The organism is Rhizobium anhuiense bv. trifolii (assembly GCF_024346605.1).
Classification (GTDB): domain Bacteria; phylum Pseudomonadota; class Alphaproteobacteria; order Rhizobiales; family Rhizobiaceae; genus Rhizobium; species Rhizobium anhuiense.
Genome location: NZ_CP098801.1, coordinates 856,490 through 913,889, shown reverse-complemented (window position 1 = coordinate 913,889; position 57,400 = coordinate 856,490). Strand labels below are relative to the sequence as shown.

50 protein-coding genes and 1 riboswitch (2 of these 51 cut by a window edge) are annotated in these 57,400 nt (G+C 62.8%); of the genes, 30 read left to right on the top strand and 20 right to left on the bottom strand.

All coding sequences use genetic code 11. From position 1 onward, the window contains the following. From NE851_RS04365 to NE851_RS04320, 10 genes are all read left to right on the top strand, one after another. A protein-coding gene (locus NE851_RS04365; protein ID WP_097594792.1) for an ABC transporter permease crosses the window boundary here: on the top strand, nt 1-664 show its 3' portion. 398 nt of this gene lie to the left of the window's left edge; the window shows 664 of its 1,062 coding nt (coding positions 399-1,062); its start codon lies beyond the left edge, outside the window; the stop codon is at nt 662-664. Between the two features lie 17 nt (nt 665-681). Next, nucleotides 682-2,079 (top strand): LLM class flavin-dependent oxidoreductase, encoded by a 1,398-nt coding sequence (locus NE851_RS04360; protein ID WP_254955473.1) that lies wholly within the window; start codon nt 682-684, stop codon nt 2,077-2,079. Between the two features lie 229 nt (nt 2,080-2,308). Beyond that, nucleotides 2,309-3,919, top strand: a complete 1,611-nt coding sequence (locus tag NE851_RS04355; protein ID WP_097622795.1) for an ABC transporter substrate-binding protein — start codon at nt 2,309-2,311, stop codon at nt 3,917-3,919. Nucleotides 3,920-3,959: 40 nt separating this feature from the next. Further along, the gene (locus NE851_RS04350; protein ID WP_254955472.1) at nt 3,960-4,949 is read left to right on the top strand and encodes an ABC transporter permease; all 990 of its coding nucleotides are present in this window, start codon (nt 3,960-3,962) and stop codon (nt 4,947-4,949) included. After that, nucleotides 4,946-5,779, top strand: a complete 834-nt coding sequence (locus tag NE851_RS04345; RefSeq protein ID WP_097622793.1) for an ABC transporter permease — start codon at nt 4,946-4,948, stop codon at nt 5,777-5,779. Before NE851_RS04350 ends, NE851_RS04345 begins: the two co-directional genes overlap by 4 nt. Further along, complete coding sequence (locus tag NE851_RS04340) at nt 5,776-6,564, top strand: ABC transporter ATP-binding protein (RefSeq protein WP_097622792.1); 789 nt, start codon at nt 5,776-5,778, stop codon at nt 6,562-6,564. Before NE851_RS04345 ends, NE851_RS04340 begins: the two co-directional genes overlap by 4 nt. Next, complete coding sequence (locus NE851_RS04335; RefSeq protein ID WP_254955471.1) at nt 6,561-7,343, top strand: ABC transporter ATP-binding protein; 783 nt, start codon at nt 6,561-6,563, stop codon at nt 7,341-7,343. Before NE851_RS04340 ends, NE851_RS04335 begins: the two co-directional genes overlap by 4 nt. Nucleotides 7,344-7,354: 11 nt before the next feature. Continuing rightward, a complete protein-coding gene (locus NE851_RS04330) occupies nt 7,355-8,449 on the top strand; it encodes a pyridoxal-phosphate-dependent aminotransferase family protein (protein WP_097630948.1) in 1,095 nt (364 codons plus the stop codon). 165 nt (nt 8,450-8,614) lie between these two features. Further along, nucleotides 8,615-9,478 (top strand): glycerophosphodiester phosphodiesterase, encoded by an 864-nt coding sequence (locus NE851_RS04325; protein WP_179867839.1) that lies wholly within the window; start codon nt 8,615-8,617, stop codon nt 9,476-9,478. A gap of 128 nt (nt 9,479-9,606) precedes the next feature. Next, nucleotides 9,607-11,262, top strand: a complete 1,656-nt coding sequence (locus NE851_RS04320) for a sensor domain-containing diguanylate cyclase (protein WP_132573507.1) — start codon at nt 9,607-9,609, stop codon at nt 11,260-11,262. Between the two features lie 77 nt (nt 11,263-11,339). Here NE851_RS04320 and NE851_RS04315 read toward each other — a convergent pair whose 3' ends face one another. From NE851_RS04315 to NE851_RS04285, 7 genes are read right to left on the bottom strand one after another with little or no spacing between them, the layout of a single operon-like run. Continuing rightward, nucleotides 11,340-12,149 (bottom strand): inositol monophosphatase family protein, encoded by an 810-nt coding sequence (locus tag NE851_RS04315; RefSeq protein WP_132573509.1) that lies wholly within the window; start codon nt 12,147-12,149, stop codon nt 11,340-11,342. Next, nucleotides 12,149-13,153, bottom strand: a complete 1,005-nt coding sequence (locus tag NE851_RS04310) for a LacI family DNA-binding transcriptional regulator (protein ID WP_047613100.1) — start codon at nt 13,151-13,153, stop codon at nt 12,149-12,151. Before NE851_RS04310 ends, NE851_RS04315 begins: the two co-directional genes overlap by 1 nt. Next, complete coding sequence (locus tag NE851_RS04305) at nt 13,137-13,916, bottom strand: glycerophosphodiester phosphodiesterase (RefSeq protein ID WP_132573511.1); 780 nt, start codon at nt 13,914-13,916, stop codon at nt 13,137-13,139. The genes NE851_RS04310 and NE851_RS04305 overlap by 17 nt, the downstream gene beginning before the upstream one ends. Then, nucleotides 13,916-14,971, bottom strand: coding sequence for an ABC transporter ATP-binding protein (locus NE851_RS04300; protein WP_097544030.1), 1,056 nt, complete (start codon nt 14,969-14,971; stop codon nt 13,916-13,918). Before NE851_RS04300 ends, NE851_RS04305 begins: the two co-directional genes overlap by 1 nt. Further along, nucleotides 14,971-15,813 (bottom strand): carbohydrate ABC transporter permease, encoded by an 843-nt coding sequence (locus NE851_RS04295; protein WP_047613097.1) that lies wholly within the window; start codon nt 15,811-15,813, stop codon nt 14,971-14,973. The genes NE851_RS04300 and NE851_RS04295 overlap by 1 nt, the downstream gene beginning before the upstream one ends. Nucleotides 15,814-15,815: 2 nt before the next feature. Further along, nucleotides 15,816-17,117 carry a carbohydrate ABC transporter permease gene (locus tag NE851_RS04290; protein WP_097622789.1) on the bottom strand — a complete coding sequence of 434 codons (1,302 nt, stop codon included), beginning with the start codon at nt 17,115-17,117 and terminating at the stop codon, nt 15,816-15,818. Between the two features lie 58 nt (nt 17,118-17,175). Next, the gene (locus NE851_RS04285) at nt 17,176-18,522 is read right to left on the bottom strand and encodes an extracellular solute-binding protein (RefSeq protein ID WP_063476091.1); all 1,347 of its coding nucleotides are present in this window, start codon (nt 18,520-18,522) and stop codon (nt 17,176-17,178) included. A 247-nt stretch (nt 18,523-18,769) separates the two neighbouring features. Here NE851_RS04285 and NE851_RS04280 point away from each other — a divergent pair, with 247 nt between their 5' ends. Together NE851_RS04280 and NE851_RS04275 are read left to right on the top strand one after the other, a co-directional pair. Beyond that, nucleotides 18,770-19,228, top strand: coding sequence for a YbaK/EbsC family protein (locus tag NE851_RS04280; RefSeq protein WP_047613092.1), 459 nt, complete (start codon nt 18,770-18,772; stop codon nt 19,226-19,228). An 85-nt stretch (nt 19,229-19,313) separates the two neighbouring features. After that, nucleotides 19,314-20,336, top strand: coding sequence for a Tim44 domain-containing protein (locus NE851_RS04275; RefSeq protein ID WP_097594802.1), 1,023 nt, complete (start codon nt 19,314-19,316; stop codon nt 20,334-20,336). A gap of 26 nt (nt 20,337-20,362) precedes the next feature. On the opposite strand, the gene NE851_RS04270 is transcribed toward NE851_RS04275, so the two are convergent. Then, the gene (locus tag NE851_RS04270; RefSeq protein WP_097594901.1) at nt 20,363-21,394 is read right to left on the bottom strand and encodes a hydroxyacid dehydrogenase; all 1,032 of its coding nucleotides are present in this window, start codon (nt 21,392-21,394) and stop codon (nt 20,363-20,365) included. On the opposite strand from NE851_RS04270, the gene NE851_RS04265 reads away from it, so the two are divergent. The 8 genes from NE851_RS04265 (at nt 21,393) to cydX (ending at nt 29,623) form a co-directional block, all read left to right on the top strand. Continuing rightward, on the top strand, nt 21,393-21,590 hold the full coding sequence (locus NE851_RS04265) for a hypothetical protein (protein WP_143541334.1): 198 nt from the start codon (nt 21,393-21,395) through the stop codon (nt 21,588-21,590). The genes NE851_RS04270 and NE851_RS04265 overlap by 2 nt on opposite strands. 98 nt (nt 21,591-21,688) lie before the next feature. After that, a complete protein-coding gene (locus NE851_RS04260) occupies nt 21,689-22,288 on the top strand; it encodes a HupE/UreJ family protein (protein WP_097594803.1) in 600 nt (199 codons plus the stop codon). Nucleotides 22,289-22,575: 287 nt separating this feature from the next. Beyond that, nucleotides 22,576-23,154: a GbsR/MarR family transcriptional regulator gene (locus tag NE851_RS04255; RefSeq protein ID WP_047613087.1), complete on the top strand. Its 579-nt coding sequence runs from the start codon at nt 22,576-22,578 to the stop codon at nt 23,152-23,154. A gap of 4 nt (nt 23,155-23,158) precedes the next feature. Further along, the gene (gene cydD, locus NE851_RS04250; protein WP_097630951.1) at nt 23,159-24,904 is read left to right on the top strand and encodes a thiol reductant ABC exporter subunit CydD; all 1,746 of its coding nucleotides are present in this window, start codon (nt 23,159-23,161) and stop codon (nt 24,902-24,904) included. Beyond that, nucleotides 24,901-26,589, top strand: coding sequence for an amino acid ABC transporter ATP-binding/permease protein (locus tag NE851_RS04245; protein WP_097630952.1), 1,689 nt, complete (start codon nt 24,901-24,903; stop codon nt 26,587-26,589). Before cydD ends, NE851_RS04245 begins: the two co-directional genes overlap by 4 nt. A 72-nt stretch (nt 26,590-26,661) precedes the next feature. Then, nucleotides 26,662-28,242 carry a cytochrome ubiquinol oxidase subunit I gene (locus tag NE851_RS04240; protein ID WP_047613082.1) on the top strand — a complete coding sequence of 527 codons (1,581 nt, stop codon included), beginning with the start codon at nt 26,662-26,664 and terminating at the stop codon, nt 28,240-28,242. 5 nt (nt 28,243-28,247) lie between these two features. Next, nucleotides 28,248-29,402 carry a cytochrome d ubiquinol oxidase subunit II gene (gene cydB / locus NE851_RS04235; protein WP_254955470.1) on the top strand — a complete coding sequence of 385 codons (1,155 nt, stop codon included), beginning with the start codon at nt 28,248-28,250 and terminating at the stop codon, nt 29,400-29,402. 98 nt (nt 29,403-29,500) lie between these two features. Then, nucleotides 29,501-29,623, top strand: coding sequence for a cytochrome bd-I oxidase subunit CydX (gene cydX, locus NE851_RS04230; RefSeq protein WP_047613080.1), 123 nt, complete (start codon nt 29,501-29,503; stop codon nt 29,621-29,623). Nucleotides 29,624-29,664: 41 nt separating this feature from the next. Here the strand turns inward: cydX and NE851_RS04225 are convergent, their stop codons facing one another. From NE851_RS04225 to NE851_RS04205, 5 genes are all read right to left on the bottom strand, one after another. Then, nucleotides 29,665-31,668, bottom strand: a complete 2,004-nt coding sequence (locus NE851_RS04225) for an aldo/keto reductase (protein ID WP_097630954.1) — start codon at nt 31,666-31,668, stop codon at nt 29,665-29,667. A gap of 36 nt (nt 31,669-31,704) precedes the next feature. Next, on the bottom strand, nt 31,705-32,787 hold the full coding sequence (locus NE851_RS04220; RefSeq protein WP_097544040.1) for an ABC transporter ATP-binding protein: 1,083 nt from the start codon (nt 32,785-32,787) through the stop codon (nt 31,705-31,707). Between the two features lie 20 nt (nt 32,788-32,807). Beyond that, entirely contained in the window at nt 32,808-33,644 is an 837-nt protein-coding gene (locus NE851_RS04215; RefSeq protein ID WP_063476083.1) for a carbohydrate ABC transporter permease, read from the bottom strand. Beyond that, nucleotides 33,641-34,501 (bottom strand): carbohydrate ABC transporter permease, encoded by an 861-nt coding sequence (locus tag NE851_RS04210; protein WP_028757496.1) that lies wholly within the window; start codon nt 34,499-34,501, stop codon nt 33,641-33,643. Before NE851_RS04210 ends, NE851_RS04215 begins: the two co-directional genes overlap by 4 nt. A gap of 83 nt (nt 34,502-34,584) precedes the next feature. Continuing rightward, nucleotides 34,585-35,859, bottom strand: coding sequence for an extracellular solute-binding protein (locus NE851_RS04205; protein WP_047614940.1), 1,275 nt, complete (start codon nt 35,857-35,859; stop codon nt 34,585-34,587). An 86-nt stretch (nt 35,860-35,945) separates the two neighbouring features. Here NE851_RS04205 and NE851_RS04200 point away from each other — a divergent pair, with 86 nt between their 5' ends. The 8 genes from NE851_RS04200 to atzF all read left to right on the top strand — a co-directional run bounded on the left by NE851_RS04200 (nt 35,946) and on the right by atzF (nt 46,869). Further along, complete coding sequence (locus NE851_RS04200; protein ID WP_097630955.1) at nt 35,946-36,863, top strand: helix-turn-helix domain-containing protein; 918 nt, start codon at nt 35,946-35,948, stop codon at nt 36,861-36,863. Nucleotides 36,864-37,076: 213 nt separating this feature from the next. Further along, nucleotides 37,077-37,185: riboswitch (guanidine-I (ykkC/yxkD leader) on the top strand. 74 nt (nt 37,186-37,259) lie between these two features. Further along, nucleotides 37,260-38,333, top strand: a complete 1,074-nt coding sequence (locus NE851_RS04195; protein ID WP_047613073.1) for a putative urea ABC transporter substrate-binding protein — start codon at nt 37,260-37,262, stop codon at nt 38,331-38,333. Between the two features lie 65 nt (nt 38,334-38,398). Beyond that, nucleotides 38,399-39,217 (top strand): ABC transporter permease, encoded by an 819-nt coding sequence (locus tag NE851_RS04190; RefSeq protein WP_063476081.1) that lies wholly within the window; start codon nt 38,399-38,401, stop codon nt 39,215-39,217. Continuing rightward, nucleotides 39,214-40,044 carry an ABC transporter ATP-binding protein gene (locus tag NE851_RS04185; protein ID WP_063476080.1) on the top strand — a complete coding sequence of 277 codons (831 nt, stop codon included), beginning with the start codon at nt 39,214-39,216 and terminating at the stop codon, nt 40,042-40,044. Before NE851_RS04190 ends, NE851_RS04185 begins: the two co-directional genes overlap by 4 nt. Continuing rightward, on the top strand, nt 40,041-40,862 hold the full coding sequence (locus tag NE851_RS04180; protein ID WP_063476079.1) for an urea amidolyase associated protein UAAP1: 822 nt from the start codon (nt 40,041-40,043) through the stop codon (nt 40,860-40,862). Before NE851_RS04185 ends, NE851_RS04180 begins: the two co-directional genes overlap by 4 nt. Before the next feature lie 12 nt (nt 40,863-40,874). Beyond that, entirely contained in the window at nt 40,875-41,525 is a 651-nt protein-coding gene (locus NE851_RS04175; RefSeq protein ID WP_063476078.1) for an urea amidolyase associated protein UAAP2, read from the top strand. 3 nt (nt 41,526-41,528) lie between these two features. Then, nucleotides 41,529-45,068 carry an urea carboxylase gene (gene uca, locus NE851_RS04170; protein ID WP_183844812.1) on the top strand — a complete coding sequence of 1,180 codons (3,540 nt, stop codon included), beginning with the start codon at nt 41,529-41,531 and terminating at the stop codon, nt 45,066-45,068. A gap of 1 nt (nt 45,069) precedes the next feature. Further along, nucleotides 45,070-46,869 carry an allophanate hydrolase gene (gene atzF / locus NE851_RS04165; protein WP_097630958.1) on the top strand — a complete coding sequence of 600 codons (1,800 nt, stop codon included), beginning with the start codon at nt 45,070-45,072 and terminating at the stop codon, nt 46,867-46,869. A gap of 97 nt (nt 46,870-46,966) precedes the next feature. On the opposite strand, the gene NE851_RS04160 is transcribed toward atzF, so the two are convergent. Genes NE851_RS04160 through NE851_RS04150 form a run of 3 tightly spaced genes read right to left on the bottom strand, consistent with a single transcriptional unit; the run spans nt 46,967 to nt 49,514 of the window. Next, on the bottom strand, nt 46,967-47,377 hold the full coding sequence (locus tag NE851_RS04160) for a VOC family protein (protein ID WP_047613059.1): 411 nt from the start codon (nt 47,375-47,377) through the stop codon (nt 46,967-46,969). 18 nt (nt 47,378-47,395) lie between these two features. Then, complete coding sequence (locus tag NE851_RS04155; RefSeq protein WP_047613058.1) at nt 47,396-48,493, bottom strand: Gfo/Idh/MocA family protein; 1,098 nt, start codon at nt 48,491-48,493, stop codon at nt 47,396-47,398. Nucleotides 48,494-48,503: 10 nt separating this feature from the next. Then, nucleotides 48,504-49,514, bottom strand: a complete 1,011-nt coding sequence (locus NE851_RS04150; protein ID WP_097622778.1) for a Gfo/Idh/MocA family protein — start codon at nt 49,512-49,514, stop codon at nt 48,504-48,506. A gap of 366 nt (nt 49,515-49,880) precedes the next feature. Between NE851_RS04150 and NE851_RS04145 the strand changes: the two genes are divergently transcribed. Beyond that, nucleotides 49,881-51,041, top strand: a complete 1,161-nt coding sequence (locus tag NE851_RS04145; RefSeq protein ID WP_097630960.1) for a fumarylacetoacetate hydrolase family protein — start codon at nt 49,881-49,883, stop codon at nt 51,039-51,041. 1 nt (nt 51,042) lies between these two features. On the opposite strand, the gene scpA is transcribed toward NE851_RS04145, so the two are convergent. Beyond that, nucleotides 51,043-53,181: a methylmalonyl-CoA mutase gene (gene scpA / locus NE851_RS04140; RefSeq protein ID WP_097630961.1), complete on the bottom strand. Its 2,139-nt coding sequence runs from the start codon at nt 53,179-53,181 to the stop codon at nt 51,043-51,045. Nucleotides 53,182-53,414: 233 nt separating this feature from the next. On the opposite strand from scpA, the gene NE851_RS04135 reads away from it, so the two are divergent. Continuing rightward, entirely contained in the window at nt 53,415-54,773 is a 1,359-nt protein-coding gene (locus tag NE851_RS04135; RefSeq protein ID WP_097594818.1) for an LLM class flavin-dependent oxidoreductase, read from the top strand. Here NE851_RS04135 and NE851_RS04130 read toward each other — a convergent pair whose 3' ends face one another. The 3 genes from NE851_RS04130 to NE851_RS04120 form a co-directional block, all read right to left on the bottom strand. Next, nucleotides 54,774-55,427, bottom strand: a complete 654-nt coding sequence (locus NE851_RS04130) for a methionine ABC transporter permease (RefSeq protein WP_097544047.1) — start codon at nt 55,425-55,427, stop codon at nt 54,774-54,776. Next, nucleotides 55,408-56,493, bottom strand: a complete 1,086-nt coding sequence (locus NE851_RS04125) for a methionine ABC transporter ATP-binding protein (RefSeq protein WP_097622775.1) — start codon at nt 56,491-56,493, stop codon at nt 55,408-55,410. The genes NE851_RS04130 and NE851_RS04125 overlap by 20 nt, the downstream gene beginning before the upstream one ends. Before the next feature lie 89 nt (nt 56,494-56,582). Continuing rightward, nucleotides 56,583-57,400 carry the 3' portion of a MetQ/NlpA family lipoprotein gene (locus NE851_RS04120; protein WP_097622774.1) on the bottom strand. 16 nt of this gene lie beyond the right edge of the window, so 818 of the gene's 834 nt are visible here — the last part of the coding sequence; its start codon lies off the right edge, out of view; the stop codon is at nt 56,583-56,585.

Sequence of the window (57,400 nt, the reverse complement as noted above, 5' to 3'; positions counted from 1 at the left end):
CGCCTTCCTGATCGTGCGCCTGAAGGTGCCGGATCTCCTGGCGACGCTGGCGATGATGTTCCTGCTTTCCGGTCTGCAACTGATCCCGACCGCCGGCCGGTCGATTTCGGCGGGCCTCACCCTGCCCGACGGTTCGAAGGCGACCGGCGCCTACGACCCGGCCTTTCTTCTGATCGGCCGCTACAGCATCCTCGGCACCCTGCCGGTTGCCGTGGTACTGATGGCGGTGGTCGCCGTCGCGCTTTTCATTCTCACCGAACGCACCCGCATCGGCCGGCTGCTGTTTGCGACCGGTGGCAACGAGGTCGCGACCCGGCTTGCCGGCGCGTCCACAGTCCGGCTGAAGACGCTCGCCTATGTGATTTCGGGCACGCTGGCGGCGCTGGGCGGCATCGTCATCGCCGCCCGCGTCGGGCGTGGCGATGTCTCCTCCGGCGGCTCGTTGCTGATGGATTCCGTCGCCGCCGCGCTGATCGGTTTTGCCGTCCTCAATCTGCGCCGCCCGAACGTGCTCGGCACCATTGCCGGCGCCGTCTTCGTCGGGGTGCTGCTGAACGGTCTCACCATGCTGAACGCCCCTTATTACACCCAGGATTTCGTCAAGGGCGCCGTGCTCGTCGGAGCCTTAGCGCTGACCTACGGCCTTGGCCGCAGCAATCCCTAATTCCAAGGAAGAAAGACATGACCCGCGAAATCAGGCTCAACGCCTTCGACATGAATTGCGTCGGACACCAGTCGCCGGGGCTCTGGCGCCATCCGCGCGACAAGTCCTGGACCTACAAGGATCTCGACTACTGGGTGCATCTGGCCAAGACGCTGGAACGCGGCAAGTTCGACGGGCTGTTCATCGCCGACGTGCTCGGCGTCTATGATGTGCTGAACGGCAATGTCGATGCCGCCCTTCGCCATTCGGCGCAGGTGCCGGTCAACGACCCGTTGCAGCTCATCCCGACTATGGCCTACGCGACCGAACATCTCGGCTTCGGCCTGACGGCGTCGCTCTCCTTCGAGCATCCCTACACCTTCGCCCGCCGCATCTCGACGCTCGACCACCTGACCAAGGGGCGCGTCGGCTGGAATATCGTCACCTCCTACCTCAACAGCGGCGCGCTCAATATCGGCCAGCCGGCGCAGACGAAGCACGATGACCGCTACGATCTTGCCGAGGAATATCTGGAAGTCTGCTACAAGCTCTGGGAGGGAAGCTGGGAGGATGGCGCTGTCGTGCGCGACCGCGAAACCGGCATCTTCACCCATCCGGACAAGGTCCACCCGATCCGCCATTCCGGCAGGCATTTCAACGTGCCCGGCATTCACTTGAGCGAACCCTCGCCACAGCGCACACCGGTGCTCTACCAGGCCGGCGCCTCCAGCCGCGGCAAGGATTTCGCCGGCGCCCATGCCGAATGCATCTTCGTCGCTTCACCGTCGAAGGCGGTGCTGAAGCGCTATGTCGCCAATGTCCGCGAGGCGGCCGAACGCGTCGGCCGCAACCCGCGCGAAATCCTTGCTTTCAACCTGCAGACCGTGATCCTCGGTGAAACGGATGCGGAGGCACAGCGGAAATTCAACGAATACCGCAAATATGCCTCCTTCGAGGGCGCGCTAACGCTAATCTCCGGCTGGACCGGCATCGATTTCGGCCAGTTCGGGCCGGACGAAGTGTTGCGGCACCGCCATACCAATGCGGTGCAATCGGCTGTCGAGACCTTCACCACCATCGATCCCACCAAGGAATGGACGGTGCGCGAAATGGCCGATTGGGTCGGCGTCGGCGGTTTCGGCCCGGTCTTCGTCGGCTCGCCGCAGACGGTTGCCGATCTGATGCAGGAATGGGTCGAGGACACCGATGTCGACGGCTTCAACCTCGCCTATGCCGTGACACCCGAGAGTTTCGAGGATGCCGTCGATCTGCTGGTGCCGGAACTGCAAAAGCGCGGCGTCTACAAGACCGACTATGCCAAGGGAACGCTGCGGGAAAAACTCGGGGGAGCGGGGCCGCGGCTCGTTGCGCCGCATCCCGGGGCTGCCTATCGCAATCTCTTCGGCGAGCCCACCCGCGTCGCCGCCAGTGGCTGAGTGAATAATGACCGGCGCATCATCCTCCCCGAAAATCGGATCCGATTTTCGGGGAGGATGATGCGCCAATCAAAGTGATAGAGCGTCCTTAGCGCGTCCTGTTGGACGCGCGGCGCTCTGGGTGACAAAAAATGTCTCGCGGTGTCCGAGGTTTAGAATTTAACCTCTATGACAATCGGCGTTTCACCCTGAATATGGGCGCTTGAAATTCGATCGATCAGGAGGGGTCATGACCGTACCATCTATCTCGCGGCGCACACTGATGAAGGGCACCGCCCTGCTCCTCGCTTCGACGACGCTCGCTCGCCAGGCGCTGGCGCAGGCGGCGCCTGCCGGTGGCCGGCTGATCGTTGCGGCCGATTCCGAACCGAAGAACCTCAATCCGGCGATCGTCGCCTCCAACGGCGTCTTCTTCGTTGCGAGCAAGGTGATCGAGCCGCTTGCCGAAGCCTCGTTCGACGGCAAGGACGGGCTTGCGCCGCGTCTCGCCACCTCCTGGGAGGGGTCGGCCGACGGCCTCTCCGTCACCTTCAAGCTGCGCGACGGCGTGACCTGGCACGACGGCAAGCCGTTCACCTCGGTCGATGTCGCCTTCTCGGCGCTCAACATCTGGAAGCCGCTGCAGAATCTCGGCCGCCTGGTCTTCGCCAATCTCGAAGCCGTCGATACGCCCGATGACTACACCGCCATCTTCCGCTTCTCCAAGCCGACGCCGTTCCAGCTCATCCGCAACGCCCTGCCTGTCGTCACCAGCGTCGTCGCCAAACACATCTTCGACGGTACCGATATTGCCACCAATCCGGCTAACACCACGCTTGTCGGTACCGGGCCGTTCAAGTTCGCCGAACACAAATCCGGCGAATATTACCGGCTGGTGCGCAATGAGAGTTACTGGGACAAGGAGCAGCCGAAACTCGACGAGATCGTCTTCCGCGTGCTGCCCGATCGCGAGGCTGCGGGTGCCGCACTCGAGGCTGACGAAATCCAGCTTGCCGCCTTTTCGGCGGTGCCGCTTGCCGATCTCGACCGCATCTCCAAGGTCGAGGGCATCAAGGTGATCTCCAAAGGCTACGAGGCTTTGACCTACCAGCTCGTCGTCGAGATCAATCACCGCCGCAAGGAACTGGCCGATCTCCGGGTCCGTCAGGCGATCGCCCAGGCGATCGACAAGAAATTCGTGGTCGACACCATCTTCCTCGGTTACGCCGCCGCTGCGACCGGCCCGGTGCCGAAGAATGCGCCGGAATTCTATACATCCGATGTCGCGACCTATGCGTTCGACCCCGCCGCCGCCAACGATATTCTCGACAAGGCGGGTTACAAACAAGGGCCTGATGGTAACCGTTTCTCGCTGAAGCTGCGCCCCGCACCCTATTTCAACGAGACCCGCCAGTTCGGCGATTACCTTCGCCAAGCGCTCGCCGTCATCGGCATCGATGCCGAGATCGTTAATGCCGATGCGGCCGCGCACCAGAAGGCTGTTTATACCGATCACGACTTCGACCTTGCCGTCGGCCCGCCGGTCTTCCGCGGCGATCCGGCGATCTCCACCACGATTCTCGTTCAGTCCGGGACGCCAGCCGGCGTGCCCTTCTCCAACCAGGGCGGCTACGTCAATCCGGAGCTCGACAAGATCATCAAACAGGCCTCCGAGACGGTCGACACGGCGGCGCGCACGGATCTCTACCGCAAGTTTCAGCAGCTCGTCGTCGCCGATCTGCCGCTGATCAACGTGGTGGAATGGGGGTTCATCACCGTCGCGCGCGACACCGTGCTCAATGTTGCGGACAATCCGCGCTGGGCGGTCTCGAACTGGGGCGATACCGCGCTGCAATCGTGATAGGATCGGCAGCAATTCTCTTCCAGAGGCCCTGTCCGGCGTGAAACGAGCCATCATCCTCCTGAGGCGCAGGGCAATCAGCAGCATTCCGGTGCTGCTGATCGTGGTGATCTTCACCTTTTTCCTGCTCGAATCCGCCTCGGGCGATGCCGTCGACGCCTATCTCGGTTCGATCGGCGGCGGCGATGCCGCACTGAGGCAGTCGCTGCGCGAGAGCTACGGCCTCGACCAGTCGATGTTTGCGCGCCTCTGGCTCTACCTTTCCTCGCTGGCGCGGTTCGATCTCGGCTGGTCGGTCGCCTTCAACCGGCCAGTCGGCGTGCTCATCACAGAGCGCCTGCCCAATACGCTGCTGCTGATGGGCAGCGCGACGGCACTCTCCTTTGGTATCGGCTCGGCGCTCGGCATCCTTGCCGGGGCGCGGCCGGGTAGCGTGCGAGATCGGATGCTGTCGATCGGCTCACTGATCGTCTATGCCATTCCGAGTTTCTGGCTCGGCCTGGTTCTCAGTATCGTTTTCTCGGTGAAGCTGCGTTGGTTTCCGATCGCCGGCGTGGAAACAATCGCTTCCGGCAAGACGGGATTTGCCCGCGCGCTCGACATTGCTGATCATTTGGTTCTGCCGGTGGGCGCGCTCGCGCTGATCTATCTCGCCTTGTTCCTGCGGGTGATGCGCAGCGGTATGGCCGAGGCCTGGAAGCTCGATTTCGTGCTCTTCGCCCGCGCCAAGGGCCTGTCGCGCAGCCGTATCGTGCTGCGTCACGTGGCGCGCAATGCGCTGCTGCCGCTCGTCACCATGCTCGGGCTGCAATCGGCGGCCATGCTCGGCGGCAGCGTGGTGATCGAGAGTGTCTTTGCGATCCCCGGTTTCGGCCGGCTGGCGCAGGAGGCGGTCAACGGCCGCGACGCGCCGCTGTTGATGGGCATCGTCGTCACCAGTGCCGTCCTCGTCATATCGGTCAATGTCCTCGTCGATCTCGTCTATGCCGCGCTCGATCCGCGCATCGGCGCATCGGAGGGCGGCGTATGAACTGGCTGCGGCGCCTGCTGCGCACACCGGAAGGTGCGGCCGGACTGGCGATCCTTCTCATCCTCCTTTTGGCCGGGCTGCTCGCTCCCGTCGTTTCGCCGGGCGATCCGCTGAGGATCGCCGGCCGCGCGTTGCTGGCGCCGTTCACCGATCCGGCTTTTCCGCTCGGCACCGACCGTCTCGGTCGCGACGTCCTGGCGGGGCTGCTCTATGGCGCGCGGACGTCGCTTGCCGTCGGCCTGGCGGCGGCGTTTTCAGCCATGGTGCTGGGGCTCTGTGTCGGCATGGTAGCCGGTTTTGCCGGCGGGCTCATTGACGAGGCGCTGATGCGGGTGGTCGACGCCTTCCAGATCGTGCCGGCTTTTCTCCTCGCCCTTGCCTTCGTCAGCACCATCGGGGTGTCGACGCCCATTATCGTCCTTGCCATCGCACTCGGGACGTGGGCCGATCCGGCACGGCTGACGCGAGCGCAGGTGCTTGCGATCCGCGAGCAGGATTATGTCGCCTCGGCAAGGGTGATCGGCATGCATCCGGCCGAAATCGCCTTTCGGGAAATCCTGCCGAACGCGCTGCCGCCGGTGCTGGCGCTTTCCGCCACCATCGTCGCCGGTGCTGTTCTCACCGAGGCAGCGCTGTCCTTCCTTGGCCTCGGCAATCCCAATATCGCCACCTGGGGTTCGATGATTGCCGAGGGCCGCAGCGTACTGCGTTCGGCATCCTATCTCTCGATCATACCGGGCGCTGCCCTCGCCGTGACCGTGCTCGGCGTCCATCTCTTTAGCGAGGGTCTCGGCCAGGCGCTCGGCGATAATGACGTGGGGGCGGCATGAGCGGTATTTTCTGCAGCCTGCGACAGCTTTCGGTCACCTATGGGCGCGGTGTCGCGGCCGCGCTCGACGGTATCGATCTCGATATCGTCGCCGGCGAAAGACTGGCAATCATCGGCGAAAGCGGCTCCGGCAAGAGCACACTCGCCCGCGCGCTAGCCGGCCTGCTGCCGGAGGGTGCGAGGGTCGGCGGCGAGATGCTCTGGCCCGGACTAGGCCATGCGCCCCGCCCGGGACGCGATTTCGGTGTCGTCTTCCAGGATCCCGGCTCCAGTCTCAATCCCGTGCTGACGATCGGAGAGCAGGTCGCCGAGGGCGCCAGGCGCCATCTCGGTCTCAGCTGGAAACAAGCCTATGTCAGAGCTGAGGAATTGCTCGGACGGGTGCGGATACCGCAGCCTGAAAAGACCATGCGGGCCTTTCCGCATCAGCTTTCCGGCGGCCAGCGCCAGCGCGTGGCGATCGCCGCAGCCATCGCTGCGAGGCCTGCGCTGCTGATCGCCGACGAGGCGACCAGCGCGCTCGACGTGGTCGTCCAGGCCGAGATTGTCCGTCTGCTCGACGGGTTGGTGCGCGAGGACGGCATGACGCTGCTGTTCATCACCCACGACATCGCGCTTGCCTCCGGTTTCGTCGACCGCATCGCCGTCTTCCGCAATGCGAGGCTGGTCGAGGCTGGCCCCGTCCGTTCCGTGCTTTCGGCGCCGAAAAGCGACTACACCGCCGCCCTGATCGCCAGCCATCGCGACCTCGCGACGCCGCCGCTGATCACGGAGGTGCAGCCATGAACGATGTGCTGCTTTCCGTCGAAAACCTGTCGAAAGGGTTTTCTTCCGGCGCGCGCCAGGTTGCCGCCCTCGACAATGTGTCGCTGACGATCTCAGCCGGCGAAACGCTCGGTCTCGTCGGGGCCTCCGGCAGTGGGAAATCGACGCTGTCGCGCATCCTGCTGCGGCTTCTCAGCGCCGATGCCGGGTCGATCCGCTTCGAGGGGGTGGATTGGCTTGCCCTGAACGGTGCGTCGTTGCGCCGCCGGCGGGCGCGCATGCAGATTGTGTTCCAGGACCCGCTCGCAGTCTTCAATCCGCTGGCGAGCGTTGGCGCCGTGCTCGACGATCCGCTTCGCATCCACGGCGTCGTCGCGAAAGACCGGCGCCCCGGCGAGATCGCCATGCTTCTCGAGCGTGTCGGCCTGCCCGCCGACTATGCCGGCCGGCCGGTCCGCGCGCTGTCCGGTGGCCAGCGGCAGCGCGTGGCGATCGCCCGGGCGATTGCGGCACGGCCCTCGCTGCTGGTGCTGGACGAAGCCGTATCGGCCCTCGACGTCACCGTGCGCGGCAGGATCCTGGAACTTCTGGTCGATCTGCAGAAAGAACAGGGCATTGCCTGTCTGTTCATTTCACACGATCTTGCCGTGGTCCGCGCCGTTTCCCACCGCATCGCCGTCATGGATGGCGGGCGGATCGTCGAGACCGGTCCGGCCGCGGCGCTCGTTGCCGCGCCGCAATCCGATGCCGCTCGCGCGCTCGTTGCCGCCGTGCCCCGTCTCGCGACCGATCCCTGCTGAAGGAAGTATCCATGTCCGATCTTGGTTGGAATCCCCTGCATGGCGTACCCTCCTATCCCGCGGAACGCTACGCAGCCCTTGCCGACAGGATCGGCCGCCTATTGCGCAGCCGTGGCGACATATTGCTTGTGCAGGCAGAGGCAGTGGTGGCGCTGGAGGCGGCAGCGGTCAGCCTTGCGCGCCCCGGCCTTGCCGCACTCAACATCGTCACCAGCCTCTATGGCGGTTGGTTCGGGCAATGGCTGCGGCGGGGCGGTGCAACGGTTGCCGATATCGTCGCCGAACCAGGCCTGCCGATCGAGATCGATGCCGTCGCCAAAGCACTCGACGCCGGTTCTCGCATCGATGTGCTCGCTCTGGTTCATGCCGAATCCGCCAGCGGCATTCTCAATCCCCTGCCCGAGATACTGGCGCTTGCGCGTGATCACGGCATCGTCACCGTCGTCGATGCGGTCGCCTCGGTCGGCGGTCACGAATTCGATGTCGACGATCTCGGCATCGACATCGCGGTGATCGGCCCGCAGAAGGCACTCGGCGGTCCGGCTGGTGTCTCCGCGCTCTCGGTCAGCCGCCGTGCCTGGGATTTCATTCTCCGAGATGGCGCACCGCGCGATTCGATCTTGTCTTTGGCGGACATGAAGAGCTGGGTCGATAGCGGCCGGTTCGGCCTGCCGGGAACGCCGGCGCCGCTGGAATTCTTCGCGCTGGAAACGTCGCTCGACCGCATCGAAGCCGAAGGCCTGGAGAATGTGGTCGCCCGCCATGCGCTTGCCGCATCGGCAACACGGGCGGGGCTTGCGGCACTCGGAACTCCGGTCTGGGTGCCGGCAGCAAAGGCGTCGAACCTGGTGACGGCGGTGCCGGTGCCGGAGGCGCTGGCACCTGCCGTGCTGATCACTGCCGCCGGACGACTGGGGGTCGAGCTGACCGAAGGTGTCGGAACCGCGCCGGCCCGTCTCGTGCGGCTGAACCACACAGGTCCGCGCGCCACATTCCAGACGGTGCTGTCGAATGTCGTGGCCTATGGCGCGGCCCTCAGGCAGGCCGGTCATCTCGCGGATATATCAGCCGCTTCGGAGGCGATTTCGTCGGCCTATAGCCGCTGAGAGATGTTCCCGGAACCGGGACGGCATGTCGATGACCACAAGGCCGCCGCCCGGCTTACGCTTGGCCCGGCAAAAACCCTCCGGCATCCCGATAAAGCCGTATTCAGTCCTTGATAATCGTCGCTCGCCAAGGCAGGAGAGAGGCATCGTGGAGACTTGGTGCAGATGACGAGATTGCTGGATGCGCAGGGCCTGGAGATTTCGCATGAGGGGCACCGCACCCGCCTGAAATGGCATAGGTTGCGCAAACGGTTTGCCGATCCGCTGTTCTCAGCCGAGGTTATGGCGGAAGGATTTGCCGCCGGCGCTTCGATGGAGCTCGATCTGCGCGTGCGCGCCGATAGCGGTTTCGTCGTGCTGCACGACGAGGACCTCGAAGGCGAAACGACCGGGCATGGACCGATCGCCGAAAAAAGCCTTGGTGACCTCGGCGATATCAGGATGCAGGAGGGCGACCGGCCGCTGATCCTCAGCGAAGATCTCGCTGCCATGCTGCAATCCGCCCATCCGGCCGCGCTGCTGCAATTCGACATGAAGGACGACTACGAGGCGATCGGCGCCAGGGGCATTGAGCATCTTGCCGCGCATTTCCGCCATATCGCCGCCTCGGTGATCGTTAGCGGCGGCAGTCTCGATCTCATCGTCGCGGTCAAGGAGAAGCTTCCGCATCTGCTGCGCGGGATCGACCCCACCGACAAGCTCTACGATATCAGCAAGGCTCGCGGCTGGAAGGCTGTCGAGGCGGAATTGCGCGCCGACCTGCGCGGCCCGACCGAACCGGACACGATTTATTTGCAGTGGTCACTGATCCTGGACGCCGCCAGGGACGGTCTCGACATGATCGCGCTCTGCCAGGATCAAGGCAAACGCGTCGATGCCTGGACCTTCACCCTGAAGGATCCGGAGGCTGGTTTCAGCGAAGAGGAATGGTTGAATTTCTCGGCGCTGATGGCCCTGAAGCCGGATCAGATCACCACCGACGAGGCACCGGCGACCGAACGCGCCTGGCGCCGCCGCATGGCAGTCTAACGACAAGCATCGGAGTATCATTTCGAAAGGTGTGAGCCGCTGTCGGGACTCTATTTCTCGGCCTGTCGCATGTTTTGCGTAATTTGCATCATTTTAAACTTCTGATGCTATCCATATCCAGCAGACAAATGTTGGTGTTCGATATGCAAGTTGTTGATACTAAAGCAATTGCGCAACAAGCAAATTCCAGCTTGCAGGAAGCGTGGCATCTTGGGTGCACAGGCCGCTCCGTCGAGGCACTCACACTGGCCGGCCAGATCCTTGCGGATGCCACGGCGCGGGGCGACGATCGGCTCGCAGCTCAATGCGACACCGACATTGGCTGGTACTGTTTTCAGATCGGCAAGGCCGAACTTGGCCTGACGCATGTCCGCCGGGCGGTAGACTTCTGGAAAACGAACGGGGAGCCCAGGCAGGAAGCCTATGCCCGGGCCTATTTCGGATGGCTGCTGCTGGAATTGGGCCTGCCGGAGGAAGCGATCGAAGAAGCCACGCACGCGTTGGATCTGGCCGACAAGACAGCAGACCCGAAAGCGCAAAGCCTGGCCACCAACGTCATTGGAATTATCTTCTGGTACAACAAGCAGCCCGACCGGGCCATCCTGATGAGCGAGAGGTCTGTCGAACTCGCCAGATCGATCGGCGACAAGACCTATGAATGCTGGTGGCTCATCAATCTCGGCGGCGCTCATTCGGAAGCCGGATATATCGCGCAGGCGCTCGATCAGCCGGAGCAAGGCCACCAGATGCTGGTGAGAGCGCTGGAACTGACCGAACAGGCGCTCGACATCGCAACCGAGACTGGCGATCGCTGGGCTGCCCGCATCTGTCTCGGCAACAAAGCCGAGTTCCACAGCCACCTGGGCGAGCATGACAAGGCGCTCCAGTGCATGGTCCGCTACCGGCTGTTGCAGGAGAACAGCTATGTCAGGGACAGGCAGCAATATCTCTACACCTTGGGCCAGATCTACAACAATTCCGGCAAATTCGCGGAAGCTCTAGCGCCGCTGCTCGAGGCGGTGGAGCTGATAGACGATGGCGGCAGTTTCGATTCCTATATCCAGATCTATCTTCATCTGTCGCAAGCCTATGAGGGGCTGGGACAGTTCGATCCGGCGCTGGCGGCCCATAAAAAATATCACCAAGCCTATTTGCGCAATAGCGCCGAGAGAACCCAGCAGCGCGCCCGCCTTGCCGAAATCTACTATGAAACCAAGCGGTTCAAGGAAGTTGCCGAAACGGAGACGAAGCGCGCAGAAACGCTGGAGGCCTCCTATCAGAAGCTGCAGGAGCAAACCGATATCCTTGCCAGTGCCGTCTATGTGGACCCGCTGACCGGCCTCTATAACCGCAAATATCTTGACAGCCGTTTCAAAGAGCTGACGTCCGAGAAGCGCCCATATTCCATCGCTATGCTGGATGTCGATCACTTCAAGTCGGTCAACGACAACTTCTCTCACATGATCGGCGACCAGGTCCTCAGTGCCATTGGCGCCATATTGCGCGGCCAACTGCGCATTACCGATCAGGCAATTCGCTTTGGCGGCGAGGAATTCGTCGTCCTGCTCGCCGGCGCTCCCCGGGGCGCCGCCGATGTCTGCGAGCGGCTGCGTTTGGCCGTTGAACAGTGGGCCTGGTCCGAGATCTGCAACGGGTTGCACATTACGATCAGCATCGGTGTCGCCGGCACCCTGTCTGCCACTTCTCCGAACGAGATCCTGGCGATCGCCGATCAGAATCTCTATGCGGCGAAAAAGAGCGGCCGCAATCGCGTTGTTTCGTAACCGGCGTTTCCGCAGCTTTCGGGTCAACGTCGCAGTTACGCCAAATCGGGCGGGTCGCCTCTTTGAGAATGGTCTATTTATAGCCCTTCAATGTCGAGGATGAAGGCGAATTCGCCGGCAAGCCCCGGCGCGTGGGCTATGACAGGCCCGCCTTGCGCAAGCAGCCTGTCGACCGGCGGCATCGCCACCACAGCGCCGGCCTCTTCGGCGATCAGCGCGCCGGCGAGCATGTCCCAGGCATTGAGGTGGCGTTCGTAATAGAGATCGGCAGCGCCCTCGGCGACGCGGACGAGGTCGATCGCGGCCGCGCCCATGCGGCGATAATCCATGCCGCGTTCGTGGAGCCGCCGCGAAAGCGCGAGATGGTCTTCAAAGCTCGTCTTGCGGGAATGGCCGAGAATGACGAGCGCATTGGCCGGATCGACGGTCGCAGCCGCATGCACCGGAAGCCCGTCCTTGAAGGCGCCACCGCCGCGCACGGCATGAACGACCTTGTCGGCGGCGGCGTCATAGACCACGCCGATCTCAACCTTTCCCGATGCGACGAAGGCGATCGAGACGCCCCAGTGCCGGAAACCCCTGATATAGTTGGTGGTGCCGTCGATCGGATCGACGACCCAGGTGCCGCCCTCGCCCGATCGTCCGCCGCTCTCTTCGCCCATGAATGTATCGTCCGGAAAGCGCGACAACAGCCCGTCGCGGATTGCCTGCTCGGCCTTTCTGTCGGCGATGGTGACGAAATCCTGCAATCCCTTGTTCTCGACGGCGAGGCTACCGGGGACGGAGTCCCACCGAAAGCGGGCCGTTTCCCGTCCGACCTCGAGGGCAACTGACATGGCGACCTCCGCCCGTGCGCGGATGGCGGCGGCATCGAATGCGGAATTCATCAGGCAGTCCTTCTTCTGATCAATGTCACCGGCGTGAATTCGACACGCGCCGTCAGGTCCGGCTCGGCCATCCGGCTCATCAGCAGGTCGACCGTCTTTTCGGCCTGGACGTCGCAGGGCTGGCGGATGGTCGTGAGATCGTAAGCGGTCCAGCTCGCTTGCGGAATGTCGTCATGGCCGATGATGCGGAGCGGCGGCGCGTCATCGCGGCCGCGGCCCTGCATGACGCGGTCGATCACGCCGCAGGCCATGTAGTCGTTGGCGCAGAACAGTCCGTCGATGCCGGATGCGGCAAGTTCGGCTGCCGCATCATAACCGCTCCGGTAGTTGTTGATCCTTACCTGCAGGAATTGCGCCTCGACGCCGAGCTGCCTGCAACGCGCGATGAAGGCCTCGCTGCGCCGCCGCGCCGTATAGGATACGGCAGGTGCGGCCATCACGGCGGGCTTTCGCACGCCGCTGTCGATCAGCTGGGTGGCGGCGAGATGGCCGGCCATCCGGTCGTCGGAAATGATGCGGTCGACGAAGGGGATGTCGTTGCCCTTGTTGATCAGCACGATCGGCACGCCTTCGGCCGCGCACTGCTCGCAGATTTCGGTCGGCGGTGCGTCCGAAGTGACGATGACGCCTGACACGGCGTAATGCAGCAGCTGGCCGATGACCGTCGAAGTATCGGCCTCCGGCGAGGTCGGCAGCAGGATGGGACGGAAATTACGGGCGAGCAGCACTCTTGCGAGATTCTCGATCTGTAGCGTGCGGAACGGGTTGTCGAGGCCGGCAGCGACGACGCCGACGAGATCGGAGCGTTTGTTGGTCAGGCTTCGGGCAAGATAGTTCACCCGGTAGCCGAGTTCCTTGGCCGCCTGGTAGACCTTCTCGCGCGTCTTCGGCGAGACGCTGGCATCCGGCGTGAAGGCGCGCGACACGGCGGCGCGCGAGACGCCGGCCACACGCGCCACATCGAAGGAGGTTACCTTGCGCGGTCCCTTATCCCTGTCTGCCAACTGCTTTTTCCTTAACCGCAGGCGACCGCATCAGATCGGGCAGATCCGTGCAGATGCCGAGAACGGGAAGCTTCATGATGTCGTCGAGAATGGCCGGTCGCTCCTCGTGCCAGAGCACGATCTCGCGGCCCGCCTCGAAGGCGCGGTTCATCAGCGCCTCGGTGACCAGATCCTGCGGACGCTCGCCTGCCCTCTCCCAACAGAGATGCAGGATATCGGCGCCGGCCTCGTCGCCGAGTACATGCGGATCGTGGCCAACGCGGATCAGCACCGAGAGAGGAAAATCGCAGGCCGCGTCACGGAGTTCGCGCACCTGCGCCGTGTCGAAGGAGCCGAGACAGGCGAAACGCTGGTTCATCTCGGCAAGATGCCGCCAGCAGCGCATGCCGGTCCCAGGCGCTTTCAGCTCGACATAGAGACCGGTCCCGGTCTCGCGGCCGAGGGCGGCGACCTCCGAAAAACTCGGCACATCGACACCGTCGAGCCCGGCAAGCTCCGCTGCCGTCATTTCGGAAATGCGGCGGTCGATGCCGAAGACGCGCTCGAGATGGTCGTCATGCGAGACGACGACCACGCCGTCGCTGGTCAGCTGCGTGTCGAGCTCCCACATCTCAGCGCCGAGTTCGGCGGCGCGGCGAAAAGCGGCCAACGTGTTCTCGGGTTCATGGCCGCTGGCGCCACGATGGCCGATGCAAAAGGGAAGCCGGCCCTTGGTCGCTGGCCAGCCGTAACGCTCGAAAAATCCCGAAAAATCGCGGGTCATCAGAGCCTCCTGCCATTTTCATCGAAGACGAATATGCCGCGGCTGTCGATTGCCCACCGGACGTCGTCGCCGACATGGATATCGCTGCGCACCGGCTGGATCGAACGCAGCAGCGGCCCGCCGGCAAGAGCCACGTCGTAGAGATTCTCGCGGCCTTGCGTTTCGGCGAAGGTGATCTTGCCGGGCACGGGGATGTCGCCCGCCGGCGTGAAATGCTCCGGCCGGACGCCGAGCATCAGCTTCGTGCCCTCGGCGGCGCCGATGGTATCGGGCAGCGGCACGCGGATCTCGCTTTCCGGGATCGTAAAGGCGCCCTTGTCGACGACGCCGCGCAGGAAGGTGATCGGCGGGTTGCCGAGAAAGCCGGCGACGAAGGCGGTCTTCGGATCGTTGTACATTTGGGCCGGCGTGGCGATCTGAACGATCTCGCCTTCCTTCATGATGGCGATGCGGTCGCACATGCTCATCGCCTCCACCTGGTCATGGGTGACGAGAATGGCGGTGATGCCGGTCTCGCGCTGCAGGCGGCGGATTTCCGAGCGCATTTCGAGGCGCAGCTTGGCGTCGAGATTGGCGAGCGGTTCGTCGAGCAGCAGTACATCAGGCTTGCGGATCAGCGCGCGGGCGAGCGCCACGCGCTGCTGCTGGCCGCCGGAAAGCTGGGCCGGCCGGCGCCCCATCAGGTTGCCGATCTGCACGAGGGCTGCGATCTGGTCGACCTCCTTTCGGATTTCGGCGGCGGACACGCCCTTCACCTTCAGGGGAAAGCCGATGTTTTCGGCAACCGTCATGTGTGGGTAGAGCGCATAGGATTGGAAGACGACGCCGACATTGCGGGCCTGGCTCGGCAGATCGGTGACGTCGCGGTCACCGAAGAGGATGCGTCCGCCGGTCGGCCGGTGAATGCCGCAGACCGCAAAAAGCGTCGTCGATTTGCCGCAGCCGGAAGGCCCGAGCAGCGCCAGCATCTCGCCGTCGCCGACTTCGAGCCGCATGTTCTCGATGACCTTGGTGGAGCCGAAGCTCTTCGAAAAATTGTCGAGGAGGATGCGCATCAGCCTTTGCTCCCGCCGCCGTAGATGTTCATGAGATATTTGTTGAAGAGTGCGTAAGCGATCAGAACCGGGAGGAAGTAGAAGATGCCGACCGCTTTGAACATGTTGAAATCGTAATTGTTGTCGTCGACGAGGAAGCCGGCGAGATAGACCGACAGCACCTGCACCTGATTACCAGGCGCCAGCACCTGCGGCAGGATAAATTCACCCCAGCCGGAGAGGAAGGAGAACAAGCCGAGCGCCATGATGCCGGGCTTGACTTGCGGCAGCACAAGGCTGCGCCAGACCCGGAAACGCGAGGCGCCGTCGACGACACCGGCCATTTCGATTTCCCACGGCACGGTGTCGTAGAAGCCTTTCATCAACCAGATGCCGAGCGGCAGGTCGATCGCCGCCTTTACCAGGATGACGCCGATCAGCGAATTGTAGAGGCCGATCATCTGCAGCACGATGAAGATGGCGATGATCAGCGTCACCGAGGGGAAGGCATGCAGCACCATGACGCCGGCAAGGAAGAAGCCGCGCGCCGGGACGTTTAGCCGCGATAGCACATAGCCCGCCATCGACGAGACGATGAGCACGACGCTGGTGGTGCAGGCTGCAAAGAGCAGCGTATTCACCGTCACTTGCCAGATGTTCGCCTTGCCCGCCGTCGTCTGCCACAGGAAACGCCAGTGCTCGAGCGTCAAGCCGGAGGGCAGCAAGGCATCCGGCTGCCTTACCGTCACGGTGTCGAGGAAGAGATAGGCATACATCAGGAGCAGCGGCAGGCTGACGATTGTCAGTGCCGATATGACGGGCCAGCTGCGGTAATTTGCCGAGGGCTGCGATTGTTCGGCCATGGTCAATCCTCGATCAGGGGCTTGGCGACAAGCGTGCCGTAGTTGAAGACTCGCAGATAGAGGAGCGACAGCACCACGCCGATGACGACGAGCACCAGCGCCATGGCGGCACCCAGCCCATATTCGAGATTGCCGGCATAATTCCTGAGCGCGGTGTGATAGGCGGCCAGCGCCCAGACCTCGGTCGAGTTGCCCGGTCCGCCATTGGTGGCTAGCAGGATTTCATTGAAGGAGGCGAGCAGCGACAGCGTCTGATAGCAGGTGACGAAGAGGATCGGCCAGCGCATCTGCGGCAGAATGATGTAGCGGATCTGCTGCCAGCGTGAGGCGCCGTCGACCTCGCTCGCATAGAACTGGCTCTTCGGAATGGCTTTCATCGCCGAGGAGAAGACCAGCATGCCCATCGAGGCGCCGATAAAGCCGTTGATCAGCACAACGAAGATCCAGGCATTATAGGCGTTGTCGAGCAGGTAGTTCTTCGGGGGATAGCCGAACTTGCCCATCAGGATGGAAATGAAGCCGGTATCCCAGGCAAGCCATTTCCACAGCATCACATAGATGACGACGGGGGTGATGCGTGGCAGGAGCCAGATGCCGCGGAAGATCGAGGCTGGCGTCGGCGGCATGTAATGCGTCCAGATCGCCAGCAGCAGCGCATAGCCGACATTGAAAAGCGTCAGCACCAGCGCGACATAGAGCACGGTATTCAAGAGCACGCGCGCCATGTCGGGTGAAGTGACCAGGCGCGAGAAATTGTCGGTCGTCCAGATCCAGCCGGTATAGGTGGCCGTGGCGACGGTTTCCTTCTGTTCCGGGGTCAGCTTGAAACCCAGAGAATCCAGCGCCGAAAAGAGCTGCTCCTTGCTGTCGAAGCGAGTGTTGAGGACGGAGCGGTTGAACTGTTCGGAGATCTGCTTGACCTCGCGCGTCGAAGGCCGCTCGGCGAGATCCTTGAGCATGCGCTCGACGTCGCGGCGTGCTGGAAAGACCTCGCCCATATGTTTGGCACGCAATTCCGCCGAGATCCCAGGCGCAAGGCCGAGGCCCTCGACGGCCTTGAGGCCAGCTTCGTCGACCGTGTAACGCGGTTCGGCCATCTCGGCGGCAATGTCGGGCAGCGCCGATTTCAGCGCGATCAGGGAATTGGGCGCGATCTGGTAGACACCGCCTGATATGCCGGTCGCCGTCGTCATGCTGGTCATCGAGAAGACTGCCGTCAGGACGACCGGCATCAGGAAGAACAGGACGATCATGATCGCCGCAGGCGCAATCATCACCAGTCCGAGCGTTCTGGACGATTTCATGGAAGCCCCTCATCGCGAACCGACCGGGCGGCGGGTGCTGCCGCCCGGAGCTTCGATCTTAGCGGATGACGATCTTGTCGCCGAGCGTGCTCTTCAGCTCGCTCTCGGCATCACCAATGGCGGCGTCGACGGTCTTGGCGCCGGTCCAGGATGCCTCGAGGTTCTTCCACATGATGTTCCAATATTTGCCGAAATCGGAATTGTTCGGCATGGCATTGGCATGCGGCAGCAGGCGCTCGGTGGCTTCGCGGGTCCAGCGGTCGGCCGAGTAGAAATCGACTTGCGATTCCGCCTCGGAAATGCCGAGATGGGCCGATTTGACCGCATGCAGCGCGTTGATGCGCGGCTCGGAGGCGATCGTGATCAGCTGGGCGGCGATATCGGTGTCTTCCTTGTCGTGACCCGCTGTCAGCAGGTAAACGAGCGGGTGAGTCAGCGTGTTGGCCTTTCCGCCTTCGCCGGCCGGGATCAGCGTGAAGATCACATTGCCGAAGAAATCCTTGAGGCCTTCCTGGTTGACAAGGCGGGCATAGTGCCAGGTGCCGCCGTCCCAGATGCCGGCCTTGCCGGTGGCGACTTCCTTCCACCACTGGTCGCCCGGCATGCCGATGTGGTTCTTCTTGGTGACACCTGATTTAACGGCATCGGCGAAGAACTGGTAGGTGCGGGTCATTGCCGCCTTGTCGAAAACGAGCTTGCCGCCTTCTTCCATCGTGCCGCCGAAGCTGGTGTAGAACTGCCAGTAGTCGGGTCCGTTGCTGGCGCGCGGATAGAAACCGTAGCCGGCCTGGACCAGGCCTTTGTCCTGCATCTTCTTGGCGTCTTCGAGCAGGTTCTTCATGGTGTACTTGCCGTCCTGGACGCTCTGCGGCAACGCATCCAGATCGGCGTCGCTGTAGCCGATCGCCTTCATGTAAGGCTTCCAGAAGAACATCGGACGAGACTCGGCATCCTGCGGAATGCCGTAGACCGTGCCGTTGTAGGAGGCTATCTGCAGCAGATTTTCATAGATGCCGTTGAGCGGCCAGGAGTCGAGATCGACGTAATCCTCGATCGGAACGATAAGGCCGGCCTGCGACCAGGGCGCGATGTCTTCATGGCCGCTGACGACGATGTTCGGCGCGGTCTTGGCTTCCGCGGCAAGGGTCAGCGCCTGCTTGAAGTCCTCCCAGGCGGAGTAGGATTTCTTGTCGACGGTGATCTTCAGGTCTTCGCCCTTGAGGGCGGCCTGGCGCTGCAACTGCTGGGCCGCGATCTCGATGGCGTCGAGGCGATAGACGTCGTTCGGGCCGGTACCGCCGGCCCAGACGCTGATGGTAACGTCCTTGGCAAAGGCGAAAGCGGAGGTCGAGGCCAGAATGGTGGCCGCGATCGTGAGGGATTTCAAGCTCGGCAGAATAGTCATCTTCTTCGTCTCCCTAGAAGAGCAGTGTGAAGCCTCTTGACGGGTCAGCACTGCTGATGATGGCCGCTCCGAAACCCCACGAAAACGTGACAATGTCCGCTTTATGGACTGAACGTAACGGCCGAATGACAAAATTGAGCACGTGTGCAAATTTATTATGCCGATGTCCGGAAGACTTGCAAGCGGCGGTTTTCGACGGGCGTCTTTTACGCTTCAAATTGCGCTTTTCCTGCGTTAACGTCCCGCCATGAGCCTCGAATCCGTCCGCGCCTTTCTCAGCGTCCACGCACCCGATATCGAAATCATCGAAACCGCCGAGAGCTCCTCGACGGTGGCGCTTGCCGCCGAAGCCCACGGCGTCGAGCCGGCCCAGATCGCCAAGACGATCTGCCTGCGCGTCGGCGAGCAGATGATGCTGGTCGTTGCCGGCGGCACGGCAAGGCTCGACAATCGCAAGTTCAAGGACACCTTCGGAGCCAAGGGGCGCATGCTCGACGCCGAAGAGGTGGTGGCGGTCACCAGCCATCCGGTCGGCGGCGTCTGCCCTTTCGGCCTGCCCTCGCCGCTGCCCATCTATTGCGATATCTCGCTGAAACGTTTCGATGAAGTCGTGCCGGCGGCCGGCTCGACGAATTCGGCCGTGCGCATCGAAACCGGACGGCTGGCCGAGCTGACCGGCGCCAGCTGGGTCGATGTCTGCCAGTAAAACTGGCCGAAGAACTTCACACCGGGGAAAGACTACCTATATTACCTCTCGACATGCCGTCATTGTGCATGACAGGAGATCAGGAATGCCGAGTGCCGTTTCGCGTTTTGCCAAGATCGCGGCAATTGCCGCACTGACGAGCGCTACCGTTTTTGCTTCCCTCGACGATGCCGAGGCGCGCCGCGCCGGTAGCGGCGGTTTCGGAAGTCGCGGCACGCGCACCTTCCAGGCTCCGCCCGTCACCAGCACCGCGCCCGGGACTGCGGCACCGATCGAAAGATCGATGACGCCGCGTCCACCGACCACGGCACCGGCGACCGCGCAGCAACCCTTCGGTACCCAGCGCCCCGGTCTCTTCGGCGGCTTCGGCCGTTCGATGATCGGCGGCCTGATTGCCGGCGGCCTTCTCGGCATGCTGCTCGGTCACGGTTTCGGCGGCGGCTTCGGCTTTCTCGGCATGCTGCTGCAGATCGCGCTGATCGGCGGCGCCGTCATGCTCGCCATGCGTTATTTCGCCAATCGCCGCCAGCCTTCCTACGGCGTCGGCGGCCAGAGCCGATCCTCGCCACAGTCCTATGGCCAGCAATCCTATAGCATGTCGCCTGCCGGCAATTCGTCCTTCCACATCCCGGCGATCGGTTCGGGGGCCGGTTCAGCTTCGTCTTCGCGCGGCAACCGCCCGAGCGACGAGATCGGGCTGGCGCAGGCCGATCTCGATCAGTTCGAGGAACTGTTGACCAGCGTTCAGTCCGCCTACGGCGCTGAAGATTACGGCACGTTGCGGCGCCTGACGACGCCCGAGGCCATGTCCTATCTTGCCGAGGAACTCGGCGAAAACGCCACCAACGGCGTGCGCAACCGCGTTTCCGACGTCAAGCTGCTGCAGGGAGACATTGCCGAAGCCTGGCGCGAGGACGGGCAGGAATTTGCCACGCTCGCCATGCGCTACTCCTCGATCGACGCCATGGTCGAACGCGACAGCGGCCGTGTCGTTTCCGGCGACGACCGCCGCCCGAGCGAAAGCGTCGAGGTCTGGACCTTCGTGCGCAAGCCGGGCGCCGACTGGAAGCTCGCCGCGATCCAGGGCACGGAGCAACGCGCCGCGTGATGCGGCGCGCAAAGCCGATACTCTCTTTAATTCACTGCGACCGGTTTGGAACGCATGCGGGAAACCGTCTCGCGTTCCGCCCGCTTGCAGCGCATCGGCGGCAGGCCGCGATCCATCAGGTCCATGTCTTCGAGCACCATCTCGCCCATCTTCTTGAAGGCGCTGTCGAGTGCGCCGGCGCGATGCGCCGAGCGGATGAAGCCCTTCAGGCTCCGCACCGGATGATCGGCCGGCAACGGCTCTTCAGGGTAGACGTCGCTCGCCGCGACGATATGGCCTGACGAGACGGCCGCCATCAGCGCATCGAAATCGACGACATCGGCGCGGCTGAGCAGGATGAAGGCGGCGCCCTTGCGCATGCTGGCGAAGGCCTCCGCGCCGAGAAATCCCCTGTTCTCGCTGGTGACGGCGGCGGCGACGAAGATGAAATCGCTCTTCGTCAGAACGTCCTCCAGGCTTGCCGGCTCGACGCCGTTTTCCTCGAGGATCGATTGCGGCAGCCAGGGATCGAACACCCGGATGCAGGCCCTGAAGCCGGACAGCACTCGTCGCAGCGCCTTGCCGAGATCGCCGAAGCCGACGATGCCGATCTCGGAGCCGGCGAGCAGCCGCGCGCTTGCATTGCCCTCCCCTCCCCAGAGTTCGTTGCCCTGGCGGAAGGCGACATCCGCATCGACGATGCCGCGCGCCAAGGCCAGCGCGAAACCGAGACCGATTTCGGCGACCGGCTCGGCAAAGACCTGGCCTGTGGTCACGACATGGATGCCGCGCTGGAACAGCACCTCATAGGGCATGTTGTTGAGAAGATTGCTTTCGACATTGAGGATCGAGCGCAGGGCCGGCATCCGTCCCAGCGTTTCCGCCGAAAGCGGCGGCTGGCCGATGATGTAGCGCGCCTTGCCGAGGATCTCGTCGCCGAGGGCCGCGATATTCTCGGGGTCGGCCTCGATGATCTCGTATTTTGCATGCAGTTCGGCGCGCGCCTTGTTACTGAAGATCAGGTCGAGCGTGCGCGGCTCGGGGGCGCTGATCGCCAGCGGCCGTTCAGTGTTCGTCATGGGCATCTCCTCCACCGCGGCGGCTTGCGCCATCTCCGCCGGACGATTGATAGCCGCTGTGCGCGATCGTTTCCAGTTCGCGGAAAAGAACTTTGAAAAACGAGGACGCTCGGCGCCGAGAGGCGCTATCGAAAGCGGCATCTGCCTATCAGATAAGCAATTGAATCGGCTTGGTATTTCGCGGCATTTTCGTTGACGGCGAGAATTCTTTGAACTAGCGTGATGCACGCGACTTGGAACCACGCCTGTGTTCGGCGGCCGCAGGATATTCGAAAACTCACGAGGGAATGAGCAATGAAATCAGCACTCAAGAGCGGTCTGCTTGCCTTGGCTGCCGCAGCGCTTCCAGCCGTCGCCTATGCCCATCCCGCCATCGGCGAAGCCGCCGGCTTCAGCCATGGCTTTGCCCATCCGATCTCTGGCCTCGATCATGTCCTCGCCATGGTGATGGTCGGTGTTTTCGCATTTCAGCTGGGCGGCCGCGCCACCTGGCTCGTGCCGACGACCTTCGTCTTGGTGATGGCACTTGGTGGTGTCCTCGGCGCTACCGGCGTCAATATTCCCTTCGTTGAAACCGGCATCGCGCTTTCCGTCGTCGTCCTCGGCGCCATCGTCGCGCTCAATGTCAAGGCGCCGCTCGCCGCAATACTCGGTATCATCGGCCTCTTCGCCATCTTCCACGGTCATGCACATGGTGCCGAAATGCCGGAAAATGCCGCCGGTGCTGCCTATGCTGCCGGCTTCATGATCGCGACCGCACTGCTGCATGCCGCCGGCCTCACGCTTGGTTACCTCATCGGCCGCGCCGGTGAACGTCAGGGGCTTTTTGTGACGCGTACGGCAGGCGGCATTGCCGCCATATCGGGCGTCGGTATCCTGGCCGGCTTGATCTGAGCCTGGCATTTCTGAACAAATACGAGGCGGCGTCCTAGACATCTCAATCCGACAGAACGCCCGGCATGCCTAGCGCATCGCCGGGCGTTTCTGCGTCATCGCTGCAAAGGGCTCCGGATTTGACCCAAGTCAAATTCACCGGCGTTGCGCCCGGCTATAGATAGCCAACGATCAACGACGGGACACCCAAATTGACGCAGGCCTGCCTTGCCCATTGCCGGCGAGACGCGAAAGTCAGTATATTAATTTCAGAAATTTCTGAAATCACAGACGCAACGGAAACGACTATGAACCTTCCGCCTCTCGTCCAGTCCTTTGTTCTCCATTTCGGCGAAATGGGATCCCGCTGGGGAATCAACCGCACGGTCGGCCAGATCTACGCCCTGCTCTTCGTTTCTCCGGCGCCGCTCTGCGCCGAGGAGATTGCCGAGTCGCTCGGCATCTCGCGCTCCAATGTGTCGATGAGCCTGCGCGAACTGCAAGCCTGGAACCTCGTTCTTCTCAAACACAGGCCGGATGATCGCCGCGATTTCTTCACGACGCCAGATGATGTCTGGCACATATTGAGGACGCTTGCCGAGGAGAGAAAGAAGCGGGAAGTCGATCCGACGCTGTCTGTTCTGCGCGAAATCCTGATGCAGCGGCCGGCGAGCGACGCCGAGCGCCATGCGCAGCAGCGGATGAGCGAGATGCACACGCTGATCGAGCAGCTGACGCATTGGTATGACGACGTAAAACAACTTGAAACGGAAAGGCTCGCAACGCTACTCTCGCTGGGTGCGAAAGTGACCAAGCTTCTGGAGGCCAAGGACCGGGTCGTTTCGCTCGGCCGCAGCCGCCGGCCAAATCCTGCGAACAAGAGTTAGCGCCATGGGCACTGCTTTCTTCGACGCGAAGGACAGACAAGAGGCCGAGCCAATGCCGGAGGGCGATCCTGTCTCGCCTGTCACAGGTCCCAACGGTGCGAAAGGCGGGCTGCGCAGAGCGGCAATGCTGCAGGCGCTGGGCGCCGCCATCTGGATCCCGCAGGCCGGGTTGCTGGCCGTCTCGGTCGGCCGCATCGCCGATGGCGGCGGATGGCATGACGTTCTATGGCCGGCCCTCGGCATCCTTGTCCTCGGGTTTGCAAGAAGCTGTCTCGACGCGGCCGGCGGCCGCCTGGCCTTTCATGCCGCGCGCGGCGAGCTCAGCCGCAGGCGGAAGATTGCCGCCGCGGCACTTTCCATGTCGTCGCCGATCGATCGCAGCCGGCCGGCCTCCGGCAAAGCCGCAAGTGTGCTTGGCGAACAGGCCGAACTTATCGTGCCTTACCTCGCCCGTTTTCAGCCGGCGCGCATGAAGGCGAGCCTCGTGCCGCTCATCATCCTTGCCTTCATCCTTCCGGTCTCCTGGATCGCCGCGCTGGTTTTGCTGTTCGCCGCGCCGCTGATCCCGATCTTCATGGCGTTGATCGGCTGGCGTGCCCAGGCGGCCAGCGAAAGACAGCTGGTTGCGACCGGCGGCCTCAACGGCTTCCTGCTCGATCGGCTGCGTGGACTGGCGACGATCCGCGCGCTCGACGCGGTGGATGCAACCGCCCTGCGGCTGCGTTCGGAAGCGGAATCGCTGCGAGTGCGCACCATGGCGGTTCTGAAGATCGCCTTTCTGTCCTCGGCCGTGCTTGAGCTTTTCGCAGCCCTCGGCGTGGCCATGATAGCCGTCTACGTCGGCTTCAGCCTGCTCGGCGAAATCCGCTTCGGCACTTGGTCAGGCCGGCTCGACCTGACGGAGGGATTGTTCATCCTGCTGCTGGCGCCGGCCTTCTTCGAACCGTTGCGTGAACTTTCGGCCGTCTGGCACGATCGGGCGGCGGGCGAAGCGGCGCTGAAAGCCATGGACGCCATCGCTGCCGACGGCCTGTCCATCCGAGGAGCAGTCGAAGTCGCGCCGGCGGTACCTGCCGTCGCCAAAGCGCCTGATATCCACCTTGAAAATCTCGCCTTTCGCTACGCCGCCGACGAACCGTTGGTGCTCGACGATTTCAACCTCGATATCGTAGCCGGCGAACATCTGGCGCTTCTCGGCGCCAGCGGTTCCGGTAAATCGACGCTTCTTTCGTTGATTTCAGGACTGGCGCCCTGCACCGGTGGCCGGATCGTCATCGGTGGCATCGAGCTTGCGGACGATACCGCCGCCGTCCTGCGCGGCAGCATGGCGTGGATCGGCCAGAGACCGCATATTTTTGCCGGTACCATCGCTAGCAATATCGCGCTCGGCAGGCCCGGCATGCTGCGCGGCGATCTGACGGATGCGCTCGATGCCGCGAGACTGCGAAATGTCGCCGAGGCCTATGGCAGCCGGCCGCTCGGCGAGGGCGGAATCGGACTTTCCGGCGGCGAGGCGCTGCGGCTGGCGATCGCGCGGGCCGCCTGCAATCCGCATCTTAGGATCATCCTTGCCGACGAGCCGACTGCGCATCTCGACGCCGCCACCGCCGCCGAGGTGACCGAGAGCCTGCTTTCGCTCGCCAGGGACCGTATCTTGATCGTTGCGACCCACGATCCGCTGCTTGCCGCCCGCATGCATCGCATCATGCGCATCGACACTGACCTCGTCATGAGGGAGGCCGCCGAATGAGCACATTTGCTACAAACCTCAAGCCGATCCTGCGACTCTTCTTTGCCGAACGCCGGCGTGCGCTGCTGCTCGGCGCAGCACTTTCGGCGGCGACGGTGGCGGCCGGCATCGCCCTGCTCGGCCTGTCCGGCTGGTTCATCACCGCCACCTCGCTCGCCGGTCTCTCCGCCGCCGCCATCACCTTCGACGTCTTTGCGCCGTCGGCCGGCATCCGCCTGCTCGCCATCGTCCGGACGGCCGCGCGCTACGGCGAGAGGCTTGCGACCCATGATGCAACGCTCGGCGTGCTCGCCGCCCTGCGCGAAAGGCTGTTTCGCGGCTTTGCCGAACCGGGTGCGGCTCGCACCCTGCTCTATCGTCCCGCAAGACTACTCTTCCGGCTGACGGCCGATATCGATGCACTCGATTCCCTCTATTTGCGCATTCTCGTGCCGGCTGCGGTGGCGATCGGCGCAGCGCTGGCGGCAAGCCTCGCACTGGGGCTGATGCATCCCGTGTTCGGTCTGTGTTTCGGCCTTTTTCTCGCCGGCGCCGGGCTCGGCCTGCCTCTGATCGCCGGCCGGGGGGCGCGCAAACATGCCCGCAGGCGCGCCCATGGTATCGAGGGGTTGCGGTCGCGGACGATCGATCTCGTCGCCGGCCAGACCGATCTCCTGATGGCTGGTCGGCTTGCCGCGCAGAGACATGCGATCATGGCAGCCGACAGCTATGCCGCCCACGCCGACGACCGGCTGAACCGTGTCGAAACCGGCGTGACATTCGGCTTCGGCCTCGTTTCGACGCTGCTGTTGACGGCATCGCTGCTTGCCGTCGCAGCGCTTGCGGAAGCCAAGGTGATTACCGCTCCCGTCGCCGCGCTCGGCCTGCTCGTCGCCTTTGCCGCGGTCGAACCCTTTGCAGCACTACGCCGCGGCGCCCTGGAACTCGGCAGAACGCTGCTCGCGGCAGCGCGGATCGCGCCGCGGTTTGCCGCCGCGACAGAACCCGAACCATTGGCAGCGCCTTTGCCGGGATATGCTTTCTCACTGGCTGATGTGTCAGCCTTCCATGAAAACTCCGCCGCGCCGGCGCTTGAGGGTATCGAACTCACGCTTCAACAGGGCGAACGTCTCGCCGTCATCGGCAGCAGCGGCGCCGGCAAGTCGAGCCTGCTTGCTCTCCTTTCCGGCGAGTTGCCGGCCCGGACGGGAAGTGTTGCCGTGACAACGGCGACCCTGCTGACGCAACGGACGGAACTCTTCGAGGACAGCCTGCGCGGCAACCTCTGTCTTGCGAACCCGGATGCCAGCGAGGGCCGTCTTCTTGAGGTGCTCGGCGCCGCCGGCCTGCTTGCCGATATCGAGGCCATGCCGCGGGGGATCGATACGCCGCTCGGCGAAGGCGGGATCGGTCTTTCCGGCGGCCAGTCGCGCCGGCTGGCGCTTGCCCGGCTCTTCCTGCGCGACACGCCGCTCTGGCTGCTCGATGAACCGACAGAGAGTCTCGACGGCGCCACCGCCCGTGACGTGATCGGCCGGCTGTCGAGCATGGCGGCAGGCCGGTCGCTGGTGATCGCCACGCATATCCGTCGCGAGGCGGCAATCGCCGACCGCATCGCCGTCATCGAAGGCGGCCGCATCTCAGAGATTTCGCGCCGCGGAGAGGCGGCGTTCGAAAAGGCGCTTAACCGGCTTCGGCCGGATTGAGCAAACATGCCCTCACGCGCCGGCCGGCGCGGAGGAACGCTTTGTATCCCGTGGGACCGTGGGAGAAAGATAATGGAACTAGATATCGTCGCGCTATCGCGCTTCCAATTCGCGCTGACGGCGCTTTACCACTTCCTGTTTGTGCCCTTGACGCTCGGCCTGTCCGTGCTCCTGGCGATCATGGAAACCGTCTATGTCATGACCGGTCGCCAGATCTGGCGGCAGATGACGAAATTCTGGGGCACGCTGTTCGGCATCAACTTCGTGATCGGCGTCGCTACCGGCATCGTCATGGAATTCCAGTTCGGCATGAACTGGAGCTATTACAGCTATTATGTCGGCGACATCTTCGGCGCGCCGCTGGCGATCGAAGGCCTCATGGCCTTCTTCCTCGAGGCGACCTTCGTCGGGCTGTTCTTCTTCGGCTGGGACAAGCTGTCGAAGGTCGGGCATCTCGTTGCCACCTGGGCGGTGGCGCTCGGCTCGAATTTTTCGGCACTCTGGATCCTCATCGCCAATGGCTGGATGCAGAACCCGGTGGGATCGGCGCTCAACCCGCAGACGATGCGTATGGAGATCACCAGCTTTTTCGACGTGGTCTTCAATCCGGTGGCCCAGGCGAAATTCGTCCACACGGTGTCGGCGGGTTACGTCTGCGCCTCGATCTTCGTGCTCGGCGTCTCGGCCTGGTATGTGTTGAAGGGCCGGCATATCGAGCTTGCCAAGCGCTCGATGACGGTGGCCGCCTCCTTCGGCCTCGCCTCGGCACTTTCCGTCGTCGTGCTCGGCGATGAGAGCGGGTATCTCGCCACCGAAAACCAGAAGATGAAGCTCGCCGCGATCGAGGGCATGTGGAAGACGGAGCCCGCTCCGGCGGCCTTCACCGCCTTTGGTTTTCCCGATCAGGAGGCGCGCGAGACGCATTTTGCCGTGCATATTCCCTGGGTCATGGGCCTGATCGGCACACGGTCGCTGACGACCGAGATCCCCGGCATCGACAAGCTCGAACAGCAAGCCGAAACCCGCATCCGCGACGGCATCAAGGCTTACGACGCGCTGATGCAGATCCGTTCGGCACCGGCACAGGATCAGGTTGCGCAGGAAGTGCGCAGCTCCTTCGAGGATCTCGGCCATGATCTCGGTTATGCCCTTCTTCTGAAGCGCTACGTCGACGATCCTCGCCAGGCGACCGACGAGCAGATCGTCCAGGCCGCGCGTGATACGATCCCGCACGTGCCGACGCTGTTCTGGTCGTTCCGCATCATGGTCGGCCTCGGCATCTTCTTCATCCTGCTGACCGCCACCTTCTTCTGGCTGTCGGCGCGCCGCCATCTCGACAAATATCCGCTGCTTCTGAAGATTGCCGTGCTGGCGATCCCCTTGCCCTGGGTCGCCATCGAACTCGGCTGGGTCGTCGCCGAGTTCGGCCGCCAGCCCTGGGTGATCGAAGGCGTTCTGCCGACGGCTGCCGCCGTCTCCAGCCTCGGCGCCAGCACTGTGCTTCTGACCATCATCGGTTTTGGCGCACTTTATACGGTGCTGATCGTCATCGAGATGAGCCTGATGATCAAGGCGATTCGCCAAGGACCGGAACCGGACGACGAGCCGGAAGCCGTTCTGATTTCCGAAACCCTCGTCCCGGCCGCGGAGTGACTGTCATGATCCTTCACGAACTCATCGACTATGAAAGCCTGCGTCTCATCTGGTGGCTGCTGCTCGGCGTATTGCTGATCGCCTTTGCAACGACGGGCGGCTTCGACCTCGGCGTCGGCACGCTTCTGCCTTTCGTCGCCAGGACCGACACGGAACGGCGCGTGGCGATCAACACCATCGGCGCCACCTGGGAGGGCAACCAGGTCTGGCTGATCCTCGGCGGCGGCGCCATTTTCGCCGCCTGGCCGCCGCTCTATGCGGTTTCCTTCTCGGGCTTTTACCTGGCGATGTTTGCGATCCTCTTCGCGCTCATCCTGCGCCCGGTCGGTTTTAAATACCGGTCGAAGCGGGAAAGCGCCACTTGGCGGAGCGGCTGGGACTGGGCGCTCTTCATCGGCGGTTTCGTGCCGTCGCTGATCTTCGGCGTTGCCGTCGGCAATGTGCTACAGGGCGTGCCCTTCCGCTTTGCCGACGATATGCGGATCTTCTACGAAGGTTCGTTCTTCGCCCTGCTCAACCCCTATGCGCTGCTCTGCGGCCTGCTTTCCCTAGCCATGTTGACGATGCATGGAGCGGCATGGCTGGTGTTGAAGGCAAGCGGCCCGGTGGCCGAACGTGCCAGACGCTATGGCAGCATCGCCGCTCTTGCCGTCATCGTGCTTTTCGCACTCGGCGGCCTCTTCCTGTGGATCGGTGTCGGCGGCTATCGCATCACCAGCGATATCAGCCCGATCGGTCCCTCCAACCCGCTGCTGAAGACCGTGGCGCTGGAGAAAGGCGCGTGGCTGACCAACTACGCTGCCCATGCGTGGATGATCATCGCGCCCGTGCTCGGCTTCGTCGGCGCGGCACTGGCCTTCATTGCCATGCGGGCAAAACGCGAGGTGATGACGCTGCTGTTCAGCAAGGTGGCGATCCTTGGCATCATCTCCACGGTCGGCCTGTCGACGTTCCCGTTCATCCTGCCCTCCTCACTCGATCCGCGATCGAGCCTGACGGTCTGGGATGCATCCTCCAGCCACATGACGCTGTTCATCATGCTGGTGGTCACGGTGATCTTCCTGCCGATCATCTTCGCCTACACGGCCTGGGTCTACAAGGTTCTGTGGGGCAAGGTCGATGAGAAGTCCATCACCGACAAAAATAGCCACGCTTACTAGAGCGGCTCAGTAGAACCGCTCTAACCTTTTGTTTTTACGCAATTCCCGGCAAAAGCGCTTCACGCTTTGCCTGGAATTGCTCTGAAGGAGACGAAACGATGTGGTATTTTGCATGGATGCTCGGCCTGCCGCTGGCCGCCGCCTTCGCCGTCCTCAACGCCATGTGGTATGAGCTGATGGACGATGCCGCCCGGAAGAGGGCTTCCGAGTCACGCAAGTAGAATGGAAAGGGCGCGACGTGAACCGCGCCCTTTCCTATTGGTCAGCCTTCCAGCCACTTCACCTGATCGGGCGTCAGCTTGATGTCGAGCGCCGAGAGACTGTCTTCCAGCTCGGCGACGGTGCGCGGCCCGATCAGCGGAATGACCGGGAAAGGCTGGGCGATCACATAGGCGAGCGCGATATGGATCGGATTGCGGCCGAGCTTGTTGGCCAGCTCGATGGCGCGGTCGCGGCGTCCGAAGTTGCGCTCGGAATACCAGACCCGCACGATCTCCTCATCGTCTCGCTTGTCGCGGCCGGCACGGTCGGTGAAGAAGCCGCGGCCCTGGCTCGACCAGGCAAAGTTCGGGATCTGCTTCTCGTTCAGCCACTTCTTCCAGTCGTCGTCGGAAGCGGCGACGCAACCGGCCCAGATCGGATCGAGCATCTCGGCGAGCGAGAAGTTGTTGGAGAGTGCTGCCGGCGCCGCCTTGCCGGTCTTTTCGGCATAGGCGATCGCCTCGTCGAAACGCGCCCTTGTCCAGTTCGAGCCACCGAAGATGCCGCGAATGCGGCCACGCTTGACCTCGGCATCCATGGCATCGACGAACTCGCTGACGGGCACGTCGGTGTTGTCGCGATGCATGAAATAGATGTCGACATAATCGGTCTTCAGCCGGGAAAGCGACTGGTCGAGCTGCTTTGCGATCATATCGGGATAGCAGAGCGGCGAATGCGCACCCTTGCCGATCAGCACGATCTCTTCGCGCGGCACCTTTCGGCTCGTGTGCCAGTCGCCGAAGATCGCTTCCGTCTTGCCGCCGCCATAGACATAGGCCGTGTCGAAGGCATTGCCGCCGGCTTCGTAGAAGGCGTCGAGCGTCAGCGAGGCAGAGGCGAAGTTCGGGAAGAACTCGAAGCCGAGCGTGACGACCGAGGCCGGCTTGGAAATGCCGGGGATCTGACGCTGCGGAATGCTGTTGCCACGCGCGACCGTGCCGCCGGCAATGTTTGCCGTGCGCTTACTGGCTTTCTCAACGCCGTATTCCAGACCGACCGAGGCACGCCATTGGTCGAGCACGCGCAGGTTTCCGATCGAATCCGCCCAGCTCATGCCGGGAGAGCTGAATTCCGTCTTACCGGCGCGGATGGCGTCACCCGCCGCATCGGCCTCGAAGGAGTAAAGCCAGCGGTCTTCCCTGAGCTCGACGGTTTCCCGGCTGCCGCCCTTGAAGATCTCGATCTTGCCGACGCCGCCCTTGTGGCCGGAGGCGAACCAGAAGTCCTGGACCTCGATCCGGCCTTCCGAGCCGATGATGCGCAGCACATTGTCCTGATTCGCCATGATCGAGCAGGAGACTTCGGCGATGATCTCGTTCGGGAACTTCAGCACGGCAGAGGCCCATTCATCGACGCCGCTCTCTCCGAGATGGGCGACGCCCGAGACCTTCTCGGGTTCGAGGAAGGCCTTGCCCTGCGCCGCGCCGGCAATCAGCCGGGCCATCGAAACCGGATAACCGCCGACATCGAGAATGCCGCCGCCGGCGGTATCATTGGCGAAAAGCCGGTGTTCCGGCCTATAGCTGCCCATGTTGAAGCCGAAGCTCGAACGGATGATGCGGACGGTGCCGATGACGCCGCTTTTGACGAGCTCGACCAGCTTCTCCGTCTGCGGATGCACGCGGTACATGAAGGCCTCGCCGGCAAAGACGCCGGCCTTTTTCGCCTCGTAGTAAACGGCTTCGGCATCATAGGCCGACAGCGCGATCGGCTTTTCCACCAGGATGTGCTTGCCGGCGCGGGCGGCCTTGATCGCCCATTCGGCATGGCCGGTATGGGGCACGGAGATATAGACGGCATCAACCTCAGGGTCGGAAAGCAGCGCCTCGTAGCCATTGACGATGCGGGCGCCGGGGAAATTTTCGGCAAGGCCGGGTTTTGCAGGATTGCGGGTGGCGATTGCCACCAGCTTTCCCGTGCGAGAATGGGCGACGCCGTCGGCAAAGGTGCGGGCGATGGTGCCGGGGCCGATGATGCCCCAGCGGATCGGTTGATCTGAACTCATGGAAAATCCTCTTTCGTCTTTCGGTCTTGGGATAGGTTAGCGAAGCCGCCTGCCGGCACCGTCGAAAAGGAATGTGCGGTTGGCGGGAAGGCCGACCGTCAGCGTCTCGCGATTGCCGGCGACGCGGGATTCCGGCCGCTCGATGATCAGTTGCTCGGGGCCGATGGTGGCGTAGATGTAGCTGGTATTGCCGAGGTGTTCGGCGACGTCGATGGTGACGGTGAGGTCGGCATCGCCCATGCCCGCATCGACGAAATGTTCGGGACGAATGCCGAGCGTCACCTTCGCGCCGGCTTCGATCGGATCGGCGACGGGCAGCGACAGCCGTGTATTGGTATCACTTTCCAGCGCGATCACCGCCCTGCCCGGCTGCGTCTCGATCACCACGGCCTTCAGGAAATTCATCTTCGGCGAGCCGACGAAACCGGCGACGAACTGGTTGGCGGGGTCGTCGTAAAGGTCGAGTGGCGCGCCGATCTGCTCGATATTGCCGGCGCGCAACACGACGATCCTGTCGGCGAGCGTCATCGCCTCGGTCTGGTCGTGGGTGACATAAATCATCGTCGTGCCCAGTTGCTTGTGCAGCCGGGAGATTTCGACGCGCATCTGCACGCGCAGTTCCGCATCGAGGTTCGACAAGGGTTCGTCGAACAGGAAGACCTGGGGTTCGCGGACGATGGCGCGGCCGATCGCGACGCGCTGGCGCTGGCCGCCGGAAAGCTGCTTCGGCCGCCGCTTCATCAACTCGGTGATCTGCAGGATCTCGGCGACATGGCGCACGCGCCGTTCAGTGTCGCCTTTCGGATTGCCGTTCATGCGCAGGCCGAAGCTCAGATTTTCCTCGACGGTCAGGTGCGGATAGAGCGCATAGGACTGGAACACCATGGCGATGCCGCGATCGGCCGGCTCGACGTCGTTGACGACCCTGCCGCCGATCTGAAGCTCGCCCGAGGTGATGTCCTCGAGGCCGGCGATCATCCTGAGCAGCGTGGACTTGCCGCAGCCGGAGGGGCCGACGAAGACGACGAATTCGCCGTCCTTCACCTCCAGATTGGCGCCGTGGATGATCTCAAAGCCGCCGAAGCGCTTGACGATGTTGCTGAGTGAAAGCTCTGCCATGCGGCCTCCCTATTGTTCGATTATTTGATTGCGCCGGCCGCGATGCCGGCGATGAAATGGCGCTGGAGAGCCACGAAGACGACGAGGATCGGCGCCGTCAGCAGCACCGCGCCGGCCATGATGCCGCCCCAAGAGACCTTGGTGAGGCCGATCAGCGTTCCCAATGCCACCGGCGCTGTCATCATTCCCGGTTTGGAATTGATCAGAAGCGGCCAGAGGTAGTTGTTCCACGAGGCCAGGAACAGGATGATCGCCAGTGCCGCCATGGTCGGACGCGCCAGCGGCAGCGCGATGCGCAGGAAGATCTGCCATTCCTTGACGCCTTCGACCCGAGCCGCATCAAAGAGTTCGCCCGGCATCATCGAGAAGGATTGCCGCATGAACAGCACGCCGAGCGAATTGAACAACGGTGGCACAATCAGCGCCACCCAGGTATTTGCCAGCTTGAATTCGCGTGCCACCATGATGAATTGCGGGATGACGACCACCGAAAACGGCAGCGTGATCGTGCCGAGGATGATGGCGATGACGATGGAGCGGCCGACGAAACGGTAACGCGCCAGCGCCCAGCCCGCCATCGAGGTCAGCAGTACCGACAGGACCGTATAGATGAGCGCGACGCCGACGGAGATCACCATGGCGCCGATGAAATCGGTATCGGCCTGCAGGTTCTTGAAATTCTCGACGAAATTGGTCGATGGCCAGAGCACGATATCAGGGCTGAAGATGCCGTTGTCGGGCATGGTCGAGAAGACGAACATCATCCAGAGCGGAAACAGCCAGATTATCGCCAGCGGCGCCAGTGCGGCATGCAACGCGATCTGGCGCAGCAGAAGGGATTGCGATTTGGACTTCATTTCGGATCCCTCCCGACCCAGAGATTGAGAAGCGAGATCGCCACGGCAAGGGCAGCCATCGTATAGGCGATCGCCGAGGCATAGCCGAAGTTCAGCGAAGTGAAGCCCTGGCGGTAGAGCAGCAGGCCGAGGGTCTCGGTGCCGCCGCCGGGACCGCCGCGGTTGGTGATCAGGAAGGGCTCGGTGAAGAGCTGCATGGTGCCGATCACCGAAAGAACCACGCAGAAGAGGATGATCGGCTTCAGAAGTGGCAGGGTGATATGAAAGAATTGCTGGATCTTGCTCACCCGGTCGAGTGTCGCCGCCTCGTAGACATCGTCGGGAATCGACTGCAGCCCGGCGAGAATGATGATGGCGTTGTAGCCCGCCCAGCGCCATGTGACGGCGAGGATGATCAGCGCCATGGCGGCATTCGCGTTGTCGAACCAGGAGACCGGGCTGAGACCGACGGCGGAAATCAGCTTGTTGATGATCCCGAAATCGAGGCTGAACATCAGCCGGAAGACGGCAGCATAGGCGACCTCGCCGACGACGACAGGCGCAAAGAAGGCGAAGCGGAAAAGCGGCCGCGCTTTCAGCAGCGGCGAATTGAGCATTACGGCCATGACCGTCGCAAGCGCGATCATCACCGGCACCTGAATCAGCAGGATGATCAGCGTGTTGTAAAGAGCATTGTAGAAGGCCGGGTCGTAGAAGAGCCGGCCCCAATTGGCCTGGAAACTGTATTTCCACGGGTTGATGCGGGTGTTCTGAAAGGAAATCAGGAACGAATTGATGATCGGCCAGACCCAGAAGGTGGCAAAGACCAGCAGATAGGGGGCAAGGAACGCATAGGCGCTCCGGGTTCTGAACGGCATCAAGCCTCCTCCTCACGAACGAATGACCGGCCGCTTTGCAAGCCCGGGGAAAGCCGGGCGCCTCAAGCGCCCGGCATCGTCATTCATTGCGCGATCGGAAGGCCGGTCGCTGAAGCGATCTGCTTGGCGGCATCGTCGAGAGCCGCCTTCGCATCGGGATAGCCGCCGGCAAAGAACTTCGCCTGCGTCGCCTTGAAGATGGCTTCGGCATCACTTTGGAAGGCGGTACCGCGGCTCGGCACGATCTTCGGCAGTGTCGCCAGGATATCAGCCCAGACCTTCTGGCCGCCCCAATAGGGTTGCGGCTCATTGACGAAGGGATCCTTCTCGGCCGAAAGCAGCGACGGAACCAGACCGAACTCCTTCAGCATGGTGATCTGACCCTCATCCGTGCCGAGGGCGTAGTTGACGAATTTCCAGGCGGCTTCCTTATTTGCGGACGTCGCCGAAATGGCGAGCGACGAACCGCCGAGATTGGCCGCATGCGGGCCATCAGCCGTCAGGCTCGGCATTCTGTAGACGCCCCACTTGCCCTTGAGATCGGGAGAGGTCGAGCGCACGGTGCCCTCATACCAACCGCCATACAACTGGCTTGCGGCCTTGCCGGCGGTATTGGCCTGGATCTTTTCGTCCCAGTTGGCCGCCGTCAGCGTGCCGGCGTCCTTCATTTCCTTCACTTTTTGCAGCGAAGCGACGCAGGCCGGCTGGTTGATGGTGATGTTCTGGCCGTCGGTCGAGTAATAGCCGCAGCCCTGTTCATTGGCGATCATGCGGAACCATTCGCTGTCGCCATTGAAGTCTGCCTGCGCCATGACCACGCCGGGATTGGCGGCGGAAATCTTCTTGCCGGCGGCAATGAAATCGTCCCAGGTGCTGATGGTGCTCGGATCGACGCCGGCCTTTTCGTAGAGGTCGCGGCGGTAGAAGACGGCGACAGGGCCGGAATCCCACGGCATGGCGTAAGCGACATCGCCGACCTCGAGCTCAGTGCGCTTGAAGTCAGGAAATTTTGCCTGGATCTCGGGCGTATAGCCGAGCTCTTTCAGATTGGCAAAACAATCCGGGAATCGGCTCCAGAAGATTTCAGCCTCGAAATTCTCGATGCTGACGATGTCAGGCAAGCCGTCGCCGCCGGCGGCGCAGGCAGCGAGCGTCTTGTCGAAGACCTGGCTGTTGCCGAGGTCCTCAACGGTGATTTTGATATCGGGAAACTGCTTGTTGAAGCCTGGAAGCGTGGACTTCAATGCCGATGCGGCGACATTCCAGCTCCAGATGGTAAGATTGGCCGACTGCGCGAATGCGGAGCCGGAAGCAAGCAATGCAACAGCTGCGGTCGCAGCGAGAAGTTTGAAGCGCATTGAAAATCCTCCCTTTTCAATTGCCGATCTTTCACGAACGCGGTTAGACTATCTGTAAGGGAGCGGGTGTCTCCTAAAAAGGGAACATGAATTTGGCGGAAAGTAAGGTCGGCACACGTGCAATCTACCAGCCCGGCGCGAGCAGCATCGAGGGTTTGCCGACAGCGCTGCAGATGTTTCATGCCCATCCGCCTGTTATGGCGATGCCGCACTGGCACGCGCAGGTCGAGGTCAACTACGTGATGCGCGGAACCGTTCACTACCGGATGAGCGACCACGAATTCCGGCTGAACGCCGGCGAAATGTGCCTGTTTTGGGGTGGTCAGCCGCATCAGATGGATGAATCTTCGGATGATTCGCTCTATGCCGGCGCCCATTTGCCGCTCGTCTATTTCTTCCGGCTGCGCTTGCCGATCAGCGTTTCCAGCCGACTGATGAAGGGCGAGACGCTGCTGACTTCGGCAACGGATGCCGCCGACAGCGAGAACTTCACCCGCTGGTTCCGCTATGCCAACTCAGGCGATCCCGCCAAGGCCCAGCACGCCGTCGACGAGCTGCTGCTGCGCATCGAGCGGATCGCGCTCGAACCCTATTCGATGACGTCGCAGGCGGCCATCAATCTCGACGGCGATCAACCGTATCCGCATTCCTCGCGCAGCGTCGCGCGCATGTGCGATTTCATCGCCGCCAATTTCCTGCAGGACATCGATTCGGTCGATATCGCCCGCGCCGCCGATCTGCATCCGAAATATGCGATGAACCTGTTCAAGCGATCGACTGGCATGACGCTCAGCAAATACGTGACGCTGCTGCGGCTGTCGCGCGCTCAGGCGATGCTGATGAGCGAGGGCGCCAACGTGCTGCAGGTGGCGATGGACAGCGGCTTCGGCTCGATCAGCGCCTTCAACAAATCCTTCCGCCACATCGCCGGCATGTCGCCGTCGGACTTCCGCCGTGACATCCGGCTGGTGACGACGGTCCCGGCCGGCGCTTTCCGGAACTAACTCAGGGCAGCCGCAATTCGGCGTTCTGTGCGTTCTGCCTGGGGCCTTGTTTTCCGCTGGGCAAAAAAGAACCAGCGCCTAAGCTGGCGGCAGAATACGCACATTTTCTGTGCAAGTGCATGCACTATTGCATTTGCTGGGGAATTGGCGCCATCGACCTCTCAATAAAATCAACGGTTTATAATTTGGCACGCACTTTGCTTCGATAGTTGCAGAGTTGGTGGCTAGGGTTCCGGCGTCGCAAGGCGTGGCTGGTCCGAGAGCTACCACCGGCAGGGGAGACATCCCGCCGGGTGCACGGCGGGACAAAAGCCCGGGAGACCTCGTAAGCCAAGGGATTGGCGGCACGATGGTCATTGCCGATCCCTTTTGAAGAAAAGCAAAAGGGGAATTTCAATGCAGACTTTTTCGAAGATCCTATCGATCACCGCCCTGACGGCGTCCCTGGCGCTCGGGCTCGGCTCCATCGCCAAGGCCGAACAGAAGGCCGATTTCAAGGTCGCCTGGTCGATCTATGTCGGCTGGATGCCCTGGGGTTATGCTGCTGATCACGGCATCGTCAAGAAATGGGCCGACAAATACGGCATCAAGATCGAGGTCACCCAGTTCAACGACTATGTCGAATCGATGAACCAATATACCGCAGGCGCCTTCGACGCCGTGACGTTGACCAATATGGACGGCCTGTCGATCCCGGCCGCCGGCGGCGTTGATACGACAGCGGTCATCGTCGGCGATTTCTCGAACGGCAATGATGCCGTTATCCTCAAGGACAAGGCGAGCCTTGCCGACATCAAGGGACAGAACGTCAATCTCGTCGAATTTTCCGTTTCGCACTATCTGCTGGCCCGCGCGCTCGAAAGCATCAAGCTGACCGAGCGCGACGTTAAGGTGGTCAACACCTCCGATGCCGACATGGTCGCCGCCTATAAGACGGCTGACGTGACCGCAGTTGTCACCTGGAACCCGCTGGTCTCGACCATCCTCGAGGATCCCACCGCCAAGAAGGTGTTCGACAGCTCGCAGGTGCCGGGCGAGATCATCGACCTGATGGTCGCCAATTCAGGCGTGCTGAAGGACAATCCGAATTTCGGCAAGGCACTCGCCGGCATCTGGTATGAAACCGCTGCACTGCTGACTGCCGACAGTGCCGACGGCAAGGCTGCGCGCGAAGCGATGGGCCAGGCATCGGGCACCGATCTCAAGGGTTTCGAATCCCAGCTTGCCGCCACCAAGCTGTTTGCCAAGCCGGCCGATGCCGTTGCCTTCACTGCCTCAGGCAGCCTGCCGAAGACAATGGATCTTGTCCGCAACTTCCTGTTCGAAAAAGGCTTGCTCGGCAATGGCGCGCCATCGGCAGACGTCATCGGCATCGAAATGCCGGATGGCAAGATCCTCGGCGACAGTGGCAACGTCAAGTTGCGCTTCACCGAGACTTACATGAAGGCGGCCGCCGACGGTTCGCTCTGAGCGATGTCCAAGCAGCGGTGCGGTCTTGACCGCGCCGCCCAATCTTCATCAGCGGAGCTTTCCTCATGCGCTGGATCAACACGAGGCCGAGCCGGGGCGCGCAGCTTGCCTTGACGCTGCTGCCCTTCGTGCTGCTGATCGTTGCCTACACGATGGGCTCGGCGGCACGGCTGGCGGAAAACGCCAATGACAAGCTGTTGCCCGGTCTTGCCGGGTTTGCCGATGCGATCGATCGCCTGGCCTTCGTCGCCGATCCGCGCACCGGCGAATATCTGCTCTGGTCCGATACGGGGGCGAGCCTGATCCGCCTGCTTGCAGGCCTCGGCATCTCCACGATCACCGCGCTCGTCATCGGCATGCTGATCGGCATGCTGCCATATCTCCGGGCGCTGCTCTCCCCCTTCGTCGCCGTCATCTCGATGGTGCCGCCGCTGGCGCTGCTGCCGATCCTGTTCATTGCCATGGGGCTCGGCGAAGCCTCGAAGATCGCGCTCATTGTCATCGGCGTTGCGCCGACGATGATCCGCGACCTTGCGCTGAAGGCGCTGGAGCTGCCGCGTGAGCAGATCGTCAAAGCTGAAACGCTCGGCGGCTCCTCCTGGCAGATCGGCCTCCGTGTCGTGCTGCCGCAGATCCTGCCCCGGCTGATCACCTGCCTCCGGCTTCAGCTCGGCCCCGCCTGGCTGTTCCTGATTGCGGCCGAGGCGATCTCGTCGGATTCCGGCCTCGGTTACCGCATCTTCCTCGTGCGCCGCTACCTCTCGATGGACGTCATCTTTCCCTATGTCGTCTGGATCACGCTGCTCGCCGTGGTCATGAATTACATTCTCGATCGCATCCGCATTGCCATCTTCCCCTGGTCGGAACTGGAGAAGCAGGCATGAGCGAGTTGGTGATCGAAAAGGTCTGGAAGGAATACGGCGACCAGATCGTCCTGGAAGATGTGTCGCTGACTGTCGCCTCGCGCGCCTTCGTCGCCCTCGTCGGTCCCTCCGGCTGCGGCAAGTCGACGTTCCTGCGCATGCTGCTCGGCCAGGAACGGCCAACGCGCGGCACGATCCTGCTGGACGGCGAAGCTCTGCCGCAGGAGCCAGGTCCGGATCGGGGCGTCGTCTTCCAGCGCTATTCGGTTTTCCCGCATCTGACTGTGCTCGGCAATGTGCTGCTGGGGCGGGAACTCTCGGGGTCTCGCTATAAAGCCAAGCTTTTCGGCGCTGCCCGTCGCAACGCCATTGACGAAGCCCGGCGGCTGATCGGTGAAGTCGGCCTTTCCGGCGCCGAGGACAAATATCCGGCGCAACTGTCAGGCGGCATGCAGCAGCGCCTGGCGCTGGCGCAGGCGCTGATCATGAAACCGAAGGTGTTGCTGCTCGATGAGCCCTTCGGCGCGCTCGACCCCGGCATCCGCGCCGAGATCCACACCTTGATGAAGCGGCTCTGGCACGAAACGCAGATGACCGTCGTCATGGTAACGCACGACATGCGCGAGGCCTTCACGCTGGCGACGCGCGTCGTCGCCTTCGAGCGTCGGCGTGACCGCCCGGAGGAAAAAGAGCGCTACGGCGCGACGATCACCAAGGACATTTCGATCTGGCCGCCCAGGCTTGCCGGCGCGCCCTCCGTCTTCAGCCCCGACCGGGACGGCCCGGTCATTTCTCTGGGCCCTCGCCGGGACGACCCGGCTTCCAGTCCGTCAGGAGAAAAACCATGATGCATGTCAGACGTTCGCCCGAAGAGATCGCCGCCAACCGGCAGCGTTACGAAGAACATCAGAAGAAGGGGCTGGAATTTGCGCCGAAGGCCCTGCCGGCGCCGAGCCCCCTGCCCGCCCCCGCAATCGATGCGGCTGCGATCATCCATCAGGAAACCATCCCCGGCGGCTGGTATTGGTCGACTGCGGTCAAGCGCGGCGAAGCGCTCCGCATCGACCAGGGCGAAGGCGCATCGACCGTGGCGCTCGTCGCCTGGAACGCCGCTGACACCAGCGAACGGCTCAATCTCGTCGATACGGTCAAGGTGCAGTGGACGACCGCCCTCGGCAAGGGCCGCGTCATCTTCTCGGATATGGGCCGAGTGATGTTTTCGCTGATCGAGGACAGTTCGGGCGCCCATGACTGCCTGATGGGCGGATCGACGGCAGCTTCGAATGCCACAAAATATCCTCACGTCAGGACCCGCAACACCCGCGACAATCTCGTGCTCGTCGCCGGCAAGCTTGGTCTTGCCAGGCGTGACATCCCGGGGATTCTCAATCTCTTTGCGCCTGTCCGCGTCGACGACGCCGGCGGCTTCCACTGGCGCGGCAAGCTCTCCAACAGCGGCGATTATGCCGAGCTGCGCGCCGAAATGGACATGATCGTCGGCTTCTCGAATTGCCCGCATCCGCTCGATCCCGACCCGGTCTACGCGCCGAAGCCGGTGATCGTCACGCGCTATCGCGCGCCTTCGCCCGCAGCCGACGATCTCTCGCGCACCGCGACCGCTGAAGCCCTTCGCGGCTTTGAGAACAATGCCGCGATGCTGGCCTGAGGGAGGATTGTAATGACCGATTTCATCAAGACTTCAGCTTCGCGCAGCCTCGAAAACGCCGTGCAGGATCATTTCATTCCGGCCGAGGCGCCATGGTCCGGTATCATCCGCAAGGGCCAGACCATCCGCATCGAGGACAGCTACGGCCAGCAGGCGATCGACACGCTGTTTTATCGCGCCGATGATTTTGCCGAGCGTTATTCCAACCAGGATACGATGCGGGCGCAGGGTGGCGCCTATATCGGCACCGGCACGAAGATCATCTCGAACGAAGGCAACGTCATGCTGGTCATGACCGCCGACAGCTGCGGCCGCCATGACACATCAGCCGGCGCCTGCTCCTGCGAGAGCAACACCGTGCGCTTCGGCCACGGCACGAAATACCTGCATGCCTGCCGCGACAATTTCGTGCTCGAGGTGACCAAACACGGCATGAGCAAGCGCGACATCGTGCCGAACATCAATTTCTTCATGAACGTGCCGATCAAGCCGAACGGCGAGATGACCATCGTCGACGGCATCTCGGCACCAGGTGACTATGTCGAACTGGTGGCCGAGATGGACGTGCTCTGCGTCATCTCCAATTGCCCGCAGATCAACAATCCCTGCAACGGCTTCGATCCGACGCCGATCCGGGTGCTGATCTGGGACGGCGAGGACTGACCGATGTTCACCAAGGTCCTTATCGCCAATCGCGGCGAAATCGCCGTCCGCGTCATTCGCACATTGAAGCAGATGGGCATCGCTTCGGTCGCCGTCTATTCCGATGCCGACCGGTTCTCGAAGCCGGCGCTGACCGCCGACGAGGCCGTCCGCCTCGGCCCGGCGCCTGCCGGGGAAAGCTATCTGAACGTCGATGCCGTCATCGCCGCCTGCAAGGCGACGGGCGCTGAGGCCGTGCATCCGGGCTATGGGTTCCTGTCGGAGAATATCGGCTTTGCCGAGCGGCTCGCCGCCGAAGGTATCGCCTTCATCGGCCCGCGGCCGGAGCATTTGTCGGCCTTCGGCCTGAAGCACACGGCGCGCGAGCTGGCGAAAGCGAGCGGCGTGCCGCTGCTGCCCGGCACCGATCTCTTGCAGAGCGTCGAAGAGGCGCTTTCGTCTGCCGAGACCGTCGGTTATCCCGTCATGCTGAAAAGCACGGCGGGCGGCGGCGGTATCGGCATGCAGCTCTGCACCGATGCGGCCGGCCTCAAGGCCTCTTTCGAAAGCGTGCAGCGGACCGCGCGCGCCAGCTTCGGCGACGCGCGGGTCTATATCGAGCGTTTCGTTGCCGAAGCGCGCCATGTCGAGGTGCAGATTTTCGGCGACGGCAAGGGCGGAGTGATTGCGCTCGGCGAACGCGACTGCTCGCTGCAGCGGCGGAACCAGAAGGTCGTCGAGGAGACGCCTGCGCCTGGCCTTTCCGCGGAGACAAGGGCGCGACTGCACAAGGCGGCGGTCGACTTGGGACGCTCGGTGTCCTACGAATCGGCCGGCACTGTCGAATTCATCTACGATCCCCAGCGCGAGGAATTCTATTTCCTCGAGGTCAATACCCGCCTGCAGGTCGAGCATCCCGTCACCGAAGCCGTCTTCGGCATCGACCTCGTCGAATGGATGATCCGTCAGGCGGCGGGCGAGGATGTGCTCTCGGCTGCTCGGGCCCTGACGCCGAAGGGTGCGGCGATCGAGATGCGGATCTATGCGGAGATGCCGCATGCCGATTTCCGCCCAAGCGCCGGCCTGCTGACCGAAGTCGTTTTCCCCAACAATGCCCGCGTCGACGGTTGGATCGAGACGGGAACCGAGGTCACGCCCTTCTATGACCCGATGCTCGCCAAGCTGATCGTGGCGGCGGAAGACCGGCCGGCGGCGATCGCGAAGCTGAAGGCAGCCCTCGCCGCAACATCGATATCCGGCATCGAGACCAATCTCGCTTATCTCAGGGCGATCTCCGCTTCCGAACTGCTTGCCGACGCCAAGGTGGCGACGACGGCACTACGCGATTTTGCTTTCGTTCCCGATGTCGTCGAGGTACTCGCGCCCGGCGCACAGTCGAGCATCCAGGAACTGCCGGGCCGGCTCGGCCTTTGGCATGTCGGCGTGCCGCCGAGCGGACCGATGGACGAGCGCTCCTTCCGCCATGCCAACCGGCTGGTCGGCAATGACGATGTGACGGCTGCGCTGGAGTTGACCGTTTCCGGTCCGACATTGCGGTTTTATGCCGACCAGACGATCGCGCTTGCCGGCGCGCGGATGCCAATGACATGCGACGGCGTAAAATTGCCACATGACGCCCCGGTGACAATCCGGGCGGGTCAGGTTCTGTCGATCGGTTCGATCGAAGGACCGGGACAACGCGCCTATCTCGCCGTCGCCGGTGGTTTTGCCGCTCCCGTTGTGCTCGGCTCCCGCGCGACCTTCGGCCTCGGCCAGTTCGGCGGCAACGCCACTGGCACGCTGAAGACAGGGCATGTGCTGCATTTTGCGCGCCAGGCACCGGTCGAACCGGTAAGACCTGCGACGGAGCCCGCCGCCTTGACGCGTGAATGGGATGTCGGCGTCGTCTATGGCCCGCATGGTGCGCCCGATTTCTTCGAGGCTAGCGATATCGAGGCGCTGTTTTCGACGGCCTACGAGGTGCATTTCAACAGCGCCCGCACCGGGGTGCGCCTGATCGGCCCGGCCCCGCATTGGGCACGTAGCGATGGCGGCGAGGCGGGGCTGCACCCCTCCAACCTGCACGACAATGCCTATGCGATCGGGGCGATCGATTTTACCGGCGACATGCCGATCATTCTCGGCCCTGACGGTCCGAGCCTTGGCGGCTTCGTCTGCCCGGCGGTGATTGCCCGAGACGAGCAATGGAAAATGGGTCAGTTCAAACCCGGCGACCGCATCCGTTTTCATGCCTTGGCACGGCCGGAAGACCCGATCGCCGGGCCGGCTGTCCGGCGGCCCCCGGAAGAAACAGGTTCGCCGATCGTCGGCGCCAGCGAGGATGGCCCGGTTTCGGTCGTCTATCGCCGCCAGGGCGACGACAATCTGCTCGTCGAATATGGGCCGATGACGCTCGATATCGCGCTGCGGCTGCGGGTGCATCTATTGATGCAGGCGGTCGTGGAGGCCCGCCTCCCCGGCGTCATCGACCTCACCCCCGGTATCCGGTCGCTGCAGATCCATTATGACGGCACGCAGTTGACGCGCCGGCGCCTGCTCGGGCTGCTCTCCGAGATCGAGGCGACGCTTCCGGCGGCCCAGGAGGTCACGGTGCCGAGCCGCATCGTGCATCTGCCGCTTTCCTGGAACGATCCGGATGCGGAGCTTGCCATGAGCAAATATCAGGAGCTCGTGCGCCCGAATGCGCCCTGGTGCCCCTCGAATATCGAGTTCATCCGCCGCATCAATGGTCTTGCCGATGAACAGGCCGTTCGCGATATCGTCTTTGAAGCCAGCTACTTGGTGCTGGGTCTCGGCGACGTCTATCTCGGCGCGCCGGTTGCGACCCCGACGGATCCGCGCCACCGCCTCGTGACGACGAAATATAATCCCGCCCGCACCTGGACGCCGGAAAATGCCGTCGGCATCGGCGGCGCCTATATGTGCATCTACGGCATGGAAGGACCGGGCGGCTACCAGCTCTTTGGCCGCACCATCCAGGTCTGGAACACGTGGCGGGAGACACCGGCTTTTGCCAGGGGCAAACCTTGGTTGCTGAATTTCTTCGACCAGATCCGTTTCTTCCCCGTGAGCAATCAGGAGCTAACGGAGGCGCGCGCCGCCTTCCCGCATGGCGGTTATCCGATCCGGATCGAGGAGACGGAATTCTCCTATGCCGCCTATGAGAAGGAATTGCAGGCGAATGCGGCGTCGATCGGCCGCTTCAAGGCAACGCAGCAGGCCGCCTTCGAGGCCGAACGCCAGCGCTGGAAGGACGCCGGTCTCGACAGCTTCGTCACCGATGAAGGCACAGGCGAAAGCCCGGATGGGGATATTCCCGACGGCTGCTTCGGAGTTGCCAGCGCCGTGCCCGGCAATATCTGGAAATTGCTGGTCGAGCCGGGCGCCCCGGTTGCGGCCGGCGATACACTCGCCATCATCGAATCGATGAAAATGGAAATCAACGTCACCGCCCATGCGGCAGGCCGCGTCCGCGACCTGCGCGCCGCGCCGGGAAGAAACGTCAAAGCGGGCGATATCATCGTCGTTCTGGAGGAATGCTGACATGCTGCCGACCATTCTCGATCTCTCAAGCCTTCGCGCCGCCTATCAATCCGGCCTGACGCCGCTCGACGCCATCGAAGAGGTGATTGCGCGGCGTGCCGCCTCGAAAGATCCGGCAATCTTCATCACCCCGGTGCCCGACGAAGAGCTGCGCGCCGCCGCCAAAGCCTTGATGGCACGTGCGCCCGAGGCAAATAGCCTGCCGCTCTGGGGCGTGCCCTTCGCGGTGAAAGACAATATCGATGCCGCCGGCCTGCCGACGACTGCTGCCTGCCCGGCCTATGCGTATCGGCCGGAGGCGGACTCCACCGTCGTTGCCCGGTTGAAGGCCGCCGGCGCGCTCGTCATCGGAAAGACCAATCTCGACCAGTTCGCGACCGGCCTCAACGGCACGCGCTCGCCCCATGGCGCGCCGCGTTCGGTCTTCGATGCGGCCTATATCTCAGGCGGTTCGAGTTCCGGATCGGCGGTCACCGTGGCCTCCGGCCTCGCGGCCTTTGCGCTCGGCACCGATACGGCCGGCTCCGGCCGTGTGCCGGCTGCCTTCAACAATCTGGTCGGCATCAAGCCGACCCCGGGTCTCTTGCCGAATACCGGCGCCATACCGGCCTGCAAGAGCGTCGACTGCATCACGATCTTTGCCGCGACCGTCGGCGACGGTGTTGCGATCCGCAAGGTCGCCGAAGGCTTCGATGCCGCCGATGCTTTTTCCCGCCACGCCAAGCCGGCGAACCTGCCGGTATCGGGGTTGCGCATCGGCGTCCTTGCTGGCGCCGAGCGGGAATTCTTCGGCGACAAGGAGGTGGAGGCGCTCTACGATCAGGCGATCGAGCGGGCCAGAGCGCTCGGCGCGACCATCGTGCCGTTCGATTACGCACCATTCCGCGAGGCCGCCGCCCTTCTCTATGACGGGCCGTGGGTCGCCGAACGTCTGGCGGCGGTCGAGACCTTCCTCGCCACGAACGCGGCCGATTTCGACCCGACGGTGCGCGGGATTATCGAAGGCGCCAAGGGCAAGACCGCGGTCGAGGCCTTCAACGGCCGCTACCGGCTGGAAGAATTGCGCCGCAGGACCGAAGCCGAATGGGAAAAGGCGGATGTGCTTCTGCTGCCGACCGCTCCGACCACCTATACGGTTGCCGACATGCAGGCCAATCCCGTCGTGCTCAACGGTCGCCTCGGCCGCTACACCAATTTCGTCAACCTGCTCGATTGCGCTGCGATCGCCGTTCCGGCCGGTTTCGGAAAGGGTGGCCTGCCAGGTGGGGTGACGGTGATCGCCCCTGCCTTCACCGACGATGCGCTGGCGCCGCTTGCCGATGCGCTGCACCGTGCCGCAGGTTCCGGCATGGGCATCGACCGGCAGGCGGCGATCCCCGAAGCCAGTCGTGTTGCGCCTGGCGATGACGGTTTCATCGAAATCGCGGTCGTTGGGGCGCATCTGACCGGCATGCCGCTCAATCACGAACTGGCCGGCGGGCGTCTGGTCAAGACCTGCCGCACATCAGGCGATTATCGCCTCTTCGTTCTGCCCAATACCACGCCGCCGAAGCCGGGGCTGCTGCGCGAACCCGGCCATAAGGGTCAGGGGCTGGAGGTCGAGGTCTGGGCACTGCCGGCCGATGCTTTCGGCAGGTTCGTCCAGAAGATTCCGGCACCCCTCGGCATCGGCAAGCTGGTGCTCGAAGATGGCTCCAGCGTCTCCGGCTTCGTCTGCGAAGCGCATGCGGTGAAGGGTGCCGAGGAAATCACCGCGCTTGGCGGCTGGCGCAACTATATCCGCGCCAAATTGGCGAGCTGAGGGGAGCCTTTCATGGCGGCAAAGCTCATCCGGCGCCTGATCGATCTGCTGCGGGACGGTCTGGCCGCCCGCAGCGAAGCGATCGGCAGCACCTGCGTCAACCCTGGCGGCTCTGGGAGCGTTCGGCAAGCTCGACGATGATGCCGTCGGGGTCGCGAACGAAGGCAATCTTGTTCAGCATCTCGGAGTGGACGGCGAAGCGCGGCCGCTCCTTGATCTCGACGCCCGCCTGTTCAAGGCGGGCGAAGGTCTCCTCGACATTGTCGAAATGGAAGGTGAGGTGCCGGACGCCGGCCGTATCTTCAGGCACGTCGACCGCCCGCGAAGCGCCGCCGGGCGGCGCGAAGATCTCCAGCATGCCGCCGCCTGCATCGAGGAACGCCACCTGCATGCCATTCGCCATCGTCTTGCGCAGCACGAGGCTGAGGCCAAGCAGGCCGCAGTAAAAATCGATAGCACGGTCCATATCGCCGACCGTCATGCCGACATGCTCGAAGGATTTCAGCATGAGAGAGCCCTTCCCGATTCAGACCGTAGCGGCGCTGCGCCACTCCCCCGCCGGAAGCCAGGAGCGATAGAGCGGATGATCGGCGGCGATCGGCATCGGCGTCGGCCGGCCGGTGCGCTGCGAGAAATAGGCGGCTGTCACCAGCTCCAGCGAATTGCGGGCATCCTGCAGCGTCACCGGCGGCTCCTTGTCCTCAACGATCGCCTTATGAAAGAGCTCGAACTGACGGGTGTAGCCATCTTCGCCTGGCACATAGCCAGCGAGCGCCGCGTCGATCCGCGCCTGATGCTCCTCCGTTCCGGCGACGAACGTCCACGGATCACGGCCCATCGTATAGGGTTCGATGATGCTTTCGGCGACGAGGTCGTTGAAGCAGAAGCGCAGCCGCGAGATCTCCTTGCGCGAACCCAGCGTCATCGACAGCGTCGCCAGCGAGCCGTTCTGCATCTTCACCGAAAGGGCTGCCGTGTCCTCGACCTCGATCGGATTGACCAGTGTCGCGCCATAGGAAAACACTTCGGCGCAGGGGCCATGGACATAATTCAGCATATCATGCGCGTGGATGGCGTGACCAAGAAGACCGCCACCGAGTTCGCTTGCCCATTTGCCGCGCCATGGCACGGCATAATAATCCGGGCCGCGCCACCAATGGGTTTCGATCGTCGTCAGGAACGGTTTGCCGGCAAGACCGCGCTCGATCAGTAGCTTCAGCTTCTGCAGGCCGGAGCCGTAGCGGTACTGGAAGATCGGCATCAGCTTCCTGCCGGGGAACCGAGCAAGGATGCGGCCCATCTCGTCGACCTCGGCAATCGAGCCGAAAAGCGGCTTCTCACAGATCACGTGCTTGCCGGATTCGATGCCCTTGCGGCAGAGTTCGAAATGCGAGCTCGGCGGCGTCGAAATGTCGATGATGTCGAGATCGTCACGGGCAAACAGCGAATCGGCATCCTGGGTGTATTCAGCAATGCCGTACTCCTCGCACAGCGCCCGGCCGCGCTCCTCGTCGAGCGAGCAGAGCACAGGAACCTCGAAAAGCTCCTTGTTCCAGCCGAAGCCGGCCAGATGCCGCGCAGCGATGCCTGCGCCGATGACACCGACGCGCAATTTCCTGGTCATGATATCCTCCTCAGCGAGCGCCGATCCGCGCGGCTTTCGTCTGGGCTTCGAGCGAAAGACGGCAGACTTCAAAAACGTGATCCTGCGTCATCGCCGTCTGCGTGCGGTTGCCGACGTCGGCGGTGAAAGCGTCGAAATAATCGAGCTTTTCGCCGCTGCAATCGATATGGGTCATTTCCTTGCCGTTGACCAGGAAGAGATGATCCTTACCCGGCCGGCCGGCAATATCGATATATTTGCGCAGCTCGATATAACCTTCGGTGCCGAGAATGGTCAGGCGCCCGTCACCCCAGGTCGGCAGCGCCTCCGGCGTGAACCAGTCGACGCGGACATAACCCGCCGCCTTGTCGGAACGCAGAAGCACCTCGCCGAAATCCTCGAAGGCCGGCTTGTCGGGCATGCCGAAATTGCCGATCGAGCTGGCGATGACCTCGCCCGTGGTCGAGCCGGTATAGAACAGGAACTGGTCGACCTGGTGAGAAGCGATATCGACGATGATGCCGCCGAAGGCTTCCGGATCGAAGAACCAGTCGGGCCGCGTCGGCAGTTGCAGCCGGTGGGGACCGACACCGAGCGTCTGGATGACCTTGCCGATCGCACCGTCGGCGACGAGCTTGCCGGCCTTGACGGCGGAGCGCACGCAGTGGCGCTCGGAAAAGCAGATCGAGAAGATCTTGCCGGTCTCGGCGACGGTGCGCTTGACGTCCTCAAGCTGGGCGAAGGTCGTCACACCGGGCTTGTCGGTCATCACGTCCTTGCCCGATCTCATCGCGCGGATGGCAAGCCCGGCACGATCGCGCGGGATCGCTGAAATGCAGATGACATCGATCGACGGATCGTCGAACAGCTTTTCCCGGTCGATCTGCGGCGCATCGGGATAGGTCTTCTCGAAGGCCTCGCGCAATGTCGGCACCGAAGTCTGCGGGCAATAGCCGACGAACTCGCCGCCAGAGGCAAGCAAACCCTTCACGTGATCGAACGTATGCCCATGGTCGATTCCGACGACGGCAAATCTCAACATCGCTGTAATATCCTCCCGGGATTTTCTTAGCGCCGGCTGACGCCAGCAGCCTCCATGTCGGGCAAAACAGATAACGAAAGCCGGCTCCTGTCAAGGCGAGATGAGGGGAAAAATCGCCGCACCATGTAGTTAACTATTTGAAATAAAATATGTATTTTGTATCTAAATAGTTATTTTGCGGGCTTTAGCGATTGGATTTACGAGAAATACCGCGGCTTGAGCCGATCAGGCAAAAGTCTTTTTCCCCAGTGCATCTTGCCCCGCCTTCATGAATGTGATCGATTTCGGCAGTCGCCGGGTCGGAGGGCGGCAACACCCCACAATTCTCAAAAGAGCGCTTCTCGCTCACCTTGACGGAAGATCACCATGTCTCAAGCTCTTCTCGATGTCGCCGCTTCGGATGGTCTTTTCGTCGGCCGCGTCTGGAATCCCGACGTTGCCGGACCGAGCATTGTGACATCACGCGAGGGCGTGCTGGTCGACATCACCTCGCGCGAGGCGCCGACGCTGAGCGCTCTCTTCGAGCGGCAGGACGCCGCCGGCTTCGTCCGCGCCGCAAGTGGCAAGGCGGTCGGTTCAGTGGAGCAGATCGTCGCCAACAGCACCGGCAAGCCGGACGAAGCGCGTCCCTATCTCCTGGCGCCCGTCGACCTGCAGGCCGTCAAGGCCTGCGGCGTCACCTTCGCCCAGTCGATGATCGAGCGCGTCATCGAGGAGAAGGCTGCCGGCAATCCGGAACGTGCCGCCGCCATCCGCGAACGTGTCAGCACGCTGATCGGCGGCAGCCTCACCAATCTGAAGGCGGGTTCGCCGGAGGCTGCCAAGGTCAAGCAGGCGCTGATCGACGAGGGCATGTGGTCGCAATATCTCGAAGTCGGCATCGGGCCGGATGCCGAAGTCTTCACCAAGGCCCCGGTGCTTTCCTCCGTCGGCTGGGGTGCGGAGGTCGGCCTGCATCCGATCTCGACCTGGAACAATCCGGAGCCGGAAATCGTGCTCGCGGTCAATAGCCGCGGCGAAATCAAGGGCGCGACGCTCGGCAACGACGTCAATCTGCGCGACGTCGAGGGCCGCTCGGCACTGTTGCTCGGTAAAGCCAAGGACAACAATGCCTCCTGCTCGATCGGTCCTTTCATCCGCCTGTTCGATGCCGGCTACAGCCTGGATGATGTTCGCAAGGCCGAACTCGATCTGAAGGTCACCGGCCGGGACGGCTTCGTGCTGCGCGGCAAGAGTTCGATGTCGCAGATCAGCCGCGATCCGACCGATCTCGTCAAACAGACGGTCGGCGCGCATCACCAATATCCCGACGGCTTTATGCTCTTTCTTGGCACGTTGTTTGCACCGACGCAGGATCGCGAGGCGCCGAAGCAGGGCTTCACCCACAAGATCGGCGATGTCGTCGAGATTTCCTCGGCAGGGCTCGGCGCGCTCGTCAACACCGTTCGGCTCTCCACCGAATGCCCGCCTTGGACCTTCGGCATTTCGGCGCTGATGAGTAATCTCGCAAAGCGTGGATTGCTGTAAGCTACTGGTTTCGCCGCTTGCCCTCTAAAAGGTCGAGAACGGAGTTTGCCGCCTCGAGAACGTTCGTGCCGGGCCCGAACACGGCTGCAACGCCGTGTTCGTGCAGGAAGTCATAGTCCTGCCGCGGGATGACGCCGCCGCAGACGACGATGATATCGCCACCGCCCTTTTCCCTCAGCCTGTCGATCAGCTGCGGCAGCAGCGTCCTGTGACCGGCCGCCAATGACGAGACGCCGACGACATTGACCTTTTCGCTGAGCGCGACGCTGGCGGCTTCGTCAGGGGTCTGGAACAGGGGACCGGCGAGCACATCGAAGCCGATGTCACCGAAGGCCGAGGCGATCACCTTGGCGCCCCGATCGTGCCCGTCCTGACCGAGCTTGGCGACCATGATTTTCGGCCGGCGGCCCATCGCTTCCGTCACCTCAGTCATGCGGGTCCTCAAGACGGCGAGTTCCGGCTCGTTGCTATAGGCCTCGCCGTAGACGCCTTTGATGACATTAGGGATCGCGGCATGATCGCCGAAGGCATCGCGCATGGCATCCGATATCTCGCCGACCGTGGCACGAGCCCGGGCCGCCTCGATGGCGGCTTCCAGCAGGTTGCCCTTGCTGGTCCGGGCGATCTCCGCCAGCGCGGCCAGCGTCTGGCGCACGGCCCCGCCATCGCGGCGCCGTTTGGTTTCCTCGATCCGCCTGATCTGTGCGATGCGCACCGCACTGTTGTCGATCTCCAGAATGTCGATCGGCTGTTCGTTGTCGAGCCTGTAGCGGTTGACGCCGACGATGACCTCCTCGCCCTTGTCGACGGCCGCTTGCCGGCGCGCGGCCGCTTCCTCGATCAGCCGTTTCGGCAGGCCGTCATTGACGGCCTTGGTCATGCCGCCGAGCGCTTCCACCTCCTCGATCAGCGCCCAGGCCTTGTCGGCAAGCTCCTTCGTCAGGCTTTCGACGTAATAGGAGCCGGCGAGCGGATCGACGACCTTGGTGACGCCGGTCTCATGCTGGAGGATGAGCTGCGTGTTGCGGGCAATGCGGGCGGAAAACTCCGTCGGCAGCGCGATCGCCTCGTCGAAGGAATTGGTGTGCAGCGACTGCGTGCCGCCGAGCACGGCCGACATCGCCTCGAAGGCGGTGCGGATGATGTTGTTATAGGGGTCCTGTTCCTGCAGCGAGACGCCCGACGTCTGGCAATGGGTGCGCAGCATCAGCGAGGAAGTCTTCTTCGGCTGGAACTCTTCCATGATGCGGGTCCAGAGCAGCCGGGCGGCGCGAAGTTTGGCCGCCTCCATGAAGAAATTCATGCCGATCGCAAAGAAGAAGGAGAGCCTTCCGGCGAAATCGTCGACATTGAGGCCCTTGGCGATCGCCGCCCTGACATATTCGCGGCCATCGGCAAGCGTGAAGGCGAGTTCCTGCGTGAGCGTCGCGCCGGCCTCCTGCATGTGATAGCCGGAGATCGAGATCGAATTGAACTTCGGCATCTCCCTTGCGGTATATTCGATGATGTCGGCAACGATCCGCATCGAGGGTTCTGGCGGATAGATATAGGTGTTGCGGACCATGAACTCCTTGAGGATGTCGTTCTGAATGGTCCCCGAGAGCTCGGCCCGCGAAACGCCCTGCTCCTCGCCAGCCACGATGAAGGCGGCGAGGATCGGGATGACGGCGCCGTTCATGGTCATCGACACCGACATTTCGCCGAGCGGAATGCCGTCGAACAGGATTTTCATGTCCTCGACGCTGTCGATTGCCACACCTGCCTTGCCGACATCGCCCTCGACGCGGGGATGGTCGCTGTCGTAACCGCGATGGGTGGCAAGATCGAAGGCGACCGACAGGCCCTTCTGGCCGGCTGCCAGATTGCGGCGATAGAAGGCGTTCGATTCCTCCGCCGTCGAGAAGCCGGCATATTGGCGGATCGTCCATGGCCGGCCGGCATACATCGTCGCGCGTGGGCCGCGGGTGAAAGGCGAAAAACCGGGAAGCGAGCCGAGATGCTCGGCACCGTCCAGATCCTCGGCCGTATAGAGCGGCTTGACGGCAATGCCTTCCGGCGTCTGCCAGGTCAGCGTTTCAGGTGAAGCGCGCAGATCCTTTTGCGCAAGCTCCGCCCAATCCGACAGCGTCTTCTTCGTCATGCGTTTCCTCCGGCTTTTTTCATCCCAACCCTACCATTTCACAGGCTCTTCGTGCGATAGAGCCCGAACAGGATGATTTTGGGCCGAGCCGGCCTAAAATCTGAATCCTGTTCTACATTATATAGTTAGAGCATGATGTCGTCCGAAAACCGCACGCACTTTTCGGCATCACGCTCTAGGATAATTAATGCGGCAAATCCTTGATTTCTATTGCCGGTTTTGGGACCCGCCTCATGAAGACCATGCAGATCTATGCCTTTGACATGAACTGCGTCGGGCATATCAACCACGGCCTGTGGACGCATCCGCGCGACGGCTCAGCGCATTATACCGATCTCGACTATTGGACGGAGTTTGCCAAGACCGCCGAACGCGGCAAGCTGGACGGCATCTTCCTTGCCGATATCGTCGGCGTCTATGACATCTTCAGAGGAAGCCCGGCGCCGGTGATCACGACGGCGGCGCAGATCCCGGTCAATGATCCGCTCATCCCGATTTCGGCGATGGCCTATGTCACCAAACATTTGGGTTTTGGCGTCACCGTCAATACCACCTATGAGCCGCCCTTTCTGCTGGCGCGGCGCATGTCGACGCTCGATCATCTGACCAAGGGGCGGATCGGCTGGAACATCGTCACCGGTTATCTCGATAGTGCTGCCCGCAGCATGGGTTTCGACAGGCTGCCGGAACATGACGCGCGTTACGACGCAGCCGAGGAATATCTCGAGATCGTCTACAAGCTCTGGGAAGGCAGCTGGGATGACGATGCGGTGCTGCGCGACAAGGTGGGCGGCATCTATGCCGATCCCTCCAAAGTGCGCACTGTCCGTCATGACGGTCAATATTACCGGATGGAGGGCATCCATCTCTCCGAACCTTCTCCACAGCGCACGCCCCTGCTCTTCCAGGCCGGCGCCTCCGCACGCGGCCAGGACTTTGCCGCCCGGCACGCCGAATGCGTCTTCCTCGCCGGCTCGAACCCCAGGGCGATGCGGCCGACGGTGGATGCGCTGCGGGCGAAGGCCGAGGAATTCGGCCGCGGCGCCGACGCACTGAAGATCCTGAGCCTGATCACTGTTGTCGTCGGGCGGACGGAGAAGGAAGCACGGGACAGGCTGGAGGAGTATCGCCGCCATGCGAGCGTCGAGGCCTCGCTTGCGCATTACTCCGCCTCCGTCGGCATCGATTTTTCGAAATATGGGCTGGATGACGTCATCGACCAAAGCTCGACGAACGCCAATCAGTCGGCGCTTGCGGCCATCACCAAACAGGCGGCGAAGCCGGTGACGCTGCGCGACATCATCGACCAGATGATACTCGGCAGCCGGATGAAGCCGGTGGTGGGCTCGCCCGAGCAGATCGCCGATCATCTCGAGGCATGGATCGAGGAGGGCGGCATAGACGGCTTCAATCTGGCGCGGACCGTGGCGCCGGAAAGCCTGCGCGATTTCGTCGACCTGGTGGTGCCGGTGCTGCAGGAGCGCGGTCTCTTCAAGGCGGACTACGTGGAAGGACCTTTGCGGCAGAAGCTTTTCGGCGGCGGGGACGGCAGGTTGCCCGCCGCGCATCCCGCCGCCCAGTTCCGGCACTGACTATCGATGGTCCAGCTTGGCGACCAGCCGGTCGCCCAGCCACTGAATGCCGCAGACGAGGACGATGAGGACGGCCACCACCGCGATCATCACATTGGTTTCGAAGCGCTGATAGCCATAGCGGATGGCGAGATCGCCGAGACCGCCGGCGCCGATCGCGCCCGCCATCGCCGAGGCGCCGATCAGCGTCACCAGCGTGACGGTGAAGCCGGCGACGATGCCCGGCAAAGCTTCGGGCACCAGCACCTCACGGATGATCGTCCAGCGATTGCCGCCCATGGCGCGGACGGCATCGATCAGCCCGCGGTCGACCTCGCGCAACGACACTTCGGCGATACGGGCGTAATAGGGCGTTGCGGCGATGGCGAGCGGCACGATGGCCGCCCAGGTGCCGAGCGCCGTGCCGACGATCAGCCGCGTCAGCGGGATCAGCGCCACCAGCAGGATGATGAAGGGCACCGAGCGGAAGCCGTTGATGATCCCACCGAGCACGCGATTGATCCACAGATTTTCGGCGATGCCGCCGCGCGCCGTCGCCACCAGGGCAAGGCCGAGCGGCAGGCCGGCGACGAGCGAGATCACTCCCGAGGCGACGGTCATCAGGACCGTCTCCCAAAGGGAGCGAAGAAGCAGTTCAACCATGATCGGTGTCATAACCAAGCACCTCCACCCGGGCGGACCGGGCCGTCAGGAATTGTTCGACCTTTCCGGCAAGCGCGGGGTCGCGCATGGGAACGGCGATGAAGAACCGTGCCACCGGCTGGTTCTGGATGTGGTCGATGCCGCCATGGACGAGGCGGAAGGAATGCGGCAGCGCCGCCGAGAGTTCGGCAAACAGCGCGCCCTGCGCCTGCGGCCCGGCGAGATCGACGCTGAGGATCGCCTCGCTCCCCGTCGTTGCCGACAGCCGACCGGCGATGTGATCCGGAAGCTGCGGGCGGATACCGCCGAGCAGGCTCCCGGTGATGTCAGCCTGCGGGTTGGCGAAGACCGACCAGACCTGCCCTTCCTCCACGATCCGCCCGGCGTCGATGACTGCGACGCGATCGGCAATGCCGCGCACCACTTCCATCTCATGCGTGATCAGCAGAATGGTCAGCCCGAGCTTACGGTTGATATCCCTCAACAGCGCCAGGATCGACCGGGTCGTTTCCGGATCGAGTGCCGACGTCGCCTCGTCGGACAAAAGCAGTGCCGGGCGGGCCGCAAGCGCCCGAGCGATGCCGACGCGTTGTTTCTGCCCGCCGGAGAGCGATGAGGGATAGGCTTTCGCCTTGTCGGCAAGCCCGACCAGATCGAGCAGCTCATGCGCCCGTTTCAAGCGCTCGTTCTTTGCAACGCCCTCGATCTTCAGCGGTAGCGCGACATTTTCCTCGACGGTCTTGGCGGAAAGCAGGTTGAAATGCTGGAAGATCATGCCGATGCGGCGGCGCAGCGGCTGCAGTTCCTGTTCTGAAAGTCCGGTGATATCTCGGCCTTCGATGAGAATCTCGCCGCTATCGGCGCGCTCCAGGCCGTTGAGGCAACGGATCAGCGTCGATTTGCCGGCGCCGCTGCGGCCGATGATGCCGAGGATCTCACCTCTCTTCACCGTCAGCGAAATACCGTCGAGTGCTGCCGTGGTTCCGAACCGCCGCTTCACATTGGTAAGCCTCACCACGTCTTCGGCCGCCGCTTGCGGCTGTGTCTCGATCGCCGTGGTGGAAACAAAGGAATTCATGTGCTTTTCCTTACAAACACCGAAGGCGGCCCGGGCAAGGAACGCCTGGACCGCCTCTCGGCAGGGCTTAACCCCCGCCCCGCTTCGGATCAGTAGGCGCTGAGACCCGTTCCCTTGTAAACCTTGTCGAACTCGGCCTTGACGGTCTCGTTCTGATAGGAAGAGACAAGCGTCTTGACCCACTCGGCATCTTTATTGTCGGCCTTGACCGCAATGAAGTTGCGATATGGATTGTCGGCAATCGGCTCCTGCGCAATGCGCTCGGCCGGCGAAAGGCCGCTCTTCAGCGCCCAGTCGGTATTGACGACACCGGCATCCAGGTCGTCGATCGAGCGGCCGACGATACCCGCGTCGAGTTCCTTGATTTCGATCTTCTTCGGATTGTCGGTGACGTCGGCGACAGTTGCGAGAATGCCGGTGCCGTCCTTCAGCTTGATCAGGCCTTCGTTCTGGAGAACGCGCAAAGCGCGGCCTTCGTTGGAGGGATCGTTCGGCACGCCGATGACGGCACCTTCCGGGATCTCGGCGACGGACTTGTACTTCTTGGTGTAGAGGCCGATCGGCCAGACGCCGGTATAACCGACACGAGCGATGTGGTAGCCGTGCTGCTTGATCTGGTTGTCGAGATAGGGCTGGTGCTGAAAGGCGTTGGCGTCGATTTCGCCGCGCTCCAGCGCCTCATTCGGCTGCGTATAATCGTTGAAGGTGATCGTCTCGATCTTCAGGCCTTTCTTGGCCGCCTCGCTGGTGACGACGCGCCAGACGTCTTCATCCTCGCCGGCCATGATGCCGACCCTGATCGACTTGTCCTCGGCAAAGGAAGGAGCTGGTGCTGCAAAGGTGAAGAGCGCGGCAGCGGAAACGGCGACAAGAGCCGCCCGGCGCGAAAGGTGGAAGTCGTGAAGAT

Excerpts from the sequence above, each read along its gene's own strand:
- NE851_RS04360 (WP_254955473.1), top strand. The coding sequence starts at position 682 with ATGACCCGCGAAATCAGGCTCAACGCCTTCGACATGAATTGCGTCGGA.
- NE851_RS04355 (WP_097622795.1), top strand. The coding sequence starts at position 2,309 with ATGACCGTACCATCTATCTCGCGGCGCACACTGATGAAGGGCACCGCC.
- NE851_RS04345 (WP_097622793.1), top strand. The coding sequence starts at position 4,946 with ATGAACTGGCTGCGGCGCCTGCTGCGCACACCGGAAGGTGCGGCCGGA.
- NE851_RS04340 (WP_097622792.1), top strand. The coding sequence starts at position 5,776 with ATGAGCGGTATTTTCTGCAGCCTGCGACAGCTTTCGGTCACCTATGGG.
- NE851_RS04335 (WP_254955471.1), top strand. The coding sequence starts at position 6,561 with ATGAACGATGTGCTGCTTTCCGTCGAAAACCTGTCGAAAGGGTTTTCT.
- NE851_RS04330 (WP_097630948.1), top strand. The coding sequence starts at position 7,355 with ATGTCCGATCTTGGTTGGAATCCCCTGCATGGCGTACCCTCCTATCCC.
- NE851_RS04325 (WP_179867839.1), top strand. The coding sequence starts at position 8,615 with ATGACGAGATTGCTGGATGCGCAGGGCCTGGAGATTTCGCATGAGGGG.
- NE851_RS04320 (WP_132573507.1), top strand. The coding sequence starts at position 9,607 with ATGTTGGTGTTCGATATGCAAGTTGTTGATACTAAAGCAATTGCGCAA.
- NE851_RS04315 (WP_132573509.1), bottom strand. The coding sequence starts at position 12,149 with ATGAATTCCGCATTCGATGCCGCCGCCATCCGCGCACGGGCGGAGGTC.
- NE851_RS04305 (WP_132573511.1), bottom strand. The coding sequence starts at position 13,916 with ATGACCCGCGATTTTTCGGGATTTTTCGAGCGTTACGGCTGGCCAGCG.
- NE851_RS04300 (WP_097544030.1), bottom strand. The coding sequence starts at position 14,971 with ATGCGCATCCTCCTCGACAATTTTTCGAAGAGCTTCGGCTCCACCAAG.
- NE851_RS04295 (WP_047613097.1), bottom strand. The coding sequence starts at position 15,813 with ATGGCCGAACAATCGCAGCCCTCGGCAAATTACCGCAGCTGGCCCGTC.
- NE851_RS04290 (WP_097622789.1), bottom strand. The coding sequence starts at position 17,117 with ATGAAATCGTCCAGAACGCTCGGACTGGTGATGATTGCGCCTGCGGCG.
- NE851_RS04285 (WP_063476091.1), bottom strand. The coding sequence starts at position 18,522 with ATGACTATTCTGCCGAGCTTGAAATCCCTCACGATCGCGGCCACCATT.
- NE851_RS04280 (WP_047613092.1), top strand. The coding sequence starts at position 18,770 with ATGAGCCTCGAATCCGTCCGCGCCTTTCTCAGCGTCCACGCACCCGAT.
- NE851_RS04275 (WP_097594802.1), top strand. The coding sequence starts at position 19,314 with ATGCCGAGTGCCGTTTCGCGTTTTGCCAAGATCGCGGCAATTGCCGCA.
- NE851_RS04265 (WP_143541334.1), top strand. The coding sequence starts at position 21,393 with ATGGGCATCTCCTCCACCGCGGCGGCTTGCGCCATCTCCGCCGGACGA.
- NE851_RS04270 (WP_097594901.1), bottom strand. The coding sequence starts at position 21,394 with ATGACGAACACTGAACGGCCGCTGGCGATCAGCGCCCCCGAGCCGCGC.
- NE851_RS04260 (WP_097594803.1), top strand. The coding sequence starts at position 21,689 with ATGAAATCAGCACTCAAGAGCGGTCTGCTTGCCTTGGCTGCCGCAGCG.
- NE851_RS04255 (WP_047613087.1), top strand. The coding sequence starts at position 22,576 with ATGAACCTTCCGCCTCTCGTCCAGTCCTTTGTTCTCCATTTCGGCGAA.
- cydD (WP_097630951.1), top strand. The coding sequence starts at position 23,159 with ATGGGCACTGCTTTCTTCGACGCGAAGGACAGACAAGAGGCCGAGCCA.
- NE851_RS04245 (WP_097630952.1), top strand. The coding sequence starts at position 24,901 with ATGAGCACATTTGCTACAAACCTCAAGCCGATCCTGCGACTCTTCTTT.
- NE851_RS04240 (WP_047613082.1), top strand. The coding sequence starts at position 26,662 with ATGGAACTAGATATCGTCGCGCTATCGCGCTTCCAATTCGCGCTGACG.
- cydB (WP_254955470.1), top strand. The coding sequence starts at position 28,248 with ATGATCCTTCACGAACTCATCGACTATGAAAGCCTGCGTCTCATCTGG.
- cydX (WP_047613080.1), top strand. The coding sequence starts at position 29,501 with ATGTGGTATTTTGCATGGATGCTCGGCCTGCCGCTGGCCGCCGCCTTC.
- NE851_RS04225 (WP_097630954.1), bottom strand. The coding sequence starts at position 31,668 with ATGAGTTCAGATCAACCGATCCGCTGGGGCATCATCGGCCCCGGCACC.
- NE851_RS04220 (WP_097544040.1), bottom strand. The coding sequence starts at position 32,787 with ATGGCAGAGCTTTCACTCAGCAACATCGTCAAGCGCTTCGGCGGCTTT.
- NE851_RS04215 (WP_063476083.1), bottom strand. The coding sequence starts at position 33,644 with ATGAAGTCCAAATCGCAATCCCTTCTGCTGCGCCAGATCGCGTTGCAT.
- NE851_RS04210 (WP_028757496.1), bottom strand. The coding sequence starts at position 34,501 with ATGCCGTTCAGAACCCGGAGCGCCTATGCGTTCCTTGCCCCCTATCTG.
- NE851_RS04205 (WP_047614940.1), bottom strand. The coding sequence starts at position 35,859 with ATGCGCTTCAAACTTCTCGCTGCGACCGCAGCTGTTGCATTGCTTGCT.
- NE851_RS04200 (WP_097630955.1), top strand. The coding sequence starts at position 35,946 with ATGAATTTGGCGGAAAGTAAGGTCGGCACACGTGCAATCTACCAGCCC.
- NE851_RS04195 (WP_047613073.1), top strand. The coding sequence starts at position 37,260 with ATGCAGACTTTTTCGAAGATCCTATCGATCACCGCCCTGACGGCGTCC.
- NE851_RS04190 (WP_063476081.1), top strand. The coding sequence starts at position 38,399 with ATGCGCTGGATCAACACGAGGCCGAGCCGGGGCGCGCAGCTTGCCTTG.
- NE851_RS04185 (WP_063476080.1), top strand. The coding sequence starts at position 39,214 with ATGAGCGAGTTGGTGATCGAAAAGGTCTGGAAGGAATACGGCGACCAG.
- NE851_RS04180 (WP_063476079.1), top strand. The coding sequence starts at position 40,041 with ATGATGCATGTCAGACGTTCGCCCGAAGAGATCGCCGCCAACCGGCAG.
- NE851_RS04175 (WP_063476078.1), top strand. The coding sequence starts at position 40,875 with ATGACCGATTTCATCAAGACTTCAGCTTCGCGCAGCCTCGAAAACGCC.
- uca (WP_183844812.1), top strand. The coding sequence starts at position 41,529 with ATGTTCACCAAGGTCCTTATCGCCAATCGCGGCGAAATCGCCGTCCGC.
- atzF (WP_097630958.1), top strand. The coding sequence starts at position 45,070 with ATGCTGCCGACCATTCTCGATCTCTCAAGCCTTCGCGCCGCCTATCAA.
- NE851_RS04160 (WP_047613059.1), bottom strand. The coding sequence starts at position 47,377 with ATGCTGAAATCCTTCGAGCATGTCGGCATGACGGTCGGCGATATGGAC.
- NE851_RS04155 (WP_047613058.1), bottom strand. The coding sequence starts at position 48,493 with ATGACCAGGAAATTGCGCGTCGGTGTCATCGGCGCAGGCATCGCTGCG.
- NE851_RS04150 (WP_097622778.1), bottom strand. The coding sequence starts at position 49,514 with ATGTTGAGATTTGCCGTCGTCGGAATCGACCATGGGCATACGTTCGAT.
- NE851_RS04145 (WP_097630960.1), top strand. The coding sequence starts at position 49,881 with ATGTCTCAAGCTCTTCTCGATGTCGCCGCTTCGGATGGTCTTTTCGTC.
- scpA (WP_097630961.1), bottom strand. The coding sequence starts at position 53,181 with ATGACGAAGAAGACGCTGTCGGATTGGGCGGAGCTTGCGCAAAAGGAT.
- NE851_RS04135 (WP_097594818.1), top strand. The coding sequence starts at position 53,415 with ATGAAGACCATGCAGATCTATGCCTTTGACATGAACTGCGTCGGGCAT.
- NE851_RS04130 (WP_097544047.1), bottom strand. The coding sequence starts at position 55,427 with ATGACACCGATCATGGTTGAACTGCTTCTTCGCTCCCTTTGGGAGACG.
- NE851_RS04125 (WP_097622775.1), bottom strand. The coding sequence starts at position 56,493 with ATGAATTCCTTTGTTTCCACCACGGCGATCGAGACACAGCCGCAAGCG.